At 72.4% G+C, this 55858-nt stretch carries 52 protein-coding genes and 2 pseudogenes (1 of these 54 cut by a window edge); 32 read left to right on the top strand and 22 right to left on the bottom strand.

From position 1 onward, the window contains the following. Positions 1 to 356, top strand: partial view of a Na+/H+ antiporter gene (locus tag AB0E88_RS17595; protein WP_361631099.1) — the end only. It extends 1243 nt beyond the left edge of the window; 356 of the gene's 1599 nt are visible here — the last part of the coding sequence; its start codon lies beyond the left edge, outside the window; it ends in the stop codon at positions 354 to 356. 60 nt (positions 357 to 416) lie between these two features. Here the strand turns inward: AB0E88_RS17595 and AB0E88_RS17590 are convergent, their stop codons facing one another. Both AB0E88_RS17590 and AB0E88_RS17585 read right to left on the bottom strand, forming a co-directional pair. Continuing rightward, a complete protein-coding gene (locus tag AB0E88_RS17590) occupies positions 417 to 1313 on the bottom strand; it encodes a pyridoxal-phosphate dependent enzyme (protein WP_361631096.1) in 897 nt (298 codons plus the stop codon). Between the two features lie 46 nt (positions 1314 to 1359). Continuing rightward, positions 1360 to 1950 carry an N-acetylmuramoyl-L-alanine amidase gene (locus AB0E88_RS17585; protein WP_361631093.1) on the bottom strand — a complete coding sequence of 197 codons (591 nt, stop codon included), beginning with the start codon at positions 1948 to 1950 and terminating at the stop codon, positions 1360 to 1362. Positions 1951 to 2244: 294 nt separating this feature from the next. Here AB0E88_RS17585 and AB0E88_RS17580 point away from each other — a divergent pair, with 294 nt between their 5' ends. From AB0E88_RS17580 to AB0E88_RS17560, 5 genes are all read left to right on the top strand, one after another. Then, positions 2245 to 3651 (top strand): family 2B encapsulin nanocompartment shell protein, encoded by a 1407-nt coding sequence (locus AB0E88_RS17580; protein ID WP_361631090.1) that lies wholly within the window; start codon positions 2245 to 2247, stop codon positions 3649 to 3651. 119 nt (positions 3652 to 3770) lie between these two features. Next, on the top strand, positions 3771 to 4775 hold the full coding sequence (locus AB0E88_RS17575; RefSeq protein WP_361631357.1) for a polyprenyl synthetase family protein: 1005 nt from the start codon (positions 3771 to 3773) through the stop codon (positions 4773 to 4775). A gap of 102 nt (positions 4776 to 4877) precedes the next feature. Then, on the top strand, positions 4878 to 5486 hold the full coding sequence (locus tag AB0E88_RS17570) for a GNAT family N-acetyltransferase (RefSeq protein ID WP_361631087.1): 609 nt from the start codon (positions 4878 to 4880) through the stop codon (positions 5484 to 5486). Positions 5487 to 5512: 26 nt separating this feature from the next. Next, a complete protein-coding gene (locus AB0E88_RS17565) occupies positions 5513 to 5821 on the top strand; it encodes a hypothetical protein (RefSeq protein ID WP_361631084.1) in 309 nt (102 codons plus the stop codon). 40 nt (positions 5822 to 5861) lie between these two features. After that, a complete protein-coding gene (locus AB0E88_RS17560; protein ID WP_361631081.1) occupies positions 5862 to 6197 on the top strand; it encodes a DUF952 domain-containing protein in 336 nt (111 codons plus the stop codon). A gap of 203 nt (positions 6198 to 6400) precedes the next feature. On the opposite strand, the gene AB0E88_RS17555 is transcribed toward AB0E88_RS17560, so the two are convergent. The 3 genes from AB0E88_RS17555 to AB0E88_RS17545 are packed head-to-tail and all read right to left on the bottom strand — an operon-like array spanning position 6401 to position 8044. Continuing rightward, positions 6401 to 7207, bottom strand: coding sequence for a VOC family protein (locus AB0E88_RS17555; RefSeq protein ID WP_361631078.1), 807 nt, complete (start codon positions 7205 to 7207; stop codon positions 6401 to 6403). 23 nt (positions 7208 to 7230) lie between these two features. Then, positions 7231 to 7641 (bottom strand): VOC family protein, encoded by a 411-nt coding sequence (locus tag AB0E88_RS17550; protein ID WP_361631075.1) that lies wholly within the window; start codon positions 7639 to 7641, stop codon positions 7231 to 7233. Positions 7642 to 7651: 10 nt separating this feature from the next. Further along, positions 7652 to 8044, bottom strand: coding sequence for a helix-turn-helix transcriptional regulator (locus AB0E88_RS17545; RefSeq protein WP_361631072.1), 393 nt, complete (start codon positions 8042 to 8044; stop codon positions 7652 to 7654). Between the two features lie 164 nt (positions 8045 to 8208). Between AB0E88_RS17545 and AB0E88_RS17540 the strand changes: the two genes are divergently transcribed. The 6 genes from AB0E88_RS17540 (at position 8209) to AB0E88_RS17515 (ending at position 15327) form a co-directional block, all read left to right on the top strand. Continuing rightward, positions 8209 to 9699 (top strand): right-handed parallel beta-helix repeat-containing protein, encoded by a 1491-nt coding sequence (locus AB0E88_RS17540; protein WP_361631069.1) that lies wholly within the window; start codon positions 8209 to 8211, stop codon positions 9697 to 9699. A gap of 206 nt (positions 9700 to 9905) precedes the next feature. After that, positions 9906 to 10964, top strand: a complete 1059-nt coding sequence (locus AB0E88_RS17535) for a substrate-binding domain-containing protein (RefSeq protein WP_361631066.1) — start codon at positions 9906 to 9908, stop codon at positions 10962 to 10964. Between the two features lie 142 nt (positions 10965 to 11106). Then, the gene (locus tag AB0E88_RS17530; RefSeq protein WP_361631063.1) at positions 11107 to 12444 is read left to right on the top strand and encodes a sugar ABC transporter substrate-binding protein; all 1338 of its coding nucleotides are present in this window, start codon (positions 11107 to 11109) and stop codon (positions 12442 to 12444) included. Continuing rightward, positions 12444 to 13403, top strand: a complete 960-nt coding sequence (locus AB0E88_RS17525; protein WP_361631061.1) for a sugar ABC transporter permease — start codon at positions 12444 to 12446, stop codon at positions 13401 to 13403. Before AB0E88_RS17530 ends, AB0E88_RS17525 begins: the two co-directional genes overlap by 1 nt. Continuing rightward, positions 13400 to 14308: a carbohydrate ABC transporter permease gene (locus AB0E88_RS17520; protein ID WP_361631059.1), complete on the top strand. Its 909-nt coding sequence runs from the start codon at positions 13400 to 13402 to the stop codon at positions 14306 to 14308. Before AB0E88_RS17525 ends, AB0E88_RS17520 begins: the two co-directional genes overlap by 4 nt. A 38-nt stretch (positions 14309 to 14346) precedes the next feature. Beyond that, positions 14347 to 15327, top strand: a complete 981-nt coding sequence (locus AB0E88_RS17515) for a hydroxyacid dehydrogenase (protein WP_361631355.1) — start codon at positions 14347 to 14349, stop codon at positions 15325 to 15327. Positions 15328 to 15447: 120 nt separating this feature from the next. Here AB0E88_RS17515 and sodN read toward each other — a convergent pair whose 3' ends face one another. Beyond that, positions 15448 to 15843 (bottom strand): superoxide dismutase, Ni, encoded by a 396-nt coding sequence (gene sodN / locus AB0E88_RS17510; RefSeq protein WP_103781377.1) that lies wholly within the window; start codon positions 15841 to 15843, stop codon positions 15448 to 15450. A 145-nt stretch (positions 15844 to 15988) separates the two neighbouring features. Between sodN and sodX the strand changes: the two genes are divergently transcribed. Then, complete coding sequence (sodX, locus tag AB0E88_RS17505) at positions 15989 to 16432, top strand: nickel-type superoxide dismutase maturation protease (RefSeq protein ID WP_361631353.1); 444 nt, start codon at positions 15989 to 15991, stop codon at positions 16430 to 16432. Here the strand turns inward: sodX and AB0E88_RS17500 are convergent. Then, positions 16336 to 16965 (bottom strand): CGNR zinc finger domain-containing protein, encoded by a 630-nt coding sequence (locus AB0E88_RS17500; RefSeq protein WP_361631055.1) that lies wholly within the window; start codon positions 16963 to 16965, stop codon positions 16336 to 16338. The genes sodX and AB0E88_RS17500 overlap by 97 nt on opposite strands. Before the next feature lie 99 nt (positions 16966 to 17064). On the opposite strand from AB0E88_RS17500, the gene AB0E88_RS17495 reads away from it, so the two are divergent. Continuing rightward, positions 17065 to 17853, top strand: coding sequence for a class I SAM-dependent methyltransferase (locus AB0E88_RS17495; RefSeq protein ID WP_361631052.1), 789 nt, complete (start codon positions 17065 to 17067; stop codon positions 17851 to 17853). An 81-nt stretch (positions 17854 to 17934) separates the two neighbouring features. Here AB0E88_RS17495 and AB0E88_RS17490 read toward each other — a convergent pair whose 3' ends face one another. The 3 genes from AB0E88_RS17490 to AB0E88_RS17480 form a co-directional block, all read right to left on the bottom strand. Beyond that, positions 17935 to 18687: an amino acid ABC transporter ATP-binding protein gene (locus AB0E88_RS17490; protein WP_361631351.1), complete on the bottom strand. Its 753-nt coding sequence runs from the start codon at positions 18685 to 18687 to the stop codon at positions 17935 to 17937. A 104-nt stretch (positions 18688 to 18791) separates the two neighbouring features. Next, the gene (locus AB0E88_RS17485) at positions 18792 to 19730 is read right to left on the bottom strand and encodes an amino acid ABC transporter permease (protein ID WP_361631049.1); all 939 of its coding nucleotides are present in this window, start codon (positions 19728 to 19730) and stop codon (positions 18792 to 18794) included. Positions 19731 to 19765: 35 nt separating this feature from the next. Next, positions 19766 to 20731 carry an ABC transporter substrate-binding protein gene (locus AB0E88_RS17480; RefSeq protein ID WP_361631046.1) on the bottom strand — a complete coding sequence of 322 codons (966 nt, stop codon included), beginning with the start codon at positions 20729 to 20731 and terminating at the stop codon, positions 19766 to 19768. Positions 20732 to 21314: 583 nt separating this feature from the next. On the opposite strand from AB0E88_RS17480, the gene AB0E88_RS17475 reads away from it, so the two are divergent. The 4 genes from AB0E88_RS17475 (at position 21315) to AB0E88_RS17460 (ending at position 24728) form a co-directional block, all read left to right on the top strand. Further along, positions 21315 to 22538 carry an NADP-dependent malic enzyme gene (locus tag AB0E88_RS17475; RefSeq protein ID WP_361631043.1) on the top strand — a complete coding sequence of 408 codons (1224 nt, stop codon included), beginning with the start codon at positions 21315 to 21317 and terminating at the stop codon, positions 22536 to 22538. Between the two features lie 309 nt (positions 22539 to 22847). Further along, entirely contained in the window at positions 22848 to 23813 is a 966-nt protein-coding gene (locus AB0E88_RS17470; RefSeq protein ID WP_361631040.1) for a zinc-binding dehydrogenase, read from the top strand. Between the two features lie 148 nt (positions 23814 to 23961). Next, positions 23962 to 24171 carry an HTH domain-containing protein gene (locus AB0E88_RS17465; RefSeq protein ID WP_014674937.1) on the top strand — a complete coding sequence of 70 codons (210 nt, stop codon included), beginning with the start codon at positions 23962 to 23964 and terminating at the stop codon, positions 24169 to 24171. Beyond that, a complete protein-coding gene (locus AB0E88_RS17460) occupies positions 24171 to 24728 on the top strand; it encodes a Clp protease N-terminal domain-containing protein (RefSeq protein ID WP_361631037.1) in 558 nt (185 codons plus the stop codon). Before AB0E88_RS17465 ends, AB0E88_RS17460 begins: the two co-directional genes overlap by 1 nt. A gap of 45 nt (positions 24729 to 24773) precedes the next feature. Here AB0E88_RS17460 and AB0E88_RS17455 read toward each other — a convergent pair whose 3' ends face one another. Both AB0E88_RS17455 and AB0E88_RS17450 read right to left on the bottom strand, forming a co-directional pair. Continuing rightward, positions 24774 to 25814, bottom strand: coding sequence for a helix-turn-helix transcriptional regulator (locus AB0E88_RS17455; RefSeq protein ID WP_361631034.1), 1041 nt, complete (start codon positions 25812 to 25814; stop codon positions 24774 to 24776). 1 nt (position 25815) lies between these two features. After that, positions 25816 to 26769, bottom strand: coding sequence for a DUF4097 family beta strand repeat-containing protein (locus tag AB0E88_RS17450; RefSeq protein ID WP_361631031.1), 954 nt, complete (start codon positions 26767 to 26769; stop codon positions 25816 to 25818). 139 nt (positions 26770 to 26908) lie between these two features. Here AB0E88_RS17450 and AB0E88_RS17445 point away from each other — a divergent pair, with 139 nt between their 5' ends. After that, entirely contained in the window at positions 26909 to 27760 is an 852-nt protein-coding gene (locus AB0E88_RS17445; RefSeq protein WP_361631028.1) for a hypothetical protein, read from the top strand. A gap of 122 nt (positions 27761 to 27882) precedes the next feature. On the opposite strand, the gene AB0E88_RS17440 is transcribed toward AB0E88_RS17445, so the two are convergent. The 5 genes from AB0E88_RS17440 to AB0E88_RS17420 form a co-directional block, all read right to left on the bottom strand. Continuing rightward, positions 27883 to 28062, bottom strand: a complete 180-nt coding sequence (locus AB0E88_RS17440; RefSeq protein ID WP_003992906.1) for a DUF6104 family protein — start codon at positions 28060 to 28062, stop codon at positions 27883 to 27885. Between the two features lie 86 nt (positions 28063 to 28148). Then, on the bottom strand, positions 28149 to 31976 hold the full coding sequence (locus AB0E88_RS17435; RefSeq protein WP_361631024.1) for a multifunctional oxoglutarate decarboxylase/oxoglutarate dehydrogenase thiamine pyrophosphate-binding subunit/dihydrolipoyllysine-residue succinyltransferase subunit: 3828 nt from the start codon (positions 31974 to 31976) through the stop codon (positions 28149 to 28151). Between the two features lie 291 nt (positions 31977 to 32267). Continuing rightward, the gene (locus AB0E88_RS17430; protein ID WP_361631021.1) at positions 32268 to 33377 is read right to left on the bottom strand and encodes an ATP-binding protein; all 1110 of its coding nucleotides are present in this window, start codon (positions 33375 to 33377) and stop codon (positions 32268 to 32270) included. Then, positions 33374 to 34111, bottom strand: coding sequence for a response regulator transcription factor (locus AB0E88_RS17425; RefSeq protein WP_361631018.1), 738 nt, complete (start codon positions 34109 to 34111; stop codon positions 33374 to 33376). The genes AB0E88_RS17430 and AB0E88_RS17425 overlap by 4 nt, the downstream gene beginning before the upstream one ends. 124 nt (positions 34112 to 34235) lie before the next feature. Continuing rightward, on the bottom strand, positions 34236 to 34913 hold the full coding sequence (locus tag AB0E88_RS17420) for a spermidine synthase (RefSeq protein ID WP_361631015.1): 678 nt from the start codon (positions 34911 to 34913) through the stop codon (positions 34236 to 34238). A gap of 268 nt (positions 34914 to 35181) precedes the next feature. Here AB0E88_RS17420 and AB0E88_RS17415 point away from each other — a divergent pair, with 268 nt between their 5' ends. The 5 genes from AB0E88_RS17415 to lon all read left to right on the top strand — a co-directional run bounded on the left by AB0E88_RS17415 (position 35182) and on the right by lon (position 43251). Next, the gene (locus AB0E88_RS17415; protein ID WP_361631012.1) at positions 35182 to 38742 is read left to right on the top strand and encodes an AAA family ATPase; all 3561 of its coding nucleotides are present in this window, start codon (positions 35182 to 35184) and stop codon (positions 38740 to 38742) included. Between the two features lie 94 nt (positions 38743 to 38836). Then, positions 38837 to 39220: a hypothetical protein gene (locus AB0E88_RS17410; protein WP_361631009.1), complete on the top strand. Its 384-nt coding sequence runs from the start codon at positions 38837 to 38839 to the stop codon at positions 39218 to 39220. Continuing rightward, the gene (locus tag AB0E88_RS17405; RefSeq protein WP_361631006.1) at positions 39217 to 39633 is read left to right on the top strand and encodes a hypothetical protein; all 417 of its coding nucleotides are present in this window, start codon (positions 39217 to 39219) and stop codon (positions 39631 to 39633) included. The genes AB0E88_RS17410 and AB0E88_RS17405 overlap by 4 nt, the downstream gene beginning before the upstream one ends. A gap of 129 nt (positions 39634 to 39762) precedes the next feature. Then, a complete protein-coding gene (locus AB0E88_RS17400; RefSeq protein WP_361631003.1) occupies positions 39763 to 40581 on the top strand; it encodes a rhomboid-like protein in 819 nt (272 codons plus the stop codon). A gap of 255 nt (positions 40582 to 40836) precedes the next feature. Next, complete coding sequence (lon, locus tag AB0E88_RS17395; protein ID WP_361631000.1) at positions 40837 to 43251, top strand: endopeptidase La; 2415 nt, start codon at positions 40837 to 40839, stop codon at positions 43249 to 43251. A gap of 181 nt (positions 43252 to 43432) precedes the next feature. Here lon and AB0E88_RS17390 read toward each other — a convergent pair whose 3' ends face one another. Then, positions 43433 to 44254, bottom strand: a complete 822-nt coding sequence (locus tag AB0E88_RS17390; RefSeq protein WP_361630997.1) for a lysozyme — start codon at positions 44252 to 44254, stop codon at positions 43433 to 43435. A 264-nt stretch (positions 44255 to 44518) separates the two neighbouring features. Here AB0E88_RS17390 and AB0E88_RS17385 point away from each other — a divergent pair, with 264 nt between their 5' ends. Then, on the top strand, positions 44519 to 45010 hold the full coding sequence (locus tag AB0E88_RS17385; RefSeq protein WP_361630994.1) for a MarR family transcriptional regulator: 492 nt from the start codon (positions 44519 to 44521) through the stop codon (positions 45008 to 45010). Between the two features lie 176 nt (positions 45011 to 45186). On the opposite strand, the gene AB0E88_RS17380 is transcribed toward AB0E88_RS17385, so the two are convergent. Beyond that, entirely contained in the window at positions 45187 to 45978 is a 792-nt protein-coding gene (locus AB0E88_RS17380) for a protein phosphatase 2C domain-containing protein (protein WP_361630991.1), read from the bottom strand. Positions 45979 to 46347: 369 nt separating this feature from the next. On the opposite strand from AB0E88_RS17380, the gene AB0E88_RS17375 reads away from it, so the two are divergent. The 7 genes and pseudogenes from AB0E88_RS17375 to AB0E88_RS17345 all read left to right on the top strand — a co-directional run bounded on the left by AB0E88_RS17375 (position 46348) and on the right by AB0E88_RS17345 (position 52982). Continuing rightward, a complete protein-coding gene (locus AB0E88_RS17375) occupies positions 46348 to 49251 on the top strand; it encodes a nitrate- and nitrite sensing domain-containing protein (protein WP_361630988.1) in 2904 nt (967 codons plus the stop codon). After that, complete coding sequence (locus tag AB0E88_RS17370; RefSeq protein ID WP_361630985.1) at positions 49248 to 49754, top strand: roadblock/LC7 domain-containing protein; 507 nt, start codon at positions 49248 to 49250, stop codon at positions 49752 to 49754. Before AB0E88_RS17375 ends, AB0E88_RS17370 begins: the two co-directional genes overlap by 4 nt. Positions 49755 to 49759: 5 nt before the next feature. Then, positions 49760 to 50173, top strand: a complete 414-nt coding sequence (locus AB0E88_RS17365; RefSeq protein WP_361631349.1) for a DUF742 domain-containing protein — start codon at positions 49760 to 49762, stop codon at positions 50171 to 50173. Beyond that, positions 50154 to 50810, top strand: a complete 657-nt coding sequence (locus AB0E88_RS17360; RefSeq protein ID WP_361630982.1) for an ATP/GTP-binding protein — start codon at positions 50154 to 50156, stop codon at positions 50808 to 50810. The genes AB0E88_RS17365 and AB0E88_RS17360 overlap by 20 nt, the downstream gene beginning before the upstream one ends. A 62-nt stretch (positions 50811 to 50872) precedes the next feature. Continuing rightward, positions 50873 to 52126 carry a styrene monooxygenase/indole monooxygenase family protein gene (locus AB0E88_RS17355; protein WP_361630979.1) on the top strand — a complete coding sequence of 418 codons (1254 nt, stop codon included), beginning with the start codon at positions 50873 to 50875 and terminating at the stop codon, positions 52124 to 52126. A 144-nt stretch (positions 52127 to 52270) separates the two neighbouring features. Next, positions 52271 to 52360, top strand: a pseudogene (locus AB0E88_RS17350) (transposase); the annotation flags it as partial. A 190-nt stretch (positions 52361 to 52550) separates the two neighbouring features. After that, positions 52551 to 52982, top strand: a complete 432-nt coding sequence (locus AB0E88_RS17345; RefSeq protein ID WP_361630976.1) for a hypothetical protein — start codon at positions 52551 to 52553, stop codon at positions 52980 to 52982. A 141-nt stretch (positions 52983 to 53123) separates the two neighbouring features. Here the strand turns inward: AB0E88_RS17345 and AB0E88_RS17340 are convergent, their stop codons facing one another. From AB0E88_RS17340 to AB0E88_RS17330, 3 genes and pseudogenes are all read right to left on the bottom strand, one after another. After that, positions 53124 to 54422, bottom strand: coding sequence for an NlpC/P60 family protein (locus AB0E88_RS17340; protein ID WP_361630973.1), 1299 nt, complete (start codon positions 54420 to 54422; stop codon positions 53124 to 53126). Between the two features lie 262 nt (positions 54423 to 54684). Then, positions 54685 to 54951: pseudogene (locus tag AB0E88_RS17335) on the bottom strand (hypothetical protein); the annotation flags it as partial. Between the two features lie 10 nt (positions 54952 to 54961). After that, the gene (locus AB0E88_RS17330; protein WP_361630970.1) at positions 54962 to 55612 is read right to left on the bottom strand and encodes a helix-turn-helix domain-containing protein; all 651 of its coding nucleotides are present in this window, start codon (positions 55610 to 55612) and stop codon (positions 54962 to 54964) included. Positions 55613 to 55858 lie beyond the last annotated feature (246 nt).

Raw genomic sequence — 55858 nt, 5'->3', positions numbered from 1 at the left:
CCGCGACCCTCGCCGAGGCCAACGCCCAGGCGCAGGCCTCCCGCGCGGCCGAGCAGTGCCTCGACGACCTCCTGGCCGACGAGCGCAACGCGCTGCCGCCGCCGCTCGCCGACCGGCTGCGCAGCGTGCTGGAGCGCCGCCGCAACGCGGTCTGGGAACGCCTCGGCCAGGTCAACCCGATCACCGGCGAGACCGCCGACGACACCTACCGGCGGCTGTCCAGCGAGATGATCAGCGCCGAGCGCGAGGTCTTCGTGAAGCTGCGCGACGGCCGCTACATCGACGACGAGATGCTGCGCGCCCTGCTGCGCCGGCTGGACCTGGAGGAGGCGGCGGCGTACCGGGAGGCGACGTAGCCGCCCGCGGCGGCGTATCGGAAGGCGGCATGACCGCCCGGCGGTGCGCCGGCGTGCGTGTCACCCGGGGAAGGGGCGGCCGGTGATCACCGCGGCGAGGGTGGTGCCCCGGGGGAACGCCCCCTCCTCGGTGAGGGTGAGGAGCGCGTACAGCATCTTGGCGACATAGAGGCGCTCCACGGGCAGTCCGTGGCGGTCCTCGAAGTCGTCCGCGAAGGCGTCGAGGGCGGCGGGCACGCGCGCGTAGCCGCCGAAGTGGAACCGGTCGTCCAGCAGCCAGGTGCCGCGCGGCCCGCCGAAGGCCCGCTCCTGCAGCGTCCGGATGTCGCCGGGCAGGAAACCTCCCTTGAGGACGGGCACGCCCAGCGCGCGCTGCCCGGGGCCGAGACCGGCGGCCAGGCCGGCCAGCGTGCCGCCGGTGCCGCAGGCGAGGGCGACCACATCGGTCCGCCCGCGCAGCTCGGCGCCGAGCGCGACACACCCGCGCACGGCCGCCGGGTTGCTGCCGCCCTCGGGGACGACGTGCGCCTCCCGGGCGTCCGCGGTGTCCAGCACCGCGGCAAGAATGTCCGGTTCCGTTTTACGGCGATACGTCGACCTGTCGACGAAGTGCAGCCGCATGCCGTCGGCGGCGCAGCGGGCGAGGGAGGGGTTCAGCGGACGCCCGGCCAGTTCCTCGCCGCGGACCACGCCGATCGTCGGGACGCCCAGCAGACGGCCCGCGGCCGCCGTGGCCCGCAGGTGGTTGGAGTACGCGCCGCCGAACGTCACGATCGGCCGTCCGGCCGCCGCCTCCAGGTTCGGCGCCAGCTTGCGCCACTTGTTGCCGATCAGCTGCGGATGGATCAGGTCGTCGCGCTTGAGCAGCAGCCGGACGCCGTGCCGGGCGAAACGGTCGTCCGCCGCCTCCTCCACGGGGGAGGGCAGGCGCGGATGGAGGGCGTCCAGGCTGGTCACCGCACCATTGTCGAACAGCCGTCCCGTCGGGCTCGTCGCGGCACGGTCACTTCAGGCGCTCGCCGATCCGCTCCCGCAGCCAGGCCATCGTGAAGCCCCGGGGGTCCACCTTCCCCGGCTGCCACTCCAGGTGGCCGATGACCGACCGCTGGGTCCAGCCGTGCCGGCGGCACAGGGCCGCTGCGGCCTTCTCGATCGCCACCAGCTGGGCCTCGGGCCAGGGGTCCTCGCCGTCGCCGAGGTTCTCGCACTCGAAGCCGTAGAAGTGGCGGTTTCCGTCGGTGTTCGCCTCGTTGTCGTGCGGCAGCGCCTTCTCCGCGATCACCGCGCGCAGGACGTCGTCGTCGCCCAGGCCGGCATGGTTGGCGCGGCCGTAGCCGACCAGGTGGACCGTGCCGTCCTTGGTGATCACGCCGTGGCACAGCGGCCCCGGCAGCCCGGGGTGGCCGTCGCGGCAGAGCTGCACCGTGTGCGCGGCGCCCCGGGTCACCGTGTGATGGATCATCACCCCGTGCACCGGGCCCCAGGGGCCCTTGTGGTTGCGATGGTGATGTCTCCAGTCGCCGACCTCGACGACCTCCAGACCCTCCGCTCTCAGGGCGGCGAGAAAGTCGCTCGCGGACAGGGGTGAGGCCATGTCGCCTCCTTCGTGCTGCTGTCCCGGCGCCGCGGGGCACGGCCGCCGTCGTACCCCCGCTTGTACCGAAACCGGACGAGCCGGACGACATCGTTCGTACGGTGTGCGAGCCGATCCGGACATGCCGACCGGCGGCGGGCCGCCGGGAGAGCTGTTCAGTCTTCCCATGCGGAAGTGATCCAACCCCGCTCTTTCGTGTAATAGCACCGGCACGCTCCGTAATGGGAGCCTGGTCACCAGATCGAATGCCTGGCGCGGTTCGGAGCCAGTGCAGCACTGGGAGGGCAGTTCTCTATGTCGGTAGGCGAAGAGGTCCGCACGGAAGAGACCAGGCCGCAGCAGAGCCTTGGCACCGCGGCCGCGCGGAACCTGGCCACCACGACCAAGTCCGTGCCGCAGATGCAGGAGATCAGCTCGCGCTGGCTGCTGCGGCTGCTGCCGTGGGTGGACGTGCAGGGCGGCACGTACCGGGTGAACCGGCGGCTGACCTACGCGGTCGGCGACGGCCGCATCACGTTCGTGAAGACCGGTGACCGTGTCGAGGTCATCCCCGCGGAGCTGGGCGAGCTGCCCGCCCTGCGGGCCTACGAGGACGAGGAGGTGCTGGGGGAGCTGGCCCAGCGCTGCAGGCAGCACCAGTTCGCCCCCGGCGAGGTGATCGCCTCCTTCGGCAGCCGGGCGGAGGAGGTCTACCTGCTGGCGCACGGCAGGGTGGAGAAGGTCGGCACCGGCCCGTACGGCGACGACCAGGTCCTCGGAGTGCTCGCCGACGGCGCCTACTTCGGTGAGCAGGCGCTGCTGTCCGCCGACGCCATCTGGGAGTACACCGCCCGAGCGGACACCGCCTGCACCGTACTGATCCTTTCCCGCCAGGACGTCGAGCAGGTCGCCGAGCGCGCCGAGTCGCTGCGCGAACAGCTCCGGCAGGCCCGCGCGATCCCCGAGCAGCGCACCAACAAGTACGGGGAGAAGGAGGTCGCGCTGGCGGCCGGCCACTCCGGCGAGCCGGACATCCCGCACACCTTCGTCGACTACGAGCCCCGGCCCCGCGAGTACGAACTGAGCATCGCCCAGACCGTGCTGCGCATCCACTCCCGCGTCGCCGACCTGTACAACCAGCCGATGAACCAGACCGAGCAGCAGTTGCGGCTCACCGTCGAGGCGTTGAAGGAGCGCCAGGAGCACGAACTGGTCAACAACCGGGAGTTCGGCCTGCTGTCGAACTGCGAGTACGACCAGCGGATCCAGCCGCACGACGGCGTGCCCAGCCCCGACGACATGGACGAGCTGCTCAGCCGGCGGCGCGGCACCAAGATGTTCCTCGCCCACCCGCGCGCGATCGCCGCGTTCGGGCGCGAGCTGAACAAGCGGGGACTGGTCCCGGAGACCATCGACGTGGCCGGCAACCGCATCCCGACCTGGCGCGGCGTGCCCATCTACCCGTGCAACAAGATCCCGGTGACCGAGGCGCGCACCACCTCCATCATCGCGATGCGTCTCGGCGAGCAGGACCAGGGCGTCATCGGCCTGCGCCAGTCGGGCATCCCGGACGAGATCGAGCCGAGCCTGTCGGTGCGGTTCATGGGCATCAACGAGCAGGCGATCATCAAGTACCTGGTCACGGCCTACTACTCGGCCGCCGTGCTCGTGCCGGACGCCCTGGGCGTGCTGGAGAACGTCGAGATCGGCCGCTGGCGGTGACCCTCCCCCTCCAGGGGCCTCGTGCCCGCCCCGCCGCGGGGCGGGCACATCCCTCGGTCACGCCGCAAGCCCGGAGCCGACCGGCGGGCCCGGCCGACGGCGCCGAGGCGGCGGAGCTCCTGGAGGGCGCGCGCGACCTGGTCGGCCCCGAGCTGCGCGCGGCGGTCGAGTCCTTGCCGACGCCCTTGCGACGCGTCGCGCGTCACCACCTCGGCTGGGAGCAGCCGGACGGCAGCCCGGCGGCGGGTACCACGGGCACCGCTCCGCGTTCCGCGCTCGTGCTGGCCGCGGCCGACGCCCTGGGCGGCACACCGGCCCGGGACAGCGCGGTGCGGGCGGCAGCCGCGGTGGAGTTGGTGCACACCGTCGCACTGCTGCACGACGACGCGACGGACCGGGACGTCACCGGCCGGCACCGGCCGACCGCGGGGACCATGTCCGGCGACGCCGACGCGCTCCTCGCGGGCGACGCGCTCCAGGCGCTCGCCTTCGGCCTGCTCGCCGAGGACCCGCATCCGGCGTCCACGGCCGCCGCCGCCCGGCTCGCGGCCTGCGTCGTGGAGCTGTGTCCAGGCCGGCACACCGACATCACGCTGGGCCGGCGATCGCCCGGTGACATGGACCTCGACGACGTCCTCGCCATGGCCGAGGCCAGGACGGGGGCGCTACTCGGGTGCGCGTGTGCCGTCGGCGCGCTGTACGCGGGTGCGACCGCCGAGGACGTGGAGGCGCTGGAGGTGTTCGGGCGCGAGGCCGGGCTCGCCTTCCGGCTCATCGACGACGTGATCGGGATCTGGGGTGACCCCGGGTGCACGGGCAAGCCGGCCGGGGCGGACCTCGCGGTGCGCGAGATGCCGCTGCCGGCGGTGGCCGCGCTGGTCTCCGGCACGACGGCGGCCGTCCGGCCGGCCGAGTGGCAGGGGCAGGGAACGCGGCGGGATCCGGCGGACGTCGGGCGCACGGCGCCGGCGGTCGAGCGGGCCGGTGGCCGTGACTGGGCCCAGGAAGAGGCCGCCGACCGGATGTCCCGCGCGGTCGGCGCCCTGGCCCACGCGGTGCCGGAGCCGGAGCGGGCAGGGGGCCTGCTGAGCCTGGCGGAGCTTGTGACCCGGCGCGGCGCGTGACGGGGCGAGAGCGAGGATCGACAGGGAGGGATCGCGGGGGACTCAACGGACCCGGGATAGGGTCAACACCCGTCGAGGACAGGTGCGTTGAAGGGGTCCGGGATGGGTGTGGCGATACGGCGGGCGGGCGAGGGCGACCGGGAGGTGGTCGTACGGCTGCTGGACGAGGCCTTTCAGGACGATCCGGTCAGCACCTGGGTGTTCCCTGGTGAGGAGTACCGGCGCGGCACCCACCACCGGCTCATGGCCGCGTTCACCGACATCGCCCTCGGAGACGGCTGGATCGACCTCACCGAGGACGGGTCGTCCTGCGCGCTGTGGCTGTCCGTGCCTGGCGGGGAGCACGACGACGCCGAGGACGACGGCCCCGCCGAACTGCGCCGGGCCGTGGACCCGGGCAACGAGCGGGTGGAGCTGATCGGGCGGCTCACGGCCGGGATCCACCCCGTGGACCGCCCGCACGCCTATCTGTGGATGATCGGCGTCGCGCCGCACCGGCAGGGTGAGGGCCTGGGCACCGCGCTGATCGAGCACGTCCTCGAGCGGTGCGACCGCGAAGGGCAGGCCGCGTATCTGGAAGCGAGCAACGCCCGCAGCCGAGCGCTGTACGAGCGTCTCGGTTACACGGTCATGGCCGACCGTGTGCTGGACCTGCCCGAGGGCCCGCGGATGTGGCCCATGTGGCGCGAGCCCCACCGCGGGAAGCGCTGAGCCACCTACCGCCCTACGCTGAGGGCGTGGGCAGCGACGAACCCGTGTGTCCCGTGTGCGGACAGAGCGTCGAGACGGTCGTCCGGCGCCACAAGACCCTGGGCGCCTGGGTGCCGGTGTGGGCGCCCGGTCCCTGCCGCAACGCCGAGTGCCCGGCCTACGAGGAACCGCCCGCCGCGGGTACGCCCCGCACCGGACCCCCGGCCGTCGCCGCTCCGGCCGAGGACGGCGACGCGTCCGGCCCGTCCGGCCGGGGGCCCGGCGCGTCCGGCCCGTCCCGGGCGCCCGGCCGCGCGTCCGGCGGGTCCGGTGCTTCCGGGGCGGGCGGGTCCTGACGGCTGGGCCGGGAGGCCCTCCACCGCATAGCGTGGGCACATGACCGACGCCCCGCACATCCTCCACCTCACCGAACGCTCCCTGTGGGAGGCGGCCCGCGCTCAGGGCCGGTACACCATGTCGACCCGCGGCCGCACGCTGGAGGAGGAGGGGTTCATCCACTGCTCCACCCGGGAGCAGCTCGCACCGGTGGCCGACTTCCTGTACGGCGGCCACGACGGCACGGACGAGCTGGTCGTCCTGGTCGTGGACCCGGCGCGGCTGGACGTGCCGCTGAAGTACGAGGCCGTCGAGCCCGGCGGTGAGGAGTTCCCGCACGTGTACGGGCCCATCCCGGTGGAGGCGGTCGTGTCCGTCGAGCCGTGGACGCCCTGAGCCCGCGCTCTCACCGAGCGGCGTGAGCCGGCGCTGCCACCCTCACCGAGCGGCTTGAGCCCGCGCTGCCACGCTCACCGAGCGGCGTGAGCCCGCGCTGCCACCCTCACCGAGCGGCCTGAGCCGGCGCTGCCACCCTCACCGAGCGGCGTGAGCCCACGTTCGCCCGCAGCGGCTCGCGCCTCTGGCGTGGGCCCGCGCTCTCACCGGGACGGCAGCGCGCCCGTCTCCGGGTCGCGGGCCGTGAGGCAGTACAGGCCGCCCGCCGGATCGCGCATCACCGTCCAGTGGGCACCGGCGGAGACCACGGTGGCGCCCAGCTCCTCGTGCCGGGCGCGGGTCGCCGCCCGGTCGGCGCAGGCCAGGTCCAGGTGGGCGGAGCCGGGCCGCTCCTCTCCCAGGCGCTGGAGCAGGATGCGGATCGGCAGCCCGTCGGGCGGGGCGATCACATGGAACTCCGGGCGCGAGCCGGGCCGCGACGTCCACCCGGGCAACAGCGCCGTGAAGAAGGCGACTTCGGTGTCGTACGACGAAGGCGGCGCGTCGAGGCACACTTGGTCTAGGCGGGAGCCGTCGACGACAGGAGGCCGCCGGCGCTCGCCGTGCCACGGCACCGCGCAGAACAACTGCCCGGCGGGGGAGCGCAGTACGGCCCAGTCGTCGTGCCGGGCTTCTATGTGCCCGCCCAGCCGCAAGGCCGACGCGACGAATCCCGGCACGTCGGTCACGGCGAAGTCGAGATGCGCGCCGCCCGGTCCGGCCGCGACCCCCTGCGCCTTCACACAGGCGTGGGCGCCGTCGTCCGGGAGCAGCGTGGTGAACTCCCCTCGGTCGCCGCGCGCCGGGGACAGCCGGGTGCCGGTGACGGCCGTCCAGAACGCGCGGGCGCGGTCCAGGAGTTCGGCCGGGCGGTCGACGAACGCGTAGGTCCAGCGCACGAGCCGGTCCACGTCACGGTCGGCGTTACCGTCCCCGTCCCGGTCCGTGTGCCGGCCCACGTCCTCGTGCATGTCCCGGTCCAGGGCGGAAATGGTCAGCTCTCCGTTCGTTGCATGAACCGCAGCAGATTGCCCGCCGGGTCCCGGAAGGCGCAGTCGCGGACCCCGTAGGGCTGGTCCATCGGTTCCTGCAGGATGTCGGTGCCGGCCTCGCGGACCTTCTCGCACAGGGACTCGCAGTCGGGGGTGGTGAAGATGACCCCGCGCAGCACCCCCTTGGCCAGCAGCCGGGTCAGCGTCTCCCGGTCGGCGGGGGAGGCGTCGGCGGCCGGCGGCTCCAGGACGATCTCCACGTCCGGCTGGAGCGGGGAGCCGACCGTGAGCCAGCGCAGTCCCTCGAACTCCACGTCGTTGCGCAACTCGAGGCCGAGGACGTCCCGGTAGAAGGCGAGTGCCTTGTCGGGGTCGTCGACGGTGATGAAGCACTGCTTCAGTTTCACATCCATGACGGTCACCCTAGGGTCGGCGCGGTCGCGTGAGCCTGCGCACCACGCAGGGCGGGATCTGCGCGACCGCCTCGTGCGGACGGGCCCGGTACGCGGTCGGTGTCATGCCCACGAGCTGGGTGAACCGGGAGCTGAACGAGCCCAGTGAGGTGCAGCCGACGGCGAGGCACACCTCGGTCACGCTCAGATCCCCGCGCCGCAGCAGCGCCTTGGCACGTTCGACCCGGCGGGTCATGAGATAGCCGTACGGCGTCTCGCCGTAGGCCTCGCGGAAGCTGCGCTGGAAGTGACCCGGTGACATCAGCGCCGTACGGGCGAGCGCGGAGATGTCCAGGGGCTCGGCGTACTCGCGGTCCATGCGGTCGCGTGCCCTGCGCAGCCGTACCAGGTCCTCGGGGGTCACCCGGCCAGGATGCCACGCCGTACCGGCCCGGGACATGCCGATCAGACGATCGAAAACTGAGCGAAAGTCGATCGTTCGATACGCGACCATTGACGTGATGCGTGCGCCTCCCTAGCTTCGGGCGTCGTTCCGGTCCCCTGAGCCACCAGAGAGGTGGACGCGTCATGAGGATCACCCCTGCCCGGCGCCGGTCGGCCGCCGTCGCGCTCGTCGTGATGGCCACGGCCGCCCTGCCCGCCGTGTCCGCGTCGGCCGCCGGCAGCACCACCTACGTCGACTGTTCGCGCACCACAGCGGGCGACGGCACCGCGGCCGCCCCCTTCAACAGCCTCGCCCAGGCCGGCGCCCGCACCTACGGCCCCGGCGACACCCTCGCGCTGGCCGCCGGTACGACCTGCACCGGCGCCCTCACGCCCCGGGGCAGCGGCACCGCCGCCGCCCCCGTCACCCTGACCGCGTACGGGTCGGGGGCCCGGCCCGTGATCGACGGGGCGGGCGCGCCCGACGCCGTCGCCTTCACCGACCAGGACCACTGGACGATCAGCGGTCTGAAGATCACCAACCCGGCGGCCGGTCTGGGCCGGCGCACCGGGCTGCGGGTGTCCGCGACGGACGGCCGGGTGCACTCCGGTTTCGACATCGGTGATCTCGTCGTGGACCGGGTCGCCGGGCAGACGAACAAGAACAGCCCGACGACCGACGACTACGTGCAGTCCGCCGGCATCGTCACCGGTGCGAGCGGCACCGGGTCCGCGCTCGACGACATCCACGTCCACGACAACGCCGTCAGCAACACCGGCGGCGGAGGCGTGAAGGTCCGGGTCGGCTCGATGGCCCTGAAGGGCAGCGGGGTGCTGGTCGAGCGGAACACGATCACCGACGTCGGCGGTGACGGGGTCATCGTCAGTTACGCCGAGGCGCCGCTGATCCAGTACAACACCGCCGCGGGCGTCGGCAACGGCGTGTATCCGTTCTCCGGCGGGAACTTCGCCGGGATCTGGGTGCTCGGCGACCACGATCCGGTGATGCAGTTCAACGCCGTCCACGACATCACGCGGATGTCCGTCTTCGACAGCGAGTCCTTCGACTGCGACTGGGGCAACACCGGCACCTGCACGATCCAGTACAACTTCAGCCGCGACAACATCGGCGGCTTCTTCCTGGACTGCGACGGCTGCGGCACCAGCGGAGCGGCGACGCAGGTCATCCGCTACAACGTCTCGGAGAACGACTGCCGGATCGTCCACGCCTCGGGCGGCCGGTCCGCGCTGCGGATGTACAACAACGTCTTCTACTGCCCGGACAAGAAGTTCGACGTCACGCTGCCGGCCACCGCGCTGGTGGAGAACAACATCTGGGTGGGCACCGCCGACTCGAAGCTGCCCACCGGGTCCGGGATCTCGTGGCTGTGGAACGTCTTCCAGGGCGTGCCCCGGCCCACCGCCAACGGGATCGTCGGAGACCCGCGTTTCACCGCGCCCGGCACGGGCGGCGACACTCTCGCCTCCGCCGCGGGCTACCGGCTGAAGGCGGACTCCCCGGCGCTCGGCAACGGTGGTGTCGTCCAGGACAACGGCGGCCGCGACTACTGGGGCAACCCGGTCTCCACGACCGCCAAGCCGCACCGCGGCGCCTACAACGGTCCCGGGCTGTAACGGTTCCCGCCGCCCCTGCCCCGCCGCCCCTGCCCCGGAGGCCGTCCCCGCAAGCCAACCACATCGGCCGCCCCGCCGCCCCTCCCGCCTGGATTGAGCGAATTGATCAGATGACCTCGATGTGATCGGATACCGTGAGGGCGGGAGGTCGTGAGCCCCCGAGGCAGAGGGCGACGGGCGCCACCGCGCCAGATCAGGAGGTCCCGATGGCCGCATCGGCGCAGGAACGCCGTGCCCGCATCCTCGAGGTGGTACGGGAGGCCGGATCGGTCCGGGTCGTGGAGCTGGCCGAACGTCTCGGCATCCCCGCCGTCACGGTCCGCCGCGACGTCGCCGCGCTGGCCGACGAGGGCCGTCTGGAGCGCACGCACGGGGCGGTCTCGCTGCCTGCGGGCGCGCCGGCGGCCGGGTCCGGCGGGCAGGGGCGGGTGATCGGCATGCTCGTGCCGTCCGTCGGGTCGTACTTCGACGAGGTCGTCGCGGGCGCCAGCGCCGCGGCGACCGCCGCCGGGGCGCGCGTGGTGCTCGGCATCGCCCCCTACGAGACGGACAGCGACCGCGCCCAGGTGCAGCGGCTGCTGGAGTCGGACGTGGACGGGCTGCTGCTCACCCCCAACTGGTCGGCCGACGGCGGCCTCGCGGGCAGCGACTGGCTGGGCGACCTGCCCGTCCCGGCCGTTCTGGTCGAGCGGCGGGCCGCTCCCGCGAGCCCGGCCGCGGGTCTCGACGCGGTCTGCTCCGACCACCGTCACGGCGTGCTCCTCGCCCTGCGCCGGCTGGCCGAGCGCGGCCATACGTCGGTCCTGCTCGCCGCCCGCTCCGACACCCGCACCGCGCACGAGGTGCGTGCCGGATACGCCATGGCGGTCGAGGGCCTCGGGCTCGCCCGCCTGCCGGTGATCGACGTACCCACACCGGCCGCGCACCCCGCGGGCGTCCACCAGGAGCTGGCCGCGCGGATCGCCGAGGCCGCGGCCTCCGGCGTACGGGCCGTGCTGGTCCACAACGACCAGGACGCCATCCAGCTGCCGCCGCTGCTGCGGGCGCACGGCCTCACCGTCCCCGACGACCTGGCCCTCGTGTCGTACGACGACGTCTACGCGAACCTGTCCGACCCGCCGCTGACCGCGGTCGCCCCGCCCAAGCGGGCGGTCGGCGCGGAGGCGCTCAGGCTGCTGCTGCGCCGGCTGGACGAGGGCGACGCGCTGCCCGTGCACCAGATCGAGCTGCTGCCGACGCTCACGGTGCGCGCGTCCTGCGGCTGACGGGCAGCCCGTGAGGGCGGTGCCTCGGGTGCGCGGCAGGCCTGCCTGATCACTTCAGATCATTTGATCGAAGAGTATTGACTACGATCAAATGGCGCTTGAGGATGTCACTCGATCCCGCCCCGTTCAAGGAGCCGCGCCCATGACTTCCTCCGTCCCCTCCCGCAGAGTCCGCTCCACCGCCCTCGCCGCCGTCACCGCCCTGTCCCTCGGCGCGCTCGCCGCCTGCGGTTCGGGCGAGGACGCGGAAGCGGGCGCCGCCGGCAAGAACGGTCCGGTGACGATCACCTTCTGGGGCTGGGCCAAGGGCACCAAGGACGTCGTCGACGCCTTCAACGCGGCGCAGAGCGACGTGAAGGTGCGGTTCCAGGAGATCCCCTCCGGCAACGCAGGCGGCTACGCCAAGATCTCCAACGCGGTGAAGGCAGGCAACGCGCCCGACGTGTTCAACGTGGAGTATCCGCAGCTGCCGGACTTCGTCAGCCAGGGCGCCGTCAAGGACATCAGCAAGCTGGTCCCGGCCGGCCTCAAGGACAAGTACCTGCCGCAGGCCGTGCAGCTGACCACGCTCGGCGGGTCGACCTGGGCGCTGCCGCTGGACGCCGCGCCGCAGACCTTCTACTACCGCAAGGACGTCTTCGCCGGGGCGCACATCACCGCGCCGCCGAAGACCTGGGCCGAGTTCCGCGCCGACGCCGAGAAGATCAAGAAGGCCGACCCCAAGGCCCGTATCGCCACCTTCTTCCCCGACGATCCGAGCACCTTCGAGGCGATGGCCTGGCAGGCGGGCGCGCAGTGGTTCAAGACCGAGGGCGACTCCTGGAAGGTGAACTTCACCGACCCCGCGACCCGGCAGACCGCCGAGTACTGGCAGAAGATGATCGACGACGACCTGGTCGACGTCGCGCCGTCCTTCTCCCAGCAGTGGACCGCCGCCCTGCAGAAGGGGCAGACCGTCGGCTACCTCGGCGCCAGCTGGGGCGCCGGCGTGCTCGGCGGCACCCTGCCGGACCAGACCGGCAAGTGGGCGGCGGCGCCGATCCCGACCGCCGACGGCAACCCCGCCAGCGGCATGCTCGGCGGTTCCACCTTCGCCGTCTCCAAGGACAGCAAGAAGGCCGAGGCCGCGGTGAAGTTCGCCGAGTGGGCGACCACCACCGAGGCCGGCATCAAGGCCCGTATCGCCAGCGGCACCTCCTCCGCCTACCCGGCCGCACCCGCGCTCCTCCCGGTCGCCAAGAACTCCTTCAAGGGGCAGCTGTTCGCCGGACAGGACGTCTACACGCTCTTCCAGGACGCCGCGAAGTCCATCCGCACCGACTGGAGCTGGGGCCCGGCCATGGGCGTCACCAACAACTCGCTCAAGGACTCCTTCGCCGGCATCAAGGGCGGCACGGGCAGCATCTTCGACAGCGTCAAGGGCGCCCAGAGCGCGACCACGAAGGAACTGGGCAACCGCGGCATCAAGGTGAGCGGCTGATGGTCGCCCCGACGCTGCCCCGCGGCAGCGCCCCGGCCTCCCGCCCGGCCCCCCGCCCCGCCCGCCGGCGCGGGAGGCCCGGCGCCCCGGTGGTCCTGCTGCTGCCGTTCTTCCTGCTCTTCACCGCCTGCACACTGATCCCCATCGGCAACGCCGTCTACCTCAGCCTCTACCGCGAGCGCCGCTCCGGACTCGGCTTCGGCGGCGTGCAGAACGTCTTCGCCGGCCTCGGCAACTACACGCAGGCCCTCGGCGACGCCGCCTTCCGGGACGGCTTCCTCAACCTCGCCCTGTACTGCGCGCTGTACATCCCGCTGATGCTGGCCCTGTCCCTGCTGCTGGCGCTGCTGCTCGACTCCACGCTCGCCCGCGCCAAGCGCTTCTTCCAGCTGGCGCTGTTCCTGCCGCACGCCGTGCCCGGCATCATCGCCGCCCTGGTGTGGATGTACCTGTACACGCCCGGGGTGAGCCCCGTGATCGGCGCCCTGAACTCCGGCGGCGTCGACGCCGACCTGCTCGGCCACCCGGTCCCGGCGGTCGTCAACATCGCGCTGTGGGAGTGGACCGGCTACAACCTCATCATCTTCTTCGCCGCCCTCCAGGCCATCCCGCGCGAGGTGCTGGAAGCCGCCGTCGTGGACGGGGCCGGCCCGCTGCGCACCGCGCTCGGCATCAAACTGCCGCTGATCCGGCCCTCGCTCGCCATGGTCGGCCTGTTCACCGTGATCGGCTCGCTGCAACTGTTCACCGAGCCGACCATCCTGCACGGCGCGGCACCCGGCGTCGTCACCACCTGGACCCCCAACATGTACGCCTACACCGCGGCCTTCGAGCGGGGCGACTACGGACTCGCCGCGGCCGCCTCCGTCCTGCTCGCCCTCGCCGCCGCCGTCCTGTCCTTCGTGGTCACCCGGCTGACGGGCGGCCGCAGTGCCGAGCCGAAGGGAGCGAAGGCATGAGCACCACCGCGCCCGTGCGGCCCCGGCCGCTGAAGACGTCCGCGCACCCCGCCCCGGCGCCCGGCCGCGGACCCTGGTCGCTGTCGAAGGCGGCCGTCAACGGCACCCTGCTGCTGGCCACCGCCTACACCCTCTTCCCGCTGCTGTGGCTGCTGACCGCCGCCGCCAAGAACACCGGCGACCTGCTCGGCGGGCGGACCCTGTCGCCGTCGCGCTGGCACCTCGGCGACAACCTCGCGAACCTCGCCGCGACCGGCGACGGCGTGTACTTCCGCTGGTACCTCAACTCCCTGCTGTACGCCGGCGTCGGCGCCCTGCTGTGCGGGCTGATCTGCGTCGCGGCGGGGTACGCCTTCCACGTCGCGCGCTTCCCCGGCAAGGAGAAGCTGTTCGGGCTCGTGCTGGTCGGGGTGCTGGTGCCGACCACCGCGCTCGCCCTGCCGATGTACCTGCTCGCCTCCAGGACGGGCCTGGTCAACACCTTCTGGGCGGTGTTCCTGCCGTCCCTGGTCAACCCGTTCGGCGTCTATCTGGCCCGCGTCTTCTGCGCCGGGTACGTGCCCGGCGAGGTGCTGGAGGCGGCGCGCATGGACGGCGCCGGGGAACTGCGGACGTTCTGGTCGATCGGGCTGCGGACGGTGATGCCGGGGTTCGTGACGATCTGCCTGTTCCAGTTCACGGCGATCTGGAACAACTTCTTCCTGCCGCTGGTGATGCTGTCCGACACCAAGCTCTTCCCGGTCAGCCTCGGCCTGTACGCCTGGAACACGCAGACCCACTCGTTCCCCGAGTACTACCCGCTGGTGGTGACCGGTTCCCTGCTCGCCGTGATCCCGCTCGTCGTCGCGTTCGTCGCGCTCCAGCGGTTCTGGAAGGCGGGCATGACCGCGGGGGCCGTCAAGTGACCACTGCGCTTCCGCGTCGCCCGCGCGCCCTGCTGGCCATGCATGCCGACCTGGCGGCCAAGCTCATCGACCCGGCGACCATGACCCGGCTCACCGATGTCGCCGACCTCGACCCCAAGCTGGTCGCCGAGGACCTCACCGAACCGCGGGCGGCGGCCGTCCTGCGGGACGCCGAGGTCATCGTCAGCAGCTGGGGCTGCCCCCCGCTGACGGCCGAGGTGCTGGCCGCGGCTCCCCGTCTGCGGGCGGTCGTCCACGCGGCCGGCTCGGTCAAGCACCACATCACCGAGGCCTGCTGGGAGCGCGGCATCCAGGTGACGTCGGCGGCCTGGGCGAACGCCCTGCCCGTCGCCGAGTACACGGTCGCCCTGATCCTGCTGGCCAACAAGCAGCTGCTGCGCATCCGCGACGACTACCGGCGCCGCCGCGCCCCCCACGACTGGCAGGGCGCCTACGCCCGGGCCGGCAACTACCGCCGTACGGTCGGCATCGTCGGCGCCTCCCGCATCGGCCGCCGCGTCCTGGAACTCCTGCGCCCCCACGACCTCGACCTGCTCCTGTACGACCCCTACGTCACGCCCGCCGAGGCGGCGGAGCTGGGTGCGCGGTCCGCCGGCCTCGACGAGCTGTGCGCCGCATCGGACGTGGTCAGCGTGCACGCCCCCGAACTCCCCGAGACCCGGCACCTGATCGACGCGGACCGGCTGGCGCTGATGCACACCGGCGCCACCCTCATCAACACCTCCCGCGGCTCCCTGATCGACCAGGACGCGCTGACCGAGGAGCTGACCGCGGGACGCCTGGACGCCATCCTGGACGTGACGGTCCCGGAGGTCCTGCCCGCGCACTCCCCGCTGTACGACCTGCCCAACGTGCTCCTGACCCCGCACATCGCGGGCTCCCTCGGCAACGAACTGCACCGCATGGCCGCGGCCGCGGTGGACGAACTGGAGCGCTACGCCACGGGCCGCCCCTTCGCCCACCCGGTGACCCGAGCCGAATGGCACCGCTCGGCGTGAACCGGGCGGTCGTGCACCGCGGGCACGACGAAGGGGCCGGTCGGACGAACCGACCGGCCCCTTCGCACACGGGCCGCGCCCCGCGGCGGTGCACCGACCGCGGGCCTGCGAAAGCCGTGATCAGGCCTTCTTGGTCTCCCAGAAGATCTTGTCGATCTCGGCGATCAGCTCGAGGGCCTTCTCGCCCGTCTTCGGGTCGGTGGAGGCCTTGGCGGCCGACAGGGCCTTCAGGGTGTCGTTGACCAGCTGGTGCAGCTGCGGGTACTTCTCGAAGTGCGGGGCCTTGAAGTAGTCGCTCCACAGCACGGAGACGTGGTGCTTCGCGAGCTCGGCGCGCTGCTCCTTGATGACCGTGGCACGAGCCTGGAAGTGCGGGTCGTCGTTGCCGGCCATCTTCTCCTGCACGGCCTTCACCGACTCCGCCTCGATGCGGGCCTGGGCCGGGTCGTACACGCCGCAGGGCAGGTCGCAGTGCGCGCTGACCTTGACCTTGGGGGCAAACAGGCGGGAAAGCATGGAGCATTCCTTCCTCGTGATCGTCTTCTCAGGTGGGACATTACTCCCTGCGGCACGGGTTTTCGCGAGTGCCCCCTTGGGCTTAGGACAAAAGTCCAGGGTCAGACTGGGACTGGTGGACGATCGGACCGGGGAGGTACGGGTGATGCCGGAGCTGTCGCAGGGCACCGAGCAGGGCAGGGGTGCCGAGCCGCCCTTCGGCTGGGTGGAGGTCACGGGCCCGTCGATGGTGCCGACGCTCTACCACGGCGACCAGCTGCTGGTGCGGTACGGGAGCCGGGTCCGCCCGGGCCACATCATCGTCCTGCGCCATCCGCTGCAGCAGAACCTGCTGGTCGTGAAGCGCGCGGCCGAGCGCCGTGAGGGCGGCTGGTGGGTGCTCGCCGACAACGCCTTCGGCACGACCACCGACAGCGAGGACTACGGCGTCGTACCGGACGAGCTGGTGGTCGGCCGGGTGCTGTTCCGCTTCCGTCGCCCGCCGGAGCCGGATCAGCGCTCGCCGCTGGCCGTCGTGCGCTGGGCGCTGTCGGCCGCGAGGCCCGTGTTCGCCGACCGGTCGGCCTCCAGGCGCTTGCGGGCCCGGTAGGCGGCCACGTTGGCGCGGGTGGCGCAGCGGTCGGAGCAGTAGCGCCGGGACCGGTTGGTCGAGGTGTCCAGGAAGGCGTTGCGGCAGGGCGCGGCCTCACACAGACCCAGCCGGTCCACGCCGTACTCGGTCAGGTGGAACGCCAGGCCCATCGCCGCGATCGCGGCGTAACCGGCCGTCGCGTTGGACGGGTGGTCGGCCAGGTGCATGTGCCACAGCGGGCGGCCGTCGTCGTCGCGGTGGTCGTGGCCGGAGACCTGCGGGCTGACCGGGAACTCCAGCAGCAGCGCGTTCAGCAGGTCCACCGCGCGGGTCTCGTCGCCTTCGGCGGCCGCCTCGAAGACGGCGCGCAGCCGCCCCCGGACCGAGCGGAACCGGGTGACGTCCGCGTCGGTGGCCCGGCGGCCCGCCGACTGGTTGACGCCGAACAACTCCCGGACGGCCTCCACCGACGTCAGGGAGTCCTTGCCGCGGGCCGGCTCCTCGCTGTTCACGAGCCGTACGGCGTAATCCGAGTAATAGGCCAGTTCCACTTGTAGTCCTTACGAAGGCGCTCTATGGTCGTGGGTGCGGTCGGGTAACAGCCGGTCGTGGTTACAGGGTATTACGGCATCCATGACGGAGGGGCAGCGATGACGGACACCTCGGCGGCCACCACGGGCACCACGGCCTTCGGTACCGACTGGCGGGCCTGGCAGACGAGCTGGGACCGCCAGCAGGAGTGGTACATGCCCGACCGCGAGGACCGCTTCCGCACCATGCTGGACATGGTGGAGGCGTTCTGCGGACCCGAGCCGCGCGTGCTGGACCTCGCCTGCGGCACCGGAAGCATCACCGCCCGACTGCTCGAGCGGTTCCCGGGCGCCGTCAGCACAGGCGTCGACCTCGACCCCGCCCTGCTCACCATCGCCCGCGGCACCTTCGCCGGCGACGACCGCGTCACCCTCGTCGAGGCCGACCTCACCGACCCGGACTGGCCGGCGAAGCTGCCGTACGGCACCTACGACGCCGTCCTCACCGCGACCGCCCTGCACTGGCTGCGCAAGGAGCCCCTGCGGGCCCTGTACGGGCAGCTCGGCGGCCTCGTCCGGCACGGCGGCGTCTTCCTCAACGCGGACCACATGACCGACGACAGCACGCCCCGGATCAACGCGGCCGAGGGGACCTGGCGCCGCGCCCGCATGGACCGGGCCCTGCGCTCCGGCGCCCTCGACTGGGCCGAGTGGTGGGCGCTCGCCGCCAAGGACCCCGTCCTCGCCGGCCCCACGGCCCGCCGCTTCGAGATCTACGCCGGCGCCCACGCCGACGGCGAGACGCCCTCGGCCGCCTGGCACGCGAGCACACTGCGCGAGCAGGGCTTCGCCGAGGTGCGGCCCGTGTGGGCCTCACCGGCGGACACGCTGCTGCTCGCCCTCAAGTAGCGGGCGACGCGGGGAGCAGCCGGCGACACGGGAAGGGGCGGTACGGCCAGGCCGTACCGCCCCCTCCCCGCGTGCGTGCGCCTACAGCACCTTGGACAGGAAGGACTTCGTCCGGTCGTGCTGCGGGTTGGTCAGGACCTCGCGCGGGTGGCCGGACTCGACCACCACACCGCCGTCCATGAAGACCAGGCTGTCGCCCACCTCGCGGGCGAAGCCCATCTCGTGCGTGACGACCACCATCGTCATGCCCGACTCGGCCAGGTCCCGCATGACGTCGAGGACGTCACCCACGAGCTCGGGGTCCAGCGCCGAGGTCGGCTCGTCGAACAGCATCAGCTTCGGGTCCATCGCCAGCGCCCGGGCGATCGCCACACGCTGCTGCTGGCCGCCGGAGAGCTGCGAGGGATAGTTGCGCGCCTTGTCGGCCAGCCCCACGCGCTCCAGCAGCTGCATGGCACGCTCCCGCGCCTGCGTCTTGCCGGTGCCCTTGACCTGCATCGGCGCTTCCATGACGTTCTCGACGGCCGTCATGTGCGGGAAGAGGTTGAACCGCTGGAACACCATGCCGATGTCCCGGCGCTTGCGCGCGACCTCGCTGTCCTTCAGCTCGTACAGCTTGTCGCCCTTCTGGCGGTAGCCGACCAGCTCACCGTCGACGTACAGCCGCCCGGCGTTGATCTTCTCGAGGTGGTTGATGCACCGCAGGAAGGTCGACTTGCCGGAGCCGGACGGGCCGATCAGGCAGAACACCTCGCCCTGCTTGACCTCGAGGTCGATGCCCTTGAGCACCTCGACGGCGCCGAAGCTCTTGTGGACGCCCTCGGCCTTCACCATCGAGACGGTGGACTTCTTCGGGGCGGCGTCCGCCTTCGCGGGCTCCGCCGTCTTGTCGGTCGTCACCGGCTTGTCGGTCTTCACGGGCTTCGCGGTCTTGTCGGTCATGCCGTGGCCCCCTTGCGGCCGGACAGGGAGAGCACGTTCGCCTTGATCTTCTGCCAGGGTGTGGCCGGCAGCTGGCGCGTGGAGCCGCGGGCGTAGTAGCGCTCCAGGTAGTACTGGCCCACGCTGAACACCGAGGTCAGCAGGAGGTACCAGGCGGCGGCCAGGAACAGCATCTCGGCCGGGGCGCCGGAGGTCTGGCCGATGTCCTGCGCGACGCGCAGCAACTCGGAGTACTGGACGACCGAGACCAGCGAGGTCGTCTTCAGCATGTTGATGACCTCGTTGCCCGTCGGCGGCACGATCACGCGCATCGCCTGCGGGATGACGATCCGGCGCAGCGTCTTGCTGTGGCTCATGCCCAGCGCGTGCGCCGCCTCCGTCTGGCCCTCGTCGACCGCGAGCAGACCGGCGCGGCAGATCTCCGCCATGTACGCGGCCTCGTTGAGGCCGAGGCCGAGCAGCGCGGTCAGGAACGGGGTCATGAAGTCCGACCACTCGTCCTTGTAGATCGGCCCGAGGTTGATGTACTCGAAGACCAGACCCAGGTTGAACCAGACGATCAGCTGGACCAGCACCGGGGTGCCGCGGAAGAACCAGATGTAGAACCACGCGATCGACGAGGTCACCGGGTTCTTCGACAGCCGCATCACCGCCAGCACGATGCCGCCGACCACGCCGATCAGCATGGACAGGACGGTCAGCAGCAGGGTGTTGCCCACGCCGCTGAGCACGCGGTGGTTGAAGAAGTAGTCCGGGATCGCGCCCCAGTTGATCTTGCCCTGGGAGAACGCGTAGACGATGCCGCCCAGCAGGGCGAGCGCGATGACGGCGGAGATGTACCGCCCGTAGTGACGGACCGGGATGGCCTTGATGGCCTCCGGGCCGGTCGGCGGGGTCGCCGCCGGTTCCGTCGTCTTGTCTATGTCAACAGTCACGGGTGCTGCCTTTCAGTGCCCGCAGGAACGAGCGGTCACTTGCCGCCGTTGACGGTGGCCTGCTTCACGGCGCCTGCCGTGACGCCCCACTTCTGGAGGATCTTGTCGTAGTCGCCGTTCTTGATGATCGCGTCCAGCGCGGCCTTCAGGGCATCGCGGACCTGCGTGTTCGCCTTGGCGACGGCGATGCCGTACGGGGCGGCCTCGACCTGGTCGCCGACGATCTGGAAGTCCTTGCCCCCGCCGGAGGTCTTCACCGCGTACGCGGCGACCGGGAAGTCGGAGGAGCCGGCGTTGGCGCCGCCGGCGCGCAGGCGGGTCTGGGCCTGCTGGTCGGTGTCGAAGGCCTCGATCGACAGCGTCTTGCCCGCCGGGCACTTCTTCGCCTCGCTCTTGGCGAGGTCCTCGGAGGTCGTGCCGCGCTGCACCACGATCTTCTTGCCGCACAGGTCGGCCCAGGACTTGATGCCCTGGTCCTTGCCCTTCTGGGTGTAGATCGAGACACCGGCGGTGAAGTAGTCGACGAAGTCCACGCCCTCGCCGACCTTCTTGCCGGTGTCGGCGTCGATGCCCTGCTGGCGGTCCTTGGTGTCGGTCATCGCGGACATGGCGATGTCGTAGCGCTTGGAGCGCAGACCGGTGATCAGGGTGTCGAAGGTGCCGTTCTCGAACTGGAACTTCACGCCGAGCTGCTTGCCCAGGGCGTCGGCGATGTCCGGGTCGATACCGGCGGTGTTGCCGGAGCTGTCCCGGAACTCCACCGGCGCGTACGCGATGTCCGAGCCGACCTTGATGACGCCCTTGTCGCGGACGGCCTTGGGGAGCAGGTCGGCGAGCGGGGCGTTGGTGGTGGAGGCCCCGCCACTGCTCTGGGAACCGGTGTCCTTCTTGGTCTGGTCACCACAGCCGGTGAGCAGCAGTGCGCCTGCGACCGCGATCGCACCGACCGCTGCTAGCCGTGAGTGCGCGGCGGTCGTACGACGGGTGGAGCTTGCGGTCATCGTGGGTTCCTCCGGCGGGATGGATGGTGCCGATGGTTGACGGCAGTGCCGATGGGTCGACGAGAACACACACCTTCGAGTGTCGCGACCTCGTGTGATTACGGCATCTTGCCATTCGGACTCGGACATTCAGGTGACTCGCCATGTCAAAATCGGATAACGGGCGACACCCGAACCGCACCACTTGCGTACATCACAGCGCATGTTCTGCGGGAATCCGGGGTTCCGGCCGGAAGATCTTCGGTTCATCTCATCATGTGGGCGTCAGGTGCGGCCTGGACGTGTCCGCTTGAGTGTGGGTTGAGCGTTTGTCCAGACCTTGTCCGCATATTCGGCCATGAGCGAAGACGTGCCATGCGTCTGACGTGTGACCTTTGCGGTATCGACTCGTCGGCGACACCGTCCGTCGGGTAAGAAGGTTCTTTACACCCCTCATCCGGGGCTCAGGGCGCGTGTGCGGCGCGCCCGTCGCGTAGGTGCCCGTACGCATCAGTCAAACCGGGCCGTACGCGGTGCCCGCCCGCCCCTCACCAGGGGCGGTCCCAAACCCTCAAACCATGAATACTTAAGGGGTAAAGAGAAAGTGGCAGCGGAGATCGTCAATCCTCGCAGCGAGAGCAAAGCGGATCAGGAGGGCGGTGCGGAGCCCCTCGATTCCTTCGATCCGGTGTTCGCGCTGCACCGTGGCGGCAAGATGGCCGTGCAGGCCACCGTGCCGGTCCGCGACAAGGACGACCTGTCCCTCGCGTACACCCCCGGCGTCGCGCGCGTGTGCACCGCGATCGCGGAGCAGCCGGAGCTGGTCAACGACTACACCTGGAAGTCGTCCGTGGTCGCCGTGGTGACCGACGGCACGGCGGTGCTGGGACTCGGGGACATCGGCCCCGAGGCCTCCCTTCCGGTCATGGAGGGGAAGGCGATCCTCTTCAAGCAGTTCGGCGGCGTCGACGCCGTGCCGATCGCGCTCGCCTGCACCGACGTCGACGAGATCGTCGAGACCGTGGTGCGCCTCGCGCCCTCCTTCGGTGGTGTGAACCTCGAGGACATCTCGGCGCCGCGGTGCTTCGAGATCGAGCGCAGGCTGCAGGAGCGGCTGGACATCCCGATCTTCCACGACGACCAGCACGGCACGGCCATCGTGACGCTGGCGGCGCTGCGGAACGCCGCGCGGCTGAGCGGCCGGGAGATCGGGCAGCTGCGCGCCGTCATCTCCGGCGCCGGTGCGGCCGGTGTGGCCATCGCGAAGATGCTGATCGAGGCCGGGATCGGGGACGTGGCCGTCACCGACCGCAAGGGTGTCGTGTCCTCGGACCGCGAGGACCTGACCTCCGTGAAGCGGGAGCTGGCGTCCTTCACGAACAAGGCCGGCCTGAGCGGGTCGCTCGAGGACGCGCTGGCCGGGGCCGACGTGTTCATCGGCGTCTCCGGCGGTACGGTGCCGGAGGCCGCGGTGGCGTCCATGGCCGAGGGCGCGTTCGTGTTCGCCATGGCCAACCCGAACCCGGAGGTCCACCCCGACGTCGCGCACAAGTACGCGGCGGTCGTGGCGACCGGGCGGTCCGACTTCCCGAACCAGATCAACAACGTGCTGGCGTTCCCCGGGATCTTCGCGGGTGCGCTGCAGGTGCGGGCCACGCGGATCACCGAAGGCATGAAGATCGCGGCGGCCGAGGCGCTGGCGTCGGTCGTCGGGGACGACCTGGCGGCCGACTACGTCATCCCGTCGCCCTTCGACGAGCGGGTCGCGCCGGCCGTCACGGCGGCGGTCGCGGCCGCGGCCCGGGCGGAGGGTGTGGCGCGGCGGTAGTGCTGCGCCGGCCTGACCGGTGCTTGGCTGATGACCCCGTCCCGGGTGGGCGGGGTCTTCTGCTGTCGGGGACTGGTCGTGTTTCCTCTGCGGGCGCGTTGTGGCTGGTCGCGCGGTTCCCCGCGCCCCTTTTTGTGCCTGCGGCGGCCCGTTGCCGTCCGGTGGCCGGTTGCGGTCGCCCGCGGCCGGTGGTCCGGCCTCCTCGCCGACGTCCGGGGCTGCCCCTCGTCGTACGCCGGTGCGCAAGAGGGTGTGTGTCACAGCGCGGTGGCGTTCCGTACGGGCCTCGGGGAACCTATCGTCGGGGGCATGTTCGCTGTCTACGCCGCTCGAATCGACCGCGACCAGCCGTTGAACGGACTGGAGTTGGGGGAACGCCCCGCTCCCGAGGTCCGTCCCGGGTGGAGCACCGTCGACGTCAAGGCCGCCTCCCTCAACCACCACGACCTGTGGTCCCTGCGTGGCGTGGGCCTCGCAGAGGACAAGCTGCCGATGATCCTCGGGTGCGACGCCGCGGGTGTCGACGAGGACGGCAACGAGGTCGTCCTGCACTCCGTGATCGGCCAGAGCGGTCACGGTGTCGGGCCCAAGGAGCCCCGGTCGATCCTGACCGAGCGGTACCAGGGGACCTTCGCCGAGCGGGTGGCCGTGCCGACGTGGAACGTGCTGCCGAAGCCGAAGGAGCTGTCGTTCGAGGAGGCCGCCTGCCTGCCGACCGCGTGGCTGACGGCCTATCGGATGCTGTTCACCAATGCCGGGGTACGGCCCGGTGACTCCGTGCTGGTGCAGGGTGCCGGCGGTGGTGTCGCCAGCGCCGCCATCGTGCTCGGCAAGGCCGCCGGCCTGCGGGTCTTCGCCACCAGCCGGGACGAGGCCAAGCGGAAGCGGGCGCTGGAGCTGGGGGCCGTGGAGGCCCTGGAGTCGGGCGCGCGGCTGCCGCAGCGGGTGGACGCGGTCATCGAGACCGTGGGCGCCGCCACCTGGTCGCACTCCGTGAAATCGCTGCGGCCCGGCGGCACGCTCGTGATTTCCGGGGCGACCAGTGGCGACCGGCCCTCGCACGCGGAGCTGACACGGATCTTCTTCCTGGAGCTGAAGGTCGTCGGCTCGACCATGGGCACCAAGGACGAGCTGGAGGATCTGCTCGCCTTCTGCGCTGCCACCGGGGTCCGGCCCGTCATCGACGAGGTGCTCCCGATGGACCGGGCCCGCGAGGGCTTCGAGCGGATGGAGTCCGGGGAGCTGTTCGGGAAGGTCGTGCTCACCAACTCCTGAGCGGGAGGCCGTCCTGGCGGCCGCCGGCAGGTGCAGGAAGGCCTCCCGGGAGGGAGGGAAGGCGGGTCCGGGGACGGGCCCGCCTTTTTGCCGCCCCTCCTTGTCAACTTTCATTGACAAGAGTGTGGTGTCAACGTAGGTTGACTGTATGAGTGAAGCCACCGATCTCGCCGAGCGGGCGGGAGACCGGGATCCGCGGGTCGGGTTGCGGGCCGTTGCCGCGCTGCGCCGGCTGCTGGAGCAGTTGGAGGCGGTGCAGGTGCGCAGTGCCCGGAATCAGGGCTGGTCGTGGCAGGAGATCGCCGCGGAGCTCGGGGTCAGCAGGCAGGCCGTGCACAAGAAGTACGGGAGGCATTGATGTTCGAGCGGTTCACCAAGGACGCCAGGGCCGTGGTCCAGGGGGCGGTGGCCCTGGCGGGCACGGAAGGCGCACAGACCGTCGACGCCGGGCATCTGCTGCTCGCCCTGCTCGACCGGGAGGCAAGTCGGGCGGCGTTCGCGCTCGCCGCTCTCGGGGCCGGGGAGTGGCGGGAGCCGGCACGGCTTGAGCTGGGCGAGGCGCGGCGGCGCGGCGGACTGACACGGGCCGACGCGGACGCGCTCGCGGGGCTGGGCATCGATGTGTCGGAGATCGTGGCCCGGGTGGAGGAGACGCATGGCGTGGGAGCCATGGCCGGTGACGGCCGGTGGTGGTCCGGGCGTCGGGCGAGTTTCGGCCGGGAGGCCAAGGGCGTGCTGGAGAAGTCGCTGAGGATGGCCCTCGCGCGGCGGGACCGGCACATCGGCGACGAGCACCTGCTGCTGGCGCTGACCGTCCTGCCGGGTGTGGCGGGTGAGGTGCTCGCCGATCACGGGGTGACGCACGCGTCGGTGACCCGGGTGCTGTACGGCGGGGGAGAGGCGAAGGCCGGCTGAACCGGCCCCCGCCCTCCCGTCACGCCCTCCCGTAACGCCCTCCCGTCACGCCTTCGCGTCACGCTCCGGGGAGCGCAGTATCGCCGCGATGTGGGCGGCCGCCGTGGACAGATGGCGGCGGGCGTCGCGCAGCTGGCCGGCGTCGACGCCGTGGTCGCGGGCCGCGTCGCGGATGTCGTCGCGGAAGCGGTCCAGGAGCCGGTCCAGGTCGCGGGCCGGCTCGCCGGTGAGGGGCTCGTGGGCCCAGGAGGGCTCGTAGACGGCCGGGAAGTCCTCCGGCGTCCGCTCGTACTCCGGCTCCGCGTACGGCCTGTCGGGGGTCGTACGCCCCCAGGCGAAGTCCTTGCCGAAGTCGCCGAACTCCTTGGCCAGCTCGGTCAGCCCCTCCTTCACGCCCGTCGGCCAGTCGCCCCGCGCGAAGTGGTCCTGCACCTGCTCCTGCACCCGGTGCGCGATGCGCTGCAGCTCCTCCTGCGCCTGGGCCCGGGCCCGCTCCTGGGCCTCCTTGGCCTGGCGCCGGGCACGCTGGGCCTCCTCACGGGCCCGGCGGCTCTCGTCCTTGGCGCGCCGGGCCTGCTCCTTCCACTCCTGCTTGACGCGGCGCATCTCCTCCTTGGCGGCCCGCCACGCCTCCTTGTCGTCGGCCTCCCCGGCGCCGGACAGGTCCGCGGCGTCCTGGGCGTGACCCGTCCGGCCACGGCGGGCCTCGCTCGCCGCGGCGCGCATCTCGCGGCGCAGGTCGCCCGCGGCGCCGCGCACGTCGGCGCGGATCTCGGCGGCCAGCTCGGCGACCGACTCGCGGATCTCCAGCTCGAGATCCGCCAGTTCACCGCTGCGGTCGGCCAGTTCCGCGCGGCCGGCGTCGGTGATGGCGTACACCTTGCGGCCGCCCTCGGTGGTGTGGGTGACCAGGCCCTCGGCCTCCAGCTTCGCCAACCGCGGGTAGACGGTGCCGGCCGACGGTGCGTACAGCCCCTGGAAGCGCTCCTCCAGGAGGCGGATCACCTCGTAGCCGTGGCGGGGCGCCTCGTCCAGGAGCTTGAGCAGGTACAGACGCAGGCGGCCGTGGGCGAAGACGGGAGGCATGTCAGAGCACCTTCTTGTCGGTCGTGCCGTCGGCCGGGGCACCGGATCCACCCGCGCCCGGACCGGAACCGGAATTGTCCCCCGAGGTGCCGGCCGAGCTTGAGGCCGGGCCGCCGTCGTGCGGACGCGCCTCCCACGGCTCGTCCTCCGCCAGGGGCCGCCGCAGCAGGGCGATGGAGCCGGAGACGGTGGTCGCCTTCAGCCGGCCGTTGCCCGCGCCGAGCCGGCCGGTGATCCGCTTGGCGCCCCACTGGCCGGTGACCCGCAGGTCCTCGAAGGCGTTGGAGACCGAGCCGCTCGCCGTGTTCGCCTCCACGCGGGCGTCCGCCGGGTGCGGCAGGCGGATGGCGATCTCCCCGGAGACGCTGGTCAGACTGACATCGGTGGGACGGCCTGCGGGGTCCATGTCCACGATCATCGAACCGCTCACCGAATCCGCCCTGACCGCGGAACCGGAACCGTCCACCACGGTCAGGTCGCCGGAGACGGAGTTGAAGCGGAGATCACCGCGCAGGGCCTGCGCCTCCACGTTCCCGGAGACGGTGTCGGCGCGCACCGGGCCGCCGAGGTCGACCAGGGTGGTGTCCCCGGTGACCCCCTTGACCTCGGCGCGGCCCTCGACGCCGGACACCACGGCCTCCGCGTCGACCACGCCCACCTCCACGCGGGTGTGCGCGGGGACCGCCAGGGAGACGACGGCGCTGCGCCGCCGGCCCCTGCGGTCCAGCCACTTCAGGAAGCCCTTCCAGGGCAGGTCCTCGTACGCCACCGTCAGAGTGCCTCCCTGCTGGGTGACGAGCAGGGGCGGCCCCTCGATCTCGGAGACCTCCAGGCGGGCGGAACCCTCGTCCGTGCCCACCACGTTCACCGTGCCGCTGACGATGCGCACGTGGAGCTCGCTCACCGGCTCGTCGAAGGTGAGCTTCTGCGGCTCTGCGACGGACCACTCGGACATGGGAGACCTCCTCGACCTCCTCGACACGCCATATCGCGTCTTACGTGATTCACGATATATCGCGGGAGCGGGAAGTCAAGACACTCGTTCTGGTGATCAGGGAGAGCGGGAGGCGGCGACCCGGCCTTAGCGTGGGGACATGCCGACGGAAGACGCCCATGGCCGCGGCCGCCCGGCCGGCGGTGCCGCGTCCGGCGCGCTGCTGCTCTGCCGTGCCGCACCCGCGGCCGTCGCCCCCGCCGCCCACCTGCTGCGCGAACCCATGCTGCTCGCCGGGGCCGGCGAGGGATGGAGCGTCCTGGTGCCCGAGGGACGTCCCTGGCGGCACGGCGGCGAGCACGTCGACCGGGTCCTCACCGGCTGGGCCACCGCACTCGCCGTCGCCGCGCCCTGGCCCGTTCTCGCCCTGTGGTGGGACGCCGACCGCGCCGGGTACACCCTCGCCGCGGGCTTCCGCCGCCCCGTCGGCTACGTCTGGCTGGCCAACGGCACCGCCGCCGGCGAGGACGAGGCGATGCGCACCTTCGCCGCCCGGCTGGACCTCGACCCCGTCCTGGACGTGCAGGCCCTGGACCATCTCACCCGCCCCGACACGGACGCCGACGCCCGCGCCCGGCTGCGCGGACTCCTGGCCGTCCTCACCCGCGCCGGCGTCGACCTGCCGGCCGGCCTCGACCCCGGCGCCGCCACCGATCAGCTCCGGCAGGCCGCCCTGCGCAGCAACGGCGTCCGCGAGCTCGAGGCGCACGGCCTGCGCGAAGCGCTGCGCAGCGAACTGGACGCCGTGGAGCGCGCCGCCCTGGCACCCTGGCTGCCCTGGGCCGCCACCCCGCAGGCCCGCGCCCTGGGCGCCGCCCAGCTCGCGACGGGCCTCTCGCTCGCCCTCTGGGGCCTCAGACGGCACAGCGGCGGCTGGACGGCGGCGGGGGCGCTGCTGCTGGCCCACGGTGCGCTCGGCCTGACCCACGCGCTCACCCATCCCCGCGACTGACACGGGGCCCCGGGCGCGCGGTCACCCGCCTGCGCGGCCGGCGGCCCGCAGAAACGGGCCCAGGAACGGCTCAGGGCGCCCGTGGGCGCCCTGCACGCACGCGCGCGGTGTTGCTCCGTCGTCTACTCGTCGTCCTCGTCGTCCAGCCGCGCCAGCCAGGTCGCCAGGCGTTCCACCGGGACCTCGAAGTCCGGGTTCAGATCGACGAACGTCCGCAACTGCTCGGCGAGCCACTCGAAGGTGACCTCCTCCTCGCCGCGCCGCTTCTCCAGTTCTTCGATGCCACGGTCGGTGAAGTACATGAGGTCAAGGATAAGTGCGCGCAAACGGCCGGGCCGCACCCCCTGAGCAGGGGTGCGGCCCGGTCATGTACGACCCGCGGGAGCGGTTACGCCTCGAACACCTCGCGCACGAGCTGCTCCTGCTCGGCCTGGTGCCGCTTGGCGGAACCGACGGCCGGGGACGAGCCGTGCGGACGCGAGATGCGGCGCAGGCGCTCGCCGGCCGGGATGTCCGCGCCGACCGCCAGGTCCAGGTGGTCGATCAGGTTCAGGGCGATGAACGGCCAGGCGCCCTGGTTGGCCGGCTCCTCCTGGGCCCACAGGTACTTCTCGGCGTTCGGGTACTTGGCGATCTCGGCCTGGAGCTCGGCACCCGGCAGCGGGTACAGGCGCTCCAGACGGATGATCGCGGTGTCCGTGACGCCCCGCTTCTTCCGCTCGGCGTCGAGGTCGTAGAAGACCTTGCCGGTGCAGAAGACGACCTTGCGGACCGCGCTCGCCTCGACCGACGAGTCACCGATGACCGGCTGGAACTGGCCGGTGGTGAAGTCCTCCGCCTTCGACGCGGCGGCCTTCAGGCGCAGCATCGACTTCGGCGTGAAGACGACCAGCGGCTTGTGGTGCGGGTTGTGCACCTGCCACCGCAGGAGGTGGAAGTAGTTCGCCGGCGAGGTCGGCATGGCGACCGTCATGTTGTTCTGCGCGCAGAGCTGGAGGAATCGCTCCGGGCGGGCCGAGGAGTGGTCCGGGCCCTGGCCCTCGTAGCCGTGCGGCAGCAGCAGCGTGACGCCGGAGGTCTGGCCCCACTTCTGCTCGGCGGAGGAGATGAACTCGTCCACCACCGTCTGGGCGCCGTTGACGAAGTCGCCGAACTGGGCCTCCCACAGCACGAGCGCGTTCGGGCGGGCCAGCGAGTAGCCGTACTCGAAGCCCATGGCCGCGTACTCGGACAGCAGGGAGTTGTAGACGTTCAGCCGCGCCTGGTCCTCGGAGAGGTACTGCAGCGGCGTGTACTCCTCGCCGGTGCTGCGGTCGATGATGACCGCGTGGCGCTGGCCGAAGGTGCCGCGCTGGGAGTCCTGGCCCGCCAGGCGGACCGGCACACCCTCCAGCAGCAGCGAACCGAACGCCAGGGTCTCGCCCATGCCCCAGTCGATCGTGCCGTCCTCCACCATGGCCGCCCGGCGCTGCAGCTGCGGCTGCAGACGCGGGTGGACGGTGATGTGGTCGGGCACGTTGACCTGGGACTCGGCGATGCGCTTGACGACCTCGGAGGAGATCGCGGTCGGGACCGCCACCGGGAAGCCGTCCTGCGGCTCGGCGGAGTCGCCGCCGGCCGGCTGCGAGGTGGCCTCGCGGACCTCGGTGAAGACCTTCTCCAGCTGGCCCTGGTAGTCCTGCAGCGCCTGCTCGGCCTCTTCCAGGGTGATGTCGCCGCGACCGATGAGGGACTCGGTGTACAGCTTGCGCACCGAGCGCTTCTTGTCGATCAGGTCGTACATCAGCGGCTGGGTGAAGGCCGGGTTGTCCGACTCGTTGTGACCGCGGCGGCGGTAGCAGATGAGGTCGATCACCACGTCCTTGTTGAACGCCTGGCGGAACTCGAACGCCAGCCGCGCGACGCGGACGACGGCCTCGGGGTCGTCGCCGTTCACGTGGAAGATCGGGGCCTCGATCATGCGGGCCACGTCCGTCGCGTACATGGAGGAACGCGAGGACTCGGGGGCCGCGGTGAAGCCGACCTGGTTGTTGATGACGATGTGGACCGTGCCGCCGGTGCGGTAGCCGCGCAGCTGCGACATGTTCAGGGTCTCGGCCACCACGCCCTGGCCCGCGAAGGCCGCGTCGCCGTGGATCGCCACCGGCAGGACGGTGAAGTCCGTGCCGCCCTTGTTGATGATGTCCTGCTTGGCGCGGGCGACGCCCTCCAGGACCGGGTCGACCGCCTCCAGGTGCGAGGGGTTGGCCACGAGCGAGACCTTGATCTGCTCGCCGTCCAGTCCGGTGAAGGTGCCCTCGGCTCCCAGGTGGTACTTCACGTCGCCGGAGCCGTGCATCGACTTCGGGTCGAGGTTGCCCTCGAACTCGCGGAAGATCTGCGCGTACGACTTGCCGACGATGTTGGCCAGGACGTTCAGGCGGCCGCGGTGGGCCATGCCGATGACGACCTCGTCCAGGCGGGACTCGGCGGCGGAGTCGATGACCGCGTCCAGCAGCGGGATGACGGACTCGCCGCCCTCCAGGGAGAAGCGCTTCTGGCCGACGTACTTGGTCTGCAGGAACGTCTCGAAGGCCTCGGCGGCGTTCAGGCGGCGCAGGATCCGCAGCTGCTCCTCGCGCTCCATCTTGGAGTGCGGGCGCTCCACCCGGTCCTGGATCCACTTGCGCTGCTTGGGGTCCTGGATGTGCATGAACTCGATGCCGGTGGTGCGGCAGTACGAGTCGCGCAGCACGCCGAGGATGTCGCGCAGCTTCATCATCGACTTGCCGGCGAAGCCGCCGACGGCGAACTCGCGCTCCAGGTCCCACAGGGTGAGGCCGTGCTCGACGATGTCCAGGTCGGGGTGCTTGCGCTGCTTGTACTCCAGCGGGTCGGTGTCGGCCATGACGTGGCCGCGGACCCGGTAGGAGTGGATCAGCTCGAAGACGCGGGCGGCCTTGGTGACGTCGTCGTCGTGGCTGGCGTCGATGTCCTTGAGCCAGCGGACCGGCTCGTAGGGGATGCGCAGCGCCTCGAAGATGTCGTCGTAGAAGCCGTTCTCGCCGAGCAGCAGGTTCGCGACGATCCGCAGGAACTCGCCGGAGGCGGCGCCCTGGATGACCCGGTGGTCGTAGGTCGACGTGAGCGTCATGACCTTCGAGATGCCGAGCTTGTTCAGGGTGTCCTGGCTGGTGCCCTGGAACTCCGCCGGGTAGTCCATGGAGCCGACGCCCATGATCACCGACTGGCCGGGCATCAGCCGCGGCACGGAGTGGACGGTGCCGAGGCCGCCGGGGTTGGTCAGCGAGACCGTGACACCGGTGAAGTCGTCCATCGTCAGCTTGCCGTCGCGGGCGCGGCGGACGATGTCCTCGTAGGCCTGCCAGAACTCGAAGAAGTTCAGCGTCTCGGCCTTCTTGATCGCCGCGACGACGAGCTGGCGGTCGCCGTTGGGCTTGACCAGGTCGATGGCGAGACCGAGGTTGACGTGCTCCGGCTTGACCAGGGTGGGCTTGCCGTCCTTGAGCTGGTACGACCAGTTCATCGCCGGCATGGCCTTGATGGCCTGCACCATCGCGTACCCGATGAGGTGCGTGAAGGAGATCTTCCCGCCGCGGGCGCGCTTGAGGTGGTTGTTGATGACGATGCGGTTGTCGAAGAGCAGCTTCACCGGGACCGCGCGCACCGAGGTGGCGGTCGGCATCTCCAGCGAGGCGTCCATGTTCTTCGCGACCGCGGCAGACGGACCGCGCAGCGTCACGAGCTCCGGACCGGCCGGGGCCTCCTTGGCGGGCTCCGCCTTGGCCTTCGGCTGAGCGGGCGCCTGTGCGGGACGCGCCGGCTGAGCCTGGGCGGGGGCGGCCTTCGCCGCGGGGGCGGGGGCCTGGGCCGGCGCGGCGGCCGCGGGCTTCGCAGCCGCGGGAGCCGGAGCGGCGCTCGGCGCCGGAGCGGCGGCCTGCGGGGCCGGGGTGGTGGGGGGCGTCGTGGTGGGGGTCTGCGCGGCCCCCGCGGCCGCGCCGCCCGACGCAACCGGGGCTCCTGCCGCCCCCGGCTTGTAGTCGGCGAAGAAGTCCCACCAGGCACGGTCTACCGAATTCGGGTCCTGGAGGTACTGCTGATAGATCTCGTCGACGAGCCACTCATTGGGACCGAACGCGGCAGCGGGGTTCTTTCCCGCTTGGTCCGCGTCCGTCGTGGGTGCGCTCGATGCGTTACTGGGGGACTGTGGCGACACGGCGGCAACCGCCCTCTTCCGCTTCACAAGGTGATGGACAGCGGGAATAAAGGCTACGCCTCCCTGAGGGTGAAGGTCAGGTCGGGCCCGTTCATCGTCGCGTAAGTCACATCTCAGCCCGTGTTTCGGGGCTTGAAATGGCGGGAAACAAGCGTGGTTCCGGTGTGAAAGACGCGTGCCGGGGTACGGCGACGGGGGCCCGACACGCTCGGCGTGCGGGCCTGTGCCTGATCACACGTGTCCGTCGGCGCGGACGCTCGTGGATCTTGAGGCTCCGCTTCGAACCCTACGTCAACTTTGAACGGTTGACTCTCCCGGAAGAGTGACAAGAATCCGGCAACCTCGCTCGGATTCGGCCACCCCGATGCGGCCCCCGTGCAGGTCCACGGCCCAGCGCGCGATCGCCAGGCCCAGCCCCGTGCCGCCGTCGCTGCCGGGACCGTGCGGCCGCGTGACCACACCCCGGTTGAACCGCTCGAAGACGCGGTGCCACTCCGACTTAGGAATGCCGGGCCCCTCGTCCAGGACCTCCAGCTCCAGCGAGCCGGGTGTCTTCCCGCTCCGCGCCTTGACCGTGACCCGGCCGTGCGGCGGGCTGTGCTTGACCGCGTTGTCGATGAGGTTCGCCACGACCTGGTGGATGCGCTCCGGGTCGGCGTGCGCGGTCAGGTCGCTCGGGAAGACGTCCAGGTGCAGATGGACGTCGGCACGGGTGTGGCTGCCGGAGCCGGAGGCGATGCCCGCGCGCGCCGAGGCGACCATGTTGGCCTCCTTCAGCACCCCGGACAGGTACGGCCACACCTCGAAGCGACGTTTCTTCAGCGGTACGACGCCGTTGTCCAGCCGGGACAGGTCCAGCAGCGTCTCCACCAGCCGCCCCAGCCGCTCGGTCTGCTTCAGCGCCGTGCGCATGGTCTCGGGATCGGCCTCGGTGACGCCGTCGACGATGTTCTCCAGCACCGCCCGCAGGCCGGCGATGGGGGTGCGCAGCTCGTGGGAGACGTTCGCCACCAGCTCCTTGCGCTGGCGGTCCTGTGCCTCCAGCTCGTCCGCCATCACGTTGATCGTCTGGGCCAGGTCGCCCAGCTCGTCCCGGCGGCTCTCGCGCACCCGGCGTGTGTAGTCGCCCTGCGAGATGGACCGGGCCACGGTGTTCATCTCGTCCAGCGGCGCGGTCAGCGAGTGCGCCACGAACTGGGTGATCAGCAGCGTGGCGATCATGGAGAAGACGGTGATGAAGCGCAGCTCCGTGCGGGTGCGCATGGCGATCATCATCAGGCCCGTGGTGATCAGCACCGCGATGACGACCAGCGCACCCAGCTTGGTCTTGATCGAGAACGGGCGAACGCCGCCCCAGGGTTCCCCGGGACGGCGTCGTGCGGCCGGCCGCCCGTCGCTCATGGCGTCGGCGTCTCCAGCGCGTAGCCCACACCGTGCACGGTGCGGATCCGCTCGGCGCCGATCTTCCGGCGCAGCGCCTTGATGTGGCTGTCGACCGTGCGGGTGCCCGAGGCGTCCGCCCAGTCCCACACCTCCGCCAGCAGCTGCTCACGGGAGAGCACGGCACGCGGGGTGTTCGCCAGGCACACCAGAAGGTCGAACTCGGTGGGCGTCAGATGCACGTCCTCCGACTTCACCCGGACCCGGCGCTGCGCGTGGTCGATCTCCAGCTCGCCCAGGCGCATCACACCGCTGCGCGGAGTGGCGGCGGCCAGCGCGGCCCGCTCCACCCGGCGCAGCAGCACGTGCACGCGGGCGGCCAGTTCCCGCATCGAGAACGGCTTGGTCATGTAGTCGTCGGCCCCGACGCCCAGCCCGACCAGCATGTCGGTCTCGTCGTCGCGGGCGGTGAGCATCAGCACCGGAACCGGCCGCTGTGCCTGCACCCGCCGGCAGACCTCGAGCCCGTCGAAGCCGGGCAGCATGATGTCGAGGATCAGCAGATCGGGCTGCCAGGCCTCGGCGGTGTCGACGGCCGCCGGGCCGTCACCCGCGGTTTGCACGAGGAATCCCTCGGTGCGCAGGCGGGCCGCGATGGCGTCGACGATCGTCGGATCGTCCTCGACGACCAGGACCCGCCGCTGCGCGCCGGGGGTCGCCGTCGTGCCGCTCTGGGAGGTGTGTGTCTGCTCCATCGCCCGCCCCTGAAGTGTGCTTTCCGGAATCAGTGGGGTGATCCCTTGGTCTGCGCGTGACTGCGATTGACGCTTGAATGATCCGCGTCAGGGAAGCAGCGTACGGGGAGTCACCACGGCTTTGCTATTCAGGTCGGATCCCGAGGTGCACGACGTCGGGAACGCCTCGGGCAACGGGGATCTCTTCCGTACGCACCTGCTGGAACCCGACATTCCCCAAGGTTTCTTCGAATTCCGGAGACGGCTGGGCGGACCACACCGCCAGCACTCCGCCGGGCCTCAACGCCCTTGCGCAGCTTGCCAGTCCGGCCGGTGAGTACAGCCCGTCGTTGCCGTCCGTGACGGTCCAGCCGGGCCCGTTGTCGATGTCCAGGCACAGGGCGTCGAACGTGGCGGATGTCTCATTGACGTAGTCCACCAGGTCGTCGTGGACGATCTCGGTGCGCGGATCGGCCAGTGCGGCACGGGAGAGTTCGCCGAGCGGACCGTCGCGATGCCAGTCGACGACGGCCGATTCCCTCTCCACCACGGTGATGCGGCCCCACCGCGAATTCGCAGCCGCATGGGCCAGCGAGAAGCCGACGCCCAGCCCGCCGATCAGCACGTGCGGCGCGGGGCGGTCGCAGAGGGCTTCCAGCGCGGCGTCGACCAGCAGCCGCTCGCTGCGGCCGTCGGAGGTGTCCATCAGAAAGCATCCGTTGGCGATGATCTGCAGCAGCTCGCCGTGCCGCCGCAGCACGACCTCGCCGTAGGGACCCTCGCGGCGGTCCAGGACCTCAGGACTGTCGTACGTCGTGGACATGGACCCCATCCTGCATGAACGTGGCTTTGCGGTAACCGGAATTACCGGTGCGCGTTCGGCGCCCCGCGCGGCGCTCCCTGGGCAACGCCCCGCACGGCGCGCACGTACGGCGCCCGGCGGCGCGCCAGGTACAGCCCCGCGCGGCGCTCCCGGTACACCCCCGGCGCCGGCCCGGGCCAGGGCCGCGACCGGGCCGCGCTCGCGGCGGGCGCGGGGGCGCGCCTACGCTCGGAAGCGGGTGGGGGCGGTGCGGCGAAGGGCTGTGACCGTGGTCGCGGAATACCCGTTCGTGGGACGCGCGGACGTGCTGTTCGAGCTGCGCCGCGCGCTGGAGAGGGCCGCGGCCGGACATGGCGCGCTCGTCACGCTGACCGGGGCGGCCGGCGCGGGCAAGACCCGTACCGCCGAGGAGGCCGCCGCCCGGGCGGACGGCGTGCGCACCCTGTGGAGCTGGTGCCCGCCGGACACCGCCACGACCGCCTTCCGCCCCTGGGCGCGGCTGTTGCGCCCGCTCGTCGCGGCCGACGTGCGGTGCGGGAGGCTGGCCGCGGCCTCCCCGCCCCTGCGGGCCCTGCTGTCCGGCGCCACGGCCGACGCGCTGCACGGCGCGGACCCCGAGACGGCGCGGCTGCGGCTCACCGGAGACGTCGCGGAGCTGCTGACCACGGCCGCCGCCCGGCGCCCCCTGCTGCTGGTCCTCGACGACGTGCACGCCGCCGACGCCTCCTCGCTGCGCCTGCTGCTGGAGAGCGCCGACACCGCCCGCTGCGCGCCCGTGCTGCTGCTCGCCACCGCCCGCGACGACGACACCGCCTGGCGCGACCGGGCCTGGGCCCGCGCCCAGCTGCTGCGCCGCGGACGCACCCTGCCGCTGGGCCCCCTGCCGCACGAGGACGTCGCCGCGCTGGTGGCGGCGGCCACCGGCACGGCCGCGGACCCCGGCGCCGTGCGCGCCCTGGTACGGCGCACCGGCGGGGACGCCTTCTTCGTCACGGAGCTGCTGCGGGCAGGCGGCTGGGACGCGCCGGCGGCGGGGACGCCGGCAGGTGGGGTGCCCGGGGGCTCCTCCGTCGCCGTACGGGCCGCGGTCACCGCGCGGCTCGCCGAGCTCACGCCGCCTGCCGCGCGGCTGCTGGCCGTCGCGTCCGTCCTCGGCACCCGCTTCCGGCTGGACGCGCTGGCCGAGACCGCGGGAGTGCCGCCGGACGAGGTGCGGGCGCTGCTCGCCGAGACCGCCGGCGCGGGTCTGACCACCGACCCCGACGCCGGCAGCGGCGCCTTCCGCCACGACCTGCTCCGCGGGGCCGTCCACGACACCGTCGCGCCCGGCGAGCGCGCAGCCCTGCACCGCACCGCCGCGGCCGTCCTGGCCGGCCACGCCCGCCGCGGCCGCGACACCGCCCCCGCCGAGGTCGCCCACCACCTGCTGCGCGCCGGCCCCGGCCACGAGGCTCAGGCCGCCGCCTACGCCCACCAGGCGGCCCGGCAGGCGGAGCGCCTCTACGCCTACGAGGACGCGGTGCGCTGGTACGAGCGGGCCGCGCAGTGCCTGACGGAGGCGGGCACGGGCGGCGGCGCCGCGCACACCGGGGACGGCGGGGCCGGTGGGGACGCCGGGTTCGGCCGTGTCGTTGGGGACGGCGTCGTTGGGGACGGCGTGGGCGGCGGGGACGGCGTCGGTGGGGACGGCGTGGTCGGCGTGGTCGGTGGGGACGGTGTCGCGCTCGTCGACGTGCTGATCGGCCTCGGAGCCGCCCGGTTCGGGGCCGGGCAGTGGGAGACGGCACGGGACGCGCTGCTGCGGGCCGCCCGGCTCGCCCGGGAGGCCGGCCGGCCCGACCTGCTCGCCCGCGCCGCCCTCGGTCTGGGCACCGGCCCCGTCGGTTTCGAGATCGACCTCACCGACCGGGAGCAGCTGGACCTGCTCACCGAGGCCCGCGCCGCCCTCGCCGCCGACCCCGCCCCCAGCGCGCTGCGCGCCGCCGTGACCGCCCGCCTGTCCCTCGCCTCGGCCCTGGTGGAACCGGAGGCGCGGCGCCTCGCCCGCGCCGAGGAAGCGGTCCGCGAGGCCCGTGCGGCGGGGGACCCGGCGACCCTCGGAGCGGCGCTCGCCGCCCTGTGCGACGCCCGCCCGGGGCCCGACCACTGCCGCGAGCGGATGGCACTGGCCGCCGAGATCGTCGGCGTCGCCCGCGCCCTCCCCGACCCGGTCCTGGAACTGCTCGGCCACCGGCACCGGCTGCTCGCCCTGCTGGAGACCGGCGCGTTCGCCGACGCGGACACGGAGGCCCTCGCCTACGAGACGGCCGTACGACCGCTGCGGCGGCCCCTGTACACCTGGTACGTGCCGCTGTGGCGCGGGGCGCGGGCCCTGCTGGAGGGCCGGTACGACGACTGCGCGGCCGCCCTGGAGGAGACCGAGGCCGTCGGCCGGGCGGCCGGCAGCTCCAACGCCGCGCTGCTGGCCGGCACCCAGCGTTGGTGCCTGTACACCGAGACCGGCGACCGGGAGGCGGTCGAGCGGCTCGTCGCGGACATGCCGCCGCTGGACCGGCTGCCCGGACTGTGGCCCCGCGTCTCGCTGGCGCTGCTCGCGGCGCAGGCAGGGCGCCTGGAGGAGGCCGCGCGCCGGCTGTCGGCGGTGGCGCCCCGGCTCGGCGGTGCCGCCCGCGACAGCGAGTGGCTGCCCATGCTGGCCCAGGCCGCGGAGACGGTGGGCCACCTGGGCACGCATCCGGCGGCGGCCCGGCTCCACGCCCTGCTCGGCCCCTGCGCGGGCCTGTGGGTCGTGGAGGGCATCGGCGCGGCGGTACGCGGCCCGGTCGACCGCCACCTGGCGCTGCTCGCCACCGCCCTGGGCGACCTGGCCGCGGCCCGGCTCCACCACGACCGCGCCCTGTCGTCGGCCCGCGCCGCCGGCGCCGTGGGCCTGGCGGACCGGATCGCCCAGGAGGCACCCCCGGCCCGGGCCGGACACCCCGCGCCGCGGCCGACGACGGGGGCGCGGCGGTCCGGGGCCGACACGGACACGGCGACGGAGGAGCTACGGGCCCGAGAGGGAGGTCCTGCGGTGCCGCCGACGCAGGCGGGGCAGCCGGCCGCCGGGCGCGGAGCGGATGCGGACACGGGGGCGGTGCCGGCTCCGGCCCGGGAGAGAGGTGCCGCGGTGCCGCCCCCGCAGGCGGGGCAGCCGGTCGCCGGGCGCGGGGCCGACGCGGACACGGGGGCGCCGCCCCCGGACGCCGCCGGCCGCCCGGGCCCCGACGGCGGCCCGGCGTCCTTCGTCAGGGAAGGCCCGCTCTGGTATCTCCGGTACGCCGGGCACGATGCGCGGGTGGCCGACTGCAAGGGGCTGCGGGACATCGCCGTGCTGCTCGCCCGGCCCGGAACGCCCGTCCCGGCCGTCGAGCTGGCCACGCCCGCGGGTCCGCGCCGCGGCGGCGCCCCCGACGGCCTCCACCCCGAGGGCGACACCGGCGAGATCGTCGACGCGGCCGCCCGGGCCGCCTACCGGCGCAGGCTGCGTGAGCTGGAGGCCGAGGCCGAGGAGGCGGACGCCGCCGGGGATGCCGGATGGTCGCAGCGGGTCGCCGTCGAGCGGGACGCTCTCGTCGGGCAGTTGTCGGCCGCGTACGGCATCGGCGGCCGCGTCCGCCGCTCCGGTTCGCCCGCCGAGCGCGCCAGGACCGCCGTGACCGCGCGCATCCACGCCGCCGTGCGCCGGGTGGCCGCCGTCCACCCCGAGCTGGGGCGCCATCTGGCAAGCGCCGTGCGCACCGGCACCCTGTGCGTCTACCAGCCCGAGAACGCCCCCGCCTGGCGACTGTGAGGCCGCGTCGCACACCGTGCCGGCCGATCTCACGCCTGCTCGGTGACGACGTCGTACGACAAGACGTACGGCGGTGATCCGAAGGCGGGACACCATGCCACGCACCACCAAGGCCGAGGCCGTACTCCGCGTCGACGAACCGGTCATCGAGGGCCGGTACGCCGAGGTCGGCCCGTACACCGTCGGCTACGAGACGATGAAGCAGGATCTCGACCCGGCTCCGCTGTTCCGCGGGCTGCCCGGCGACCGCTGCCCGTGCCCGCACTGGGGCCAGGTCCTCACCGGCAAGGTCGTCTTCCGGTACGCCGACCACGACGAGGTGTTCCACGCGGGCGACGCCTACTACGGCGCTCCCGGCCACCTCCCGCTGCTCTTCGCCGGTACCGAGACCGTCGAGTTCAGCCCCACCGCCGAGCTGGCACGCACCATGGAGGTCGTCGGCCGCAACCTCGCACAGGCGACCCGGGTGACGTCATGAGTGCCGCGCCCGGCCCGGCACGCGCCAAGGAACTCGCCGATCTCTTCGTGCGCTTCCTGCGGACCAACACCGCACCCGAGGGCCTGTTCACCGATGACGTCCTGCTCGACCTGAGCCTGCCGCAGTGGCGGTTGCAGACCCGTGGCCGTGAGGAGCTGGTCGCCGCCCGCCGCCGCAGCCACCCCTTCCTCGGCACCGTCCCGCGTCACCGCGTCGACACCACCCCGACCGGGCTCGTCCTGGAGTTCGAGGAGCAGTGGGAGGACGAACAGGGCCGCTGGTACTGCCGTGAGTTGATGCGCGCCGACGTCCGCGACGGCGCGATCAGCGAGGCGTCCGTGTACTGCACCGGCGACTGGTCGCCGGCCACACAGGCCGCCCATGCCCGGGAGGTGACGCTGCTGCGCCCGTGAAGCGCCGCGGTCGGCGGACGCGTAAGAACGTTGAGAGGTTGCTGAGAATCCGGTCACGCGTGGCGTGGATCACAGACAGTGGGCAGGCGGAACCCGAAAGGTGGGCGGTGACGGAAGGAGCGCCTCACCGTGGAACGCACTGCGAGGATCGACACTGCACCCGCCGACGCGCCCCTTCCGGACGGTCTGCCGGACCTCGCGCACCTGCTGGACGGCATGCCCGGCCAGTCCCGGCGCCAGGACCCGCAGGCACGCGTCGCACCGCCGGCCGCTGCCGCCGAGGCCGCGCCGGCCGCCCAGGACCGGCTGCGACCGGTACGCCCCTGGCGGCTGCTGCCCACTCGGTTGCTGCCCACTCCGCGGGCGACCCCCTTCACCTTCGCCTACGCCGTCGTCCTCGCCGTCACCTCGCTCGTCGCCACGTACGCCGACCCCGCCGTCGTGCAGGCGCTGCAGCAGGGATCCAGTACGGATGTGGCGCACCTGGTGCGCCACCCCGTGCTGGTGCTCGTCGGCAGTGCGCTGTGGATCGCCGGCGGGGTGCTCTCGCCGTACACGCTGGGCTTTCTGCTCGTCCTGACCGCGCTGGAGCGGCGCGTGGGCGGTCTGCGCGCGGCCGGGGTCTTCCTGTGCGGGCACGTGCTGGCGACGCTGGCCACCGAGGTGCCGGTCGGCGTCGCGGTGGCCACCGGTCAGCTGCCGGACACCTCGCTGCACCGCCTCGACTACGGCATCAGTTTCGGTGTCGCCGCCGGTGTGGGCGCGCTGGCCGGGCTGCTGACGCCCTGGCTGCGCTGGCCCCTGCTGGCCTGGGTCGCGCTGATCGTCGGCCAGGACCTGCTGTCCTCCTACGACCCGCTCACCAGCTGGGGTCACGCGATAGCGCTGACCATCGGCATCGCCACATGGCCCCGCCTGCGCCGCGCGGTGAGCCGCACCCGGCACTGACGGCCCGCTGATCACCCCCGCTCCCCGGTGACCACTCCGGGGCCCCGGGGGTCGCCCCCCCGGGGGGCGACCCGCCCACCTGGGGGATCACCCCGCCCCCGGGGGACCACCCCGCTCCCGGCGATCACCCCAGCCCCGGGGCCCGTGAGCCCGCATCACTCCTTGATCGCTCACAGCGAACACCTGTCTGGGAACATCCCGCGGCGCCCAAGCATTGAGTCGATACAACTCAACTTGACTGCCGAAAGGGAGATCATGGCTTCGACGTCCGCATCGCTCACCCTCCCTGTGCTGCCGCTCGACGACGAGGTCGTGCTGCCCGGGATGGTGGTTCCGCTGGACCTGAGCGACTCCGAGGTGCGCGCCGCGGTGGAGGCCGCGCAGGCCGCCGCCGGCTCCCAGGCCGGAAAGCCCAGGGTCCTGCTCGTGCCACGCATCGACGGGACCTACGCGAGCACCGGTGTCCTCGGCACCGTCGAGCAGGTCGGCCGGCTGGCCGACGGCGACCCCGGTGCCCTGATCCGCGGCCGCGGCCGCGTCCGGATCGGCGCCGGCACCACAGGCCCCGGTGCGGCGCTGTGGGTCGAGGGCACGCAGCTCGACGAGACGCAGCCGGACCCCGTGCCGGGCCACGTCCAGGAACTGGTCAAGGAGTACAAGGCGCTCGCCACCTCCTGGCTGAAGAAGCGCGGCGCCTGGCAGGTCGTCGACCGCGTCCAGGCCATCGACGACGTCTCCGCGCTCGCCGACAACTCCGGCTACTCACCCTTCCTCACCACCGCGCAGAAGGTGGAACTGCTCGAGACCGCCGACCCGGTCGCCCGTCTCAAGCTCGCCACCCAGCAGCTGCGCGACCACCTCGCCGAGCAGGACGTCGCCGAGACCATCGCCAAGGACGTCCAGGAAGGCGTCGACAAGCAGCAGCGCGAGTTCCTGCTGCGCCGCCAGCTCGAGGCCGTCCGCAAGGAACTGCGCGAGCTGAACGGCGAGACCGAGGGCGAGGAGTCCGACGACTACCGCGCCCGCGTCGAGGCCGCCGACCTCCCCGAGAAGGTCCGCGAGGCCGCACTCAAGGAGGTCGACAAGCTGGAGCGCGCCTCCGACGCCTCGCCCGAGGGCTCCTGGATCCGCACCTGGCTCGACACGGTCCTCGAGATGCCGTGGAACGAGCGCACCGAGGACGCCTACGACATCCAGGGCGCCAAGGCGATCCTGGACGCCGAGCACGCCGGACTCACCGACGTCAAGGAACGCATCACCGAGTACCTGGCCGTGCGCAAGCGCCGCGCCGACCGCGGCCTGGGCGTCGTCGGCGGCCGCCGCGGCGGTGCCGTGCTGGCCCTGGTAGGACCGCCCGGCGTGGGAAAGACGAGCCTCGGCGAGTCCGTGGCCCACGCGATGGGCCGCAAGTTCGTCCGCGTCGCCCTCGGCGGTGTGCGCGACGAGGCCGAGATCCGCGGTCACCGCCGTACCTACGTCGGCGCGCTGCCCGGCCGGATCGTGCGGGCCGTCAAGGAGGCCGGCTCCATGAACCCGGTCGTCCTGCTCGACGAGATCGACAAGGTCGGCTCCGACTTCCGGGGCGACCCGGCGGCGGCCCTGCTCGAGGTCCTCGACCCGGCGCAGAACCACACGTTCCGCGACCACTACCTGGAGGTCGAGCTCGACCTGTCCGACGTCGTCTTCCTCGCCACCGCCAACGTCCTGGAAGCCATCCCCGAGGCGCTCGCGGACCGCATGGACATCGTCCGTCTCGACGGCTACACCGAGGACGAGAAGGTCGTCATCGCCCGCGACCACCTGCTGCCGCGGCAGCTGGAGCGGTCCGGGCTGAGCAAGGACGAGGTCACCCTCGACGAGGCCGCCCTGCGCAAGCTGGCCGGCGAGTACACCCGTGAGGCCGGGGTGCGCACCCTGGAGCGTTCCATCGCCCGTCTGTTGCGCAAGGTCGCGGCCCAGCACGAACTGGGGGAGCGCGAGCTGCCGTTCACGGTCACCGCGGACGCTCTGCGCGACCTGATCGGCCGCCCGCACCACGTGCCCGAGTCCGCCCAGGACCCGGCCGAGCGCCGCACCGCCGTCCCCGGTGTGGCGACCGGCCTCGCGGTCACCGGCGCCGGCGGCGACGTCCTCTATGTCGAGGCGTCCCTGGCCGACCCGGAGACCGGCGCCGCCGGACTGACCCTCACCGGTCAGCTCGGTGACGTGATGAAGGAGTCCGCGCAGATCGCGCTGAGCTTCCTGCGCAGCCACGGTGCCGAACTGGAACTGCCGGTGGGCGATCTGAAGGACCGGGGCGTGCACATCCACTTCCCGGCGGGCGCGGTCCCCAAGGACGGCCCGAGCGCCGGCATCACGATGACGACGGCCCTGGCGTCCCTGCTCTCCGGGCGTCTGGTCCGCACCGACGTGGCGATGACGGGCGAGGTGTCGCTGACCGGCCGGGTGCTGCCCATCGGCGGCGTGAAGCAGAAGCTGCTCGCCGCCCACCGCGCCGGGGTGACCACGGTGATCATCCCCAAGCGCAACGAGCCCGACCTGGACGACGTCCCGGCCGAGGTGCTGGACACGCTGGACGTGCACGCCGTGACCGACGTCCGGCAGGTCCTGGAGCTGGCGCTCGCGCCCGCCACGAGCGAGGCGGCGCCGGAGGTTCCGGTCGCGGCGTAGGGAGTCCTCCCAGGCGTCGAGCACTGGGGGAGGACGCGACCGCTCGGACGCCGGCCGCGCGGTGACGGACGCGACCGGACGAGGGAAGGCCCGGGCCCCGTGAGGGAGGCCCGGGCCCGACCCGTACCCGGCCGCCGTCGCCGGCACGCAGCGCGCGCAGGCCGTCGGCGCGGGGTGTGCGCTAGCCGTTGGCCAGCGCCTGGAGCCGGTCGTAGGCCCCGTTGAACTTGTCGTGGTCGCCGACGGTCGGGCCGGACGAGGTGTACTGCCACATCGTGTAGTACGCCCAGCCGGCCGGCAGCGTGCCCGGATCGGTGGCGTACCGGGCGATCCACAGCGGGTTGGTGGTGGCGAAGCCGCCGTAGTTGCCGGTGCACTGGGTCCACCAGCTCGTCGCCGTGTAGATGACGGCGTCGCGGCCCGTGCGGGCCTTGTACTGGTTCAGGAAGTCGCGGATCCAGGTGACCATCCCGCTCTGCGTCTTGCCGTAGCAGGCGGCGCCGTAGGGGTTCCACTCGATGTCGAGGGCGCCCGGCAGGGTCTTGCCGTCGCGCGACCAGCCGCCGCCGTGGTCGACGAAGTAGTTGGCCTGGGTGGCGCCGCTGGTGGTGTCGGGCGTCGCGAAGTGGTACGAGCCGCGGATCATGCCGACGTTGTAGGAGCCGTTGTACTGCTGCGCGAAGTAGGGGTTCGTGTAGTACGTCCCCTCGGTGGCCTTGACGTACGACCACTGCACGCCGCTGCTCCACAGCGTGGACCAGGCGACGTTGCCCTGGTGGCCGGAGACGTCGACGCCCTCCGTCTGGGCGGCGTCACCGGTGCTGGGCGTGCCGCTGCTGCCGTCGTGGGCCAGGACGCCCATGCCCATGTAGGCGGAGCCGCGTGCGGGGACGTCGGCCGGCCGGGCGGAAGCGGGCAGGGCGAGGGAGAGCACCGCGAGGCCGGCCGCCGCGAGCGAGGCGAGCAGGCGGGGGCGTGCGGAACCGGGTCTGTGCACGGGCATGACGTGCCTCCGAAGGCGTCGGTGGGGAACGCTGGACGTCGGTGGGGAACGCTGGACGACGTGCTGCACAGGTGGCCCGATCGTGACTGGCGTGGGCATGCCAGTCAGGGGCCTGGTAAAAGAAGCTACGCACGTAGACCGTATGGAGGGAAGGGGTCCGGACGCCGCCGTTGGTCTAGCCCTGCGAAATACTGACCAAGCTGCGGCGATGGTGGGCGCCTGGCGGAAACTTTCAGGATCGGGAAACCGGATCAGGGGACTGACGTGCACGAGGACGCGAACGGCGCGGAGCATCGGGACGAACCCGGGGCGACGCCGAATGGTGTGGACCAGGAGTTCCTGGCGCTGGAACGCGAGCTGACGGTCTTCCTGCGCCGGGCCCGTGCGAGCCAGGGCGAGATGGCCCGCGAGGTCCACCCGGACCTGGAGTCGGCCGCCTACGGCCTGCTGGTCCGGCTGGACGAGTGCGGCCGGCAGCGCGCCACCGAACTGGCCGCCTACATCGGCGTCGGCAAGGCCACCATGTCCCGTCAGCTGCGGGCCCTGGAGGAGCTGGGCCTGGTGGCCCGCGAACCCGACCCGGCCGACGGCCGCGCCTGGCTGGTCCACCTCACCGAGGAGGGCCACCGCCGGGTGGGCAGCGTCCGCGAGGCCCGCCGCGCCCGCTACGTCAGCAAGCTCGCCCACTGGAACCGCCGCGAGGTGGCCGAACTGGCCCGGTTGCTCCACCAGCTGAACCGGGGCATGGAGAAGTGACGCCCACGCCTTCGGATACGGCCGACGGCTGCGGGGTCATGGGTGACCACTCCGCGCGGATCGCCGTCACGACGGGTGGACGTTTCCGTGAGTGACCACTCCGCGCGGACGGGCGGCGTCTCCGTGGGGGACCACCCCGCGCGGACCGCCGTCACGGCCGGCGGTGCGGCCGGGGGTCACCACTCCGCGTAGACCACCGTCGCGTCGTCGTGGGTCTTGCTGCCGCCCAGGCGGACGCGTGCCTGCGCGTCCGCGCGCTCCAGGGAGCGGACGCGGGCCACCAGGGCCTGGGCGCCCTCCTTCTGGATCAGCCTGAGGCAGTCCGCCCAGTCGCCCTCGCGGAACTTCTCCACCCAGCGCGTCGCCCCGTCGGTCAGCGCGGCCAGCGCGCTCACCTCCTCGCGCGGCAGGGAGCCGGTGACCGCGCGGCCGGCCACCGAGGGGTCGGCCGCCGCCGTGAAGAAGCCGCCCTCCTTGTTGCGCAGGTGCGCGTCGATCATCTCGTCCGTGGCCAGCGCGGCGCGCGGCAGCCGGGCCAGCCGGTCGTCCAGGACCGCCGTCACCGCGCCCGCCGGGGAGTGCACCAGCAGCGCGGAATCGGACAGCACCAGGTACTCGACGAGGGCCGCGGACCAGCGCGCCACGACCACGGTTGCCTGCGGGGTCCGCGGGTGAGAAAGGTCACAGGTCCCGGCGTGTGCGGCGGCGGTACGCGCGATGGCGCGGGAGAGGACCTCCGCCAGGGGAACATCCAGGAGCGAAACGGTCAGTTCGGTCAGTGCTCCGCCGAGCCGGGCCGTGTACCAGGGGACCGAATGCAGACAGCCCGTGTCCCCGTTCCGGGGCGGCGTCACCCCGTCCAGGACGACGAGCGACCCGCCCTGTCCGGAAGCGGGTACTCCGATGCCGGCGAAGTCCTCGTTGGGGCGGATCGGATCACCGGGTTCCGAGACGAGTTCCGTACGCATCCAGCCAGTCTGCACGAGCCCTTCACATGCTCCGCGAACGGCTGGCAAACATCGCGGGTTCGCCGTACCGGCGCCGCCGCGCCGCCGGTTTTGGGAGGGAATGGTTCACTCCGCCGAGGCGTGGCGGCGAATCCTGCCAAAGCGCGCCGCAGACGTCCAACCGGCCCGCCGCGCAAGGGCGCTGCACACGCCAGAGGAACTTGCCCGCCAACTCGTCCCCGATGTTCACTCCTTCGGGTGGCGGGGCAGATGATGCCCGCCCGCTGCCCACCGGCACTGGGAGGGTCGGGAACCGTACCGGACGCACGCGCCGATTGACGGTGTGTCATCCGGTCCCATGGCTACACGAGTACAGGAATGCGAGCACCGGTGCAGAAGACGCGGCCTCGGCGCACAGGCAGGCAGTCGGCCCCCGAAGGGGGCGCACAGCCCCCCGTCGTCGGCAAGGGCCGCCCCACCCACGTCCGCAATCGGCTGATCGTCGCCGTGGCGGTGGTGGCAGCCGCCATCGCCGGCGCCGGCGCCCCGTCCGTCATCGCCGCCTCCGGGCAGCTGAAGGACACCCAGGACCTGGTCACCCTCGCCGGGCAGACCCAGGAGGCGCTGACCCTCGCCCACGCCCTCGCCGACGAACGCGACGACGTCACCTCGTACGTCGCCGCCGGCCGTCCCAAGGCGAAGGCGCCCGACGAGCAGCGCAGCGCCCGCGTCGACCGGCAGGTCGAGGAACTGCGCGCCGACACCGACCTGCCCGCCGCCCTGCGCGCCGACCTCGACGGCATCGCCGCCGTCCGCCGGGCCGCGCTCACCGGACGCAGCGGCGCGCTCGAGGCCCACCAGGCGTACTCCGCCGCGATCACCGAACTGCACCGGCTCACCGAGCAGCTCGCGCAGCAGAGCCCGCCGCGCGCCGGTTCCGGCGCCTACGCCCTCGCCGAGCTGGACTCCGCCGTCCAGCAGGCCGCCGCCACCCGAGGCCTGCTGGTCGCCGCGCTCAACGTCCCCGGTGGCACGCAGAACACCGTCGACCCGGTCACCGGCCTGCCCGAGACGGGCTCGGACTCCTCCTCGTCCGCCGCCAAGCAGCGCGACGCGCTCACCGCCGCCGCCCAGCAGGCCCGGCTGCGCTCCGACGCGGCCCTCGCCGACTTCCACGAGTCGGCGCCCCGGCAGGCGGTGTCGTCGTACGACTCCACGGTCACCGGACCGGAGACCACGACCGCCGAGAAGTACCTCGCCCGCCTCACCGACCAGCCCGCCCTGGACGACGACGAGCTCGACACCTCCGCCCGCAAACTCGACGCGGCCCTGTCCGCGCGGATCGAGCTGATGCGCGGCGCGGAGGCCGCGCTCTACGAGCACCGCACCAAGGCCCTGGAGCAGCTGCGCGACGACGACGTCACCGCGCTGGAGATCCGCATCGCGGTCCTCGGCGCGCTGATCCTGCTCGCCGTCGGCATCGCCACCGCCATGGCCCGCAGCCTCACCCGCCCGCTGTCGGTGCTGCGGCGCGGCTCGGCCCGCCTGGCCGAGGCCGAGGACCCGGCCACGCAGGAACCGGTGAAGTTCACCGGCCGCAACGACGAGTTCGCCCAGGTCGTCCGCTCCGTCAACGCCCTGCACGCGCACGCCGTCGCCCTCGCCGAGCGCGTCGGCACCCTGGAGTCCGACCGCAAGCACCTGGTCGGCCAGCGGCAGAAGATGGCCGACGCCCGCGAGGAACTGCGCGCCGAACTCGCCGAGTCCGCCGCCCAGCTCGACAAGGTGCGCACCAGCATCGGCTCCACCTTCGTCAACCTCGCCTTGCGCACGCTCGGCCTGGTGGAGCGTCAGCTCGCCGTCATCGAGGGCCTGGAGGAGCGCGAGCAGGACCCCGACCGCCTCGCCACCCTGTTCAAGCTCGACCACTTCGCCACGGTCATGCGCCGGCACAGCGAGAACCTCCTCGTCCTCGCCGGTACCGAGCACGTCCAGCAGCACGCGGGCCCCGTCCCGCTGGTCGACGTCGTCCGCGCGGCCGTCAGCGAGATCGAGCGCTACGAACGCGTCCGCATCGCGGCCCTCCCGCCGCACGCGCACGTGGCCGGATTCGCCGCCGACGACCTCTCCCACCTGCTGGCCGAGCTCATGGAGAACGCCACCGCGTTCTCCCCGCCCGACGTGCCCGTCGAGGTCTCCGGCTGGCTGCTGGAGAACGGCGAGGTCATGCTCTCCGTCCAGGACGAGGGCATCGGCATGACGGACGAGCGGATGCAGCGGCTCAACGCCCGCCTCACCGCCTTCGACCCGGAAACGCCCTACGACCAGGAGGGCGAGGAGGGTCTCGGCCTCGGCCTCTACGTCGTGGCCCGCCTCGCCCACCGGCACGGCGTGCGGGTGCGGCTGCGCGAGCAGAAGCAGGGCGGCACGGCAGCGGTCGTCGTCCTGCCGCAGTCGCTGCTGGCCGCCGCCCCGCCGGCCGCGGTCGCCCCGCCCGCGCACACCGCGAGCACCACCCAGAGCTTCTCCCTGCCGGGCGCCGACGCCGAGGCCAACTCCAACGTCCTGCACGGCCGCACGAGCGAGGGCGACCGCCTGGTCGCGCTCGCGGAGAAGGCGGTACGGGACCGGGAGCGGGCGCAGGCCGGGGAGCGCGCGTCCGAGCAGGACACGGCGCAGCAGCCGGCGCCGGGCGACGCGCCGGCCCAGGAGCCGGCACCGACGCAGGCCGCGGAGCCGACGCAGACCGCGGCACCGGCGCAGACCGCAACACCGGCGCCGGTCGCCGAGCCGACGCCGGCCGAGGACGCCGTATCGCCGGCCGCGGTGCCCGCGGAGTCTCCCGCCGAGATGACGATGGAGCTGCTGATCCCGTCCCCGAAGTCGGAGGAGACGGCCCCCGCGCCCGCGTCCGAAAGCGCGCCGGCGCCGGCCGCCCCCGAAGCCGTGGCCGCCGACGGCGACGAACCCGCTGACGGCGCAGCCGAGGCCGAGGCGGAGCACGAGCGCACCGCGGACGAGGAGGACCAGTACACCGCGAAGGGCCTCCCCAAGCGCACCCCGAAGATCACCGCGCCCGCCCAGGCGGAGCGCCCCCGGACCAAGTCCGTGGACGCCGAGGCCCTGCGCCGGCGGCTCGGCGGCTTCCGCCAGGGCGCCACCGCCGGCTACCGCGACGCCCAGGCGGAGATCGCCGAGCAGACGGGCCAGACCAGGACATCCGCGGCGCAGCCCGCGGAGCGACGACCTACACAAGACGCCACGGGGGGCACAGTCGAGGAGGCAAGCAGTTGACCGCGCCCAGTACCTTCGGTCTGAGCAGTGAAGCCCGCAACCTGCACTGGCTGTTGAGCAACCTCGTCGAGGAGGTCCCCGGCATCGTCTCGGTCGCCGTGGTCTCCTCCGACGGCCTGCTGCTGCTCTCCTCCGACCAGGACCGCAACGACGAGGCCAGGCAGGCCCAGCAGGCCACCCGGACCACCGGCCCCCGCGGCTCCGCCGCCGACCTCGCCACCATCGTCTCCGGCATCGGCAGCCTCACCATCGGCGCGGCCAAGCTGATGGACGGCGGCGCGGTCAAGCACACGATGGTCGCCATGGAGGAAGGCAGCCTGTTCGTGATGTCGATCAGCGACGGCTCGCTGCTCGGCGTGCACGGCTCCGCGGAGTGCGACATGAGCGTCGTGGCGTACCACATGGCCCTGTTCGTGGGCCGCGCCGGGCATGTGCTGACCCCCGAACTCCGCAGCGAACTGCGTAAATCCCTGGAGTCCTCCTCGATGGGGAGCGAGCGATGAGCAGCATGTCCCACGCCGCGAAGGGCCGGTTGCCGGTGCGCGGCGGCGACCGCAAACCCGCCCGTGTGCGCCCCTACTCGCTCACCGGCGGCCGTACCCGCTTCGGCCACGTGCTGCTCGTCGAGACGTTCGTGGCCGCGCTGGACGCCCCCGAGGAGCGCAAGGAGATCACGAAGGGTACGCTCACCACCCGCGTGATGCCGGAGATGCGGGCCATCGTCGAACTGTGCCGCCGTATGCGCACGGTGGCCGAGATCGCCGCGCTGCTGAAGATGCCGCTCGGTGTGGTCCGCGTCCTGCTGAGCGACCTCGCGGACCAGGGAAAGATCCGCGTGTACGGAACGGGCACCGGCCACGGCACGGGCCGGCCGGACCGCGCGCTGCTGGAAAGGGTGCTGAGTGGACTCCGTCGTCTCTGACGCCGCTCGTGGCGTCTCCCCGTTCGCCGAGGCGGCCCGCGTCGCCGAGCCCGACGAGGAGCTGAAGTCCTGGCAGACGGACCGCACCCGGGCCCCCATCGCCACGAAGATCGTGGTGGCGGGCGGCTTCGGCGTCGGCAAGACCACCCTGGTCACGTCCGTCTCGGAGATCACGCCGCTGCAGACCGAGGCGCTGATGACCGAGGCGAGCCAGGAGACGGACGACCTCACGGCCACGCCCGGCAAGCTGACCACCACCGTGGCCATGGACTTCGGCCGCATCACGCTCGACGACGACCTGGTGCTGTACCTCTTCGGCACGCCGGGACAGCAGCGGTTCTGGTTCATGTGGGACGACCTGGTGCGCGGCGCGATCGGCGCCGTCGTGCTGGCCGACACCCGGCGGCTGAAGGACTGCTTCCCCGCCCTGGACTACTTCGAGAGCTGCGGGCTGCCGTACGTCGTCGCGGTCAACCACTTCGACGGCACGGAGCTGTTCGAGCCCGAGGACGTGCGCGAGGCCCTCACGATTCCTCCGCACATACCTGTCATGATCATGGACGCGCGGCGCCGGATCTCGGTCATCGAGACGCTCCTCGCCCTCGTGGCCCACACGCTCGAGGAAACCCCCGAGTAGTCCCACCGGTACCGAGGGGTCCGACCGGACCCGAGAAGTCCATCTAGGAGAGACATCCCCGCATGCGGAAGATACTCGTCGTAGGGGCCGGGCAGTCCGGCCTCCAGCTCGCCCTCGGCCTGCAGGCGCACGGCTACGAGGTCACCCTGATGTCGAACCGGACGGCGGACGAGATCCGCTCCGGCCGGGTCATGTCCACGCAGTGCATGTTCCACACGGCACTCCAGCACGAGCGTGACCTCCAGCTGAACTTCTGGGAGTCCCAGGCCCCGAAGATCGAAGGACTCGGCGTCTCGGTGGCGGCTCCCGGCTCCTGGGCCGAGGGTCCGGCGGCCCGCGCCATCGACTGGGTGGGCCGGCTCGACGGGTTCGCGCAGTCGGTGGACCAGCGGGTGAAGATGGCCGGCTGGATGGAGACCTTCGCACAGCGCGGCGGCCAGCTCGTCATCCACGGCGCGGCGGTCTCCGACCTCGACTACTTCTCCCGCGCCTACGACCTCGTCCTGGTCTCCGCCGGCAAGGGCGAACTGGTGTCGATGTTCGAGCGCGACGCCTCCCGCTCCCCGTACACCGAGCCCCAGCGCGCGCTGGCGGTGGCGTACGTGCACGGCCTCGGCCCGCGCCCGGAGCACCCGGAGTTCGACGCGGTCCGCTGCAACCTGGTGCCCGGCGTCGGCGAGCTGTTCATCATGCCGACGTTCACCACCTCCGGCCGCGCCGACATCCTGTTCTGGGAAGGCATACCCGGCGGCCCGCTCGACGTCTTCAAGGGCGTCAAGGACCCGGCGGAGCACCTCTCCCTGACCCTGGAACTCATGGAGCGGTACACCCCCTGGGAGTACGCGCGGGCCACCAAGGTCGAGCTGACCGACGCGGGCGGCACGCTGGCCGGCCGCTACGCGCCGACCGTGCGCAAGCCGATCGGGCGCCTGCCCGGCGGCGGCGCGGTGCTCGGCGTCGCCGACGTGGTCGTCGCCAACGACCCGATCACCGGACAGGGCTCCAACTCGGCGTCCAAGTGCGCGGCCGCCTACCTGGCCGCCATCCTCGAGCACGGTGACAAGCCGTTCGACGAGGACTTCATGCAGCAGGCGTTCGACCGCTACTGGCAGACCGCGCAGCACGTCGTCAAGTGGACCAACGCGATGCTGGCGCCGCCGCCCGAGCACGTGCTGAACCTCATCGGCGCCGCGGGCCAGCTCCAGCCGGCGGCCGACCGCTTCGCGAACGCGTTCAACGACCCGGCCGACTTCGAGAACTTCTTCTACGAGCCGGAGAAGACGGCCGCCTACCTGGCCTCGATCTCTGGCGCCTGACGGCCCTCTGACCTGGGCTCAGGCTGTCGTCGTCTGTCGTTGCCGGTCGACGTCGGCCGCCCCCGCACGGCCCACAGACGGCCCCGGAGACAACCTCTCCGGGGCCGCTGGTGTTTTTCGCGCCCAGCCTCTCGATACGCGGCGATGAAGGGCTACTCGGACGAGTTCAAGGCCGATGCCGTGGCCCTGTACGAGTCCACGCCCGGGGCGACCTACAAGAGCATCGCCGCTGACGATCCGCCGGGCCACGTTTACCGGCACGGCGTCCCCGCCCTGGAAAGGGCGCTCGGGTCGACAACGGGCTGAACGTGCAGGCACCCCGCCGATGTCACAGAACACGGGGCCGTTTAGTCTCGCGTCCGAAGGTCAACTTCGCGGAGGCTGACGAGAGTCGGTTCGCGGACATGTCGAGAAGGGGATCAAGATGCGCCAAAAGCTCGCAGCCCTGGCCGTGACCACCGTTGTCGTCGCCGGCGGGTCACTCGCCGGCGCGACGTCGGCGTCCGCGACGGTCGACCCGCCTGCGGGCGGTTGGGACCACACGTGGACCACCACAGACGCCAAGCAGGGTGGCACGGTCTACGTCGAGGAGCACGGCGACATCGTCCAGGTCTGTGACACGGCAGCTGACGGGGTAACCCCCCTCGTCGACGTCTCCTACTACAACCGCACAACCAACGAATGGATCCACCGCTACCAACTCAAGGCGGGGGGCGGGGTCGGATCGTGCGCCAGTGCCAGCGCTTCGCAGGGGGGTGCATACGACCTCCCCGAGGGTGCTGAAATCGAGGTCGACGTGTGGCTGAATGAAGTCCCCGACCACGCGTCCGGGCACTTTTACCTCAACGACCACTAGAAGACTGAGTCCAAGGGTTCGTCGGCCTGAGGCCGGGCCGATGCGGGGCCGGGGGCTGTCGGGCGGCTTGCGGCTGGTCCCGGCCGGCCGACGATCAGCCGGCCGGGGGTCGCTTCGGGCCGGTCCGGGCGATGCGGCCTGTCAGAGGGCGGTCGGCTTCTCCGGGGGACGGAGGACCGGGTTCTTCGGGGCCGGAGGAGCCTGCTCCTTCGGGGCCGGGGGTGCCTGCTCCTTCGGGGCCGGGGGTGCCTGCTCCTTCGGGGCCGGGGGTGCCTGCTCCTTCGGGGTCGGCAGGGGGCGTGGCGGGTTCGCCGGGAGTGGTTTCGGGTCCGGGCGTACCGCTCCCAGGATCGGGTGGGCCGCGATCGGGGAGAGTTTGATCTTCTCGCCGGTGCGCGGCGCCTCGACCACCTTCCCGCCGCCCACGTACAGCGCCACATGCGTGGCCTGCGGGAAGTAGACCACCAGGTCGCCGGGGCGCAGCGTGCGCAGCGGGACGTGGGGCAGCCGCGCCCACTGCTCCTGGCTGGTGCGCGGGATCGGTGTACCGGCGGCCTGCCAGGCCTGGGAGGTCAGGCCCGAGCAGTCGTACGACGCCGGGCCCTCGGCGCCCCACGCGTACGGCTTGCCGATCTGCCGCTCCGCGTACCGGACGGCGCGCTCGCCCCCGGTGGACGGCGGCTTGTCGTCACCGTCCAGCGCGCCGGACGCGACCAGGCTGCGCTGCGCCTCGGCGGCACCGGTGCGCTCCAGCGCGGTCAGGGCGGTCAGCTGGTCGGCGGTCAGGGAGGCGAGGAGCCGTTCGACGTCGGACAGGCGACGGCGGACGTCGTCGCGCTGCTTCTTCTGCCGCTCGGTGAGCGTCAGCTGCTGGTCGAGGGCGGTACGGGCGCGGCGGGCGAGGTCCGCGGCCCTGCGTTCGCTGCCGGTGAGGCGGCCGATGGTCTGCGCGCGCTCGCGTGCCAGCCGGCCGATCACATGGCCCTCGTCGATGGCGTGCTCGGGGTCGGACGCGAGCAGCAGGCGCAGGTACGGGGAGAGGTCGCTGCTGTTCTGGTACTGCTGCCGGGCGAGCCGGCCGGCGGCGCCGCGGCCGGCGTGCAGGGACAGCCGGGCCTTGGCCAGGGCGGTGTCCAGCCGCGCCACCTCGGCGCGCTTCTTCTTCAGCGCCTCCTCGGTGGCGTTGTAGGCCTCGGTGGCCACTTCCGCCTGCTGGTACAGCGTCTGAAGCTGCGTCAGAAGCGTGGGCAGGGACTCCGGCGCCCCTTCGGCGGCCAGTGGGGGCGCGGGCGCGTCATCCGTGTCTGCGGGTGGTTGTCGCGGTGCGTCCGCGGGTGGTTGTGGCTGGGGGTCGGGTACGGCTGCGGCATGGGCCGGCGCCAGCGCCAGTTGCGCCACCGCCATCGTCGTACCGACGAGACGCAGCAGCTTTCCTGACACGTCATCACCTCCGGTGCGGGGCAGCCCCTCTGCTCCGCACCGGCAGCCTGGGACGGATCCGCGAGGTGCGCGCGCCGGGTGTGCGCGGACCGGCGCAAGGGTGTCACTCGTCCGGGTCGTGCGGGTTGCCGTCCGGCGCGGCGTCTGGCGTGGTGCCTCGCGCGGCGTCTGGCGTGATGCGTCGCGTGCCGTCCGACGTGGTGCCTCGCGTGGCGTCCGGCGCGGAGTCCGACGTTGCGTGTGGCGTGTGGTGGGGCCGGGGCGCGGGTTTCGACCAGGGCCAGCGCAGGCGGCCGGTGCGGGCGTCGCCCGCGGGGTCGAAGGTGTACTTCCAGCCCTGGGTCAGGTTGAGGCGCTTGCTGTGGCCGCGGGGGACCCGGCGGTAGACCAGCACGGTGGGCGGGCCGCCGGCGGCGTCCGGGACCGGGATGCGGTACGTCTTCGGGGGGTGGCCGGTGGGGCCGACGAGCACGGGCAGGACCCGGCCGTCCATGGGGCCGCCCTCGAAGGGGGTGTCTTCGCTCTTCACGCCACCAGTCTCAGACATCCCCGGAGAGCGCGGCGAGCACGTCCGCGGTCTGCGGGTCGCGCCCCGCGGTCACGCCGAGCGCGGCGACGAACTGCTCCACGAGCCAGTCGCGCAGCTCGGCGGCCGGGGGCTGCTTGTCGTCGTCGAGCCACATGAGGGAGGCCGCCTCCACGGCGGTGATCCACATGCGGACGGTCATGCGCAGGCGGGGGCCGGGGGTGCGGACGGCGAGGTGACGGTAGATGTGGTCGGCGGCGGCGCGGCGGACTCCGTCCACTATGGCGGTGGTGCGGGACGTCTCCACGACGCTGCCGCCCTGGAGGAGGGCGCTGAAGCCGGCGTCGTGCTCGTCGACGAAGGCGAGGTAGCGGTCGAGGGCGCGGGAGAGGCGGGGGAGCAGCGGGCCGGTGCGCGGTTCGTCGAAGCAGAGCTGGAGCTGGTCGGCGGCGGAGCGCAGCGCCGCCTCGTAGAGCTGCTGCTTGCCGCCGGGGAAGTAGCGGTAGACCAGGGGACGGGAGACTCCGGCGGCTTCTGCCACGTCGTCCAAGGACACCTCCTCCGGGGCCCGGTGCGCGAACAGCGACAGGGCGGCGGTGAGCAGCTGGCTGCGGCGCTCCTCGACGCTGAGGCGGCGGTAGGCGGGGGTGGCGGAGGGGGTCATGCTTCGCAGCGTAGCCTGCGGCGCTTGGGTGGGCGTTTCGTGCGGGTTTCGTTGTGGTTGGTCGCGCCGTTCCCCGCGCCCCTGTTGGTGCCTGCGGCGGCCCGTTGCGGTGCGGTGGCCGGTTGCGGTTGCGCCTGCGGCCGGTGGGTGAGTCGGGGCCGGGGTGGGGGGTGTCCGTCCTCGGTCCGGCCGCCCGTTTCCGCTTCGGCAAGACCGCCCGCGACGGACTGCACCTGAAGGCCGCCG

The sequence above is a fragment of the Streptomyces sp. NPDC028635 genome (assembly GCF_040637635.1).
Classification (GTDB): Bacteria; Actinomycetota; Actinomycetes; order Streptomycetales; family Streptomycetaceae; genus Streptomyces.
Note: the sequence above shows the minus strand (reverse complement) of the source record. Positions and strands in the feature narration are given on the sequence as shown.

Bases quoted from the DNA above. Each gene is read 5' to 3' on its own strand.
- AB0E88_RS17535 (WP_361631066.1), top strand. From the start codon at position 9,906: ATGGCCGCATCGGCGCAGGAACGCCGTGCCCGCATCCTCGAGGTGGTA.
- AB0E88_RS17585 (WP_361631093.1), bottom strand. From the start codon at position 1,950: ATGGCCTCACCCCTGTCCGCGAGCGACTTTCTCGCCGCCCTGAGAGCG.
- AB0E88_RS17355 (WP_361630979.1), top strand. From the start codon at position 50,873: ATGCGGAAGATACTCGTCGTAGGGGCCGGGCAGTCCGGCCTCCAGCTC.
- AB0E88_RS17495 (WP_361631052.1), top strand. From the start codon at position 17,065: ATGACGGACACCTCGGCGGCCACCACGGGCACCACGGCCTTCGGTACC.
- AB0E88_RS17555 (WP_361631078.1), bottom strand. From the start codon at position 7,207: ATGCACGAGGACGTGGGCCGGCACACGGACCGGGACGGGGACGGTAAC.
- AB0E88_RS17580 (WP_361631090.1), top strand. From the start codon at position 2,245: ATGTCGGTAGGCGAAGAGGTCCGCACGGAAGAGACCAGGCCGCAGCAG.
- AB0E88_RS17440 (WP_003992906.1), bottom strand. From the start codon at position 28,062: ATGTACTTCACCGACCGTGGCATCGAAGAACTGGAGAAGCGGCGCGGC.
- sodN (WP_103781377.1), bottom strand. From the start codon at position 15,843: ATGCTTTCCCGCCTGTTTGCCCCCAAGGTCAAGGTCAGCGCGCACTGC.
- AB0E88_RS17465 (WP_014674937.1), top strand. From the start codon at position 23,962: ATGAGTGAAGCCACCGATCTCGCCGAGCGGGCGGGAGACCGGGATCCG.
- AB0E88_RS17425 (WP_361631018.1), bottom strand. From the start codon at position 34,111: ATGGAGCAGACACACACCTCCCAGAGCGGCACGACGGCGACCCCCGGC.
- AB0E88_RS17390 (WP_361630997.1), bottom strand. From the start codon at position 44,254: ATGCCCGTGCACAGACCCGGTTCCGCACGCCCCCGCCTGCTCGCCTCG.
- AB0E88_RS17330 (WP_361630970.1), bottom strand. From the start codon at position 55,612: ATGACCCCCTCCGCCACCCCCGCCTACCGCCGCCTCAGCGTCGAGGAG.
- AB0E88_RS17455 (WP_361631034.1), bottom strand. From the start codon at position 25,814: ATGCCTCCCGTCTTCGCCCACGGCCGCCTGCGTCTGTACCTGCTCAAG.
- AB0E88_RS17430 (WP_361631021.1), bottom strand. From the start codon at position 33,377: ATGAGCGACGGGCGGCCGGCCGCACGACGCCGTCCCGGGGAACCCTGG.
- AB0E88_RS17405 (WP_361631006.1), top strand. From the start codon at position 39,217: ATGAGTGCCGCGCCCGGCCCGGCACGCGCCAAGGAACTCGCCGATCTC.
- AB0E88_RS17345 (WP_361630976.1), top strand. From the start codon at position 52,551: ATGCGCCAAAAGCTCGCAGCCCTGGCCGTGACCACCGTTGTCGTCGCC.
- AB0E88_RS17530 (WP_361631063.1), top strand. From the start codon at position 11,107: ATGACTTCCTCCGTCCCCTCCCGCAGAGTCCGCTCCACCGCCCTCGCC.
- AB0E88_RS17540 (WP_361631069.1), top strand. From the start codon at position 8,209: ATGAGGATCACCCCTGCCCGGCGCCGGTCGGCCGCCGTCGCGCTCGTC.
- AB0E88_RS17480 (WP_361631046.1), bottom strand. From the start codon at position 20,731: ATGACCGCAAGCTCCACCCGTCGTACGACCGCCGCGCACTCACGGCTA.
- AB0E88_RS17410 (WP_361631009.1), top strand. From the start codon at position 38,837: ATGCCACGCACCACCAAGGCCGAGGCCGTACTCCGCGTCGACGAACCG.
- AB0E88_RS17450 (WP_361631031.1), bottom strand. From the start codon at position 26,769: ATGTCCGAGTGGTCCGTCGCAGAGCCGCAGAAGCTCACCTTCGACGAG.
- AB0E88_RS17520 (WP_361631059.1), top strand. From the start codon at position 13,400: ATGAGCACCACCGCGCCCGTGCGGCCCCGGCCGCTGAAGACGTCCGCG.
- lon (WP_361631000.1), top strand. From the start codon at position 40,837: ATGGCTTCGACGTCCGCATCGCTCACCCTCCCTGTGCTGCCGCTCGAC.
- AB0E88_RS17380 (WP_361630991.1), bottom strand. From the start codon at position 45,978: ATGCGTACGGAACTCGTCTCGGAACCCGGTGATCCGATCCGCCCCAAC.
- sodX (WP_361631353.1), top strand. From the start codon at position 15,989: ATGCCGGAGCTGTCGCAGGGCACCGAGCAGGGCAGGGGTGCCGAGCCG.
- AB0E88_RS17550 (WP_361631075.1), bottom strand. From the start codon at position 7,641: ATGGATGTGAAACTGAAGCAGTGCTTCATCACCGTCGACGACCCCGAC.
- AB0E88_RS17470 (WP_361631040.1), top strand. From the start codon at position 22,848: ATGTTCGCTGTCTACGCCGCTCGAATCGACCGCGACCAGCCGTTGAAC.
- AB0E88_RS17525 (WP_361631061.1), top strand. From the start codon at position 12,444: ATGGTCGCCCCGACGCTGCCCCGCGGCAGCGCCCCGGCCTCCCGCCCG.
- AB0E88_RS17445 (WP_361631028.1), top strand. From the start codon at position 26,909: ATGCCGACGGAAGACGCCCATGGCCGCGGCCGCCCGGCCGGCGGTGCC.
- AB0E88_RS17560 (WP_361631081.1), top strand. From the start codon at position 5,862: ATGACCGACGCCCCGCACATCCTCCACCTCACCGAACGCTCCCTGTGG.
- AB0E88_RS17365 (WP_361631349.1), top strand. From the start codon at position 49,760: ATGTCCCACGCCGCGAAGGGCCGGTTGCCGGTGCGCGGCGGCGACCGC.
- AB0E88_RS17420 (WP_361631015.1), bottom strand. From the start codon at position 34,913: ATGTCCACGACGTACGACAGTCCTGAGGTCCTGGACCGCCGCGAGGGT.
- AB0E88_RS17515 (WP_361631355.1), top strand. From the start codon at position 14,347: ATGCATGCCGACCTGGCGGCCAAGCTCATCGACCCGGCGACCATGACC.
- AB0E88_RS17460 (WP_361631037.1), top strand. From the start codon at position 24,171: ATGTTCGAGCGGTTCACCAAGGACGCCAGGGCCGTGGTCCAGGGGGCG.
- AB0E88_RS17570 (WP_361631087.1), top strand. From the start codon at position 4,878: ATGGGTGTGGCGATACGGCGGGCGGGCGAGGGCGACCGGGAGGTGGTC.
- AB0E88_RS17490 (WP_361631351.1), bottom strand. From the start codon at position 18,687: ATGGTGAAGGCCGAGGGCGTCCACAAGAGCTTCGGCGCCGTCGAGGTG.